The organism is Pandoraea soli (assembly GCF_902459595.1).
Classification (GTDB): domain Bacteria; phylum Pseudomonadota; class Gammaproteobacteria; order Burkholderiales; family Burkholderiaceae; genus Pandoraea; species Pandoraea cepalis.
Genome location: NZ_CABPSG010000009.1, coordinates 1 through 57,671, shown reverse-complemented (window position 1 = coordinate 57,671; position 57,671 = coordinate 1). Strand labels below are relative to the sequence as shown.

The following is a 57,671-nucleotide window of genomic DNA, read 5'->3' as shown; positions in this document are numbered from 1 at the left end:
GCCGTCCGGCGTGGGGAACAGCGGCAGCTTCGGCTTGCCGAGTTCGAGCGTCAGGTTGCAGCGCTTGGCGATCTCGACGGTATTCGCCACCGCGGAGGGCACGTCTTCGAACGCGGCGATCATGTCGTCCTGCGTGCGGAAACTCTGATCCTGCGTGAACCGCCGCACACGGCGCGCGTTGCCCAGCATCTCGCCTTCGGAAATACACACGCGCGCCTCGTGCGCGGTGAAGTCGTCCGACGTCATGAACTGAATCGGATGCGTGGCAACGACCGGCAGGCCCGCTTTCGCCGCCAGTTGCACCGCTTGCTGCACATACATTTCCATGCCCGCCTGGCCGGTGCGCTGCAACTCGATATAGAACGCACCGGGGAAAACGTTCGCCCAGTGCTGCGCGCATTGCAGCGCCTGCTCGGGGTTGCCGGCCGCCAGCGCCGCGCCGACATCGCCCATCTGGGCTCCGGAGAGTGCCAGCAGACCGCGTGCCAGACCGTCGGCCTGGAGCCATGACGATTCGATCTCCGCCCGCCCGCGCCACTGGTTGCCGAGCCACGCCTTGGAGAGCAACTGGCACAGGTTCAGGTAGCCTTCCCTGTCGCGTGCGAGCAGCAACAGCCGCGACGGCTTGTCGCGGTCGGCCGGATTCGTGATCCAGGCATCGCAGCCGATGATCGGCTTGACGCCCTTGCCGCGGGCTTCCTTGTAGAAACGGATGGCGCCGAACATGTTCGCGAGGTCGGTCAGCGCGAGCGCGCCCTGACCATCCTTGGCGGCGGCCTTGACGACGTCGTCGAGCCGCACGATGCCATCGGCGATCGAGTATTCGGAATGGAGACGGAGGTGGACGAAGCGAGGTTCTGACATGGGCCGTATTGTAACGCGCCGCCCCCGGATACAGCGCCCTGCGTCGCGAAACGTCCCGCGTTGCCGCGCTTTTCGGATGCGGCCGGGCGGGCACTAGGAATTTCTCCCCGCCACGACTGGGATGCCGTCCGATTCGGCGAAATCCGGGGTGAAATCAAAGTGCGTTCGCGCCGAATCGGCGATAATGGCGCTTTATTGCTTCACGCTTTTGCGAAATCCCGTTGCCATGTCTATCGTCAACATCGCTGCGTACAAGTTCGTCACGCTCGACGACATCGCGACCCTGCGTCCCGCCCTGCAGGCACACTGCCAGGCGCTCGACCTGAAGGGTACTATCCTGCTCGCGCCGGAAGGCATCAACCTGTTTCTGGCCGGCTCGCGCGACGCCGTCGACACCTTCCTCGCCGAGCTGCGCGCCGACACCCGGTTCGCCGATCTGGCCGTCAAGGAAAGCCTCTCCGAAACGCAACCGTTCCGTCGGATGCTGGTGCGCCTGAAGAAAGAGATCATCACGATGAAGATGCCGGTCATCAAGCCGGCGGACGGCCGGGCGCCCGGCATCGATCCGGTCACGCTCAAGCGCTGGCTCGACGCCGGCCATGACGACGAAGGTCGCCCGGTGGTGATGCTCGACACGCGTAACGACTTCGAAGTCGATGTCGGTACGTTCGACAACGCCGTCGACTACCGTCTGACCAAATTCTCGGAATTTCCCGACGTCGTGGCCGCTCACCGCGACGACTTCGAAGGCAAGACCATCGTGTCGTTCTGCACCGGTGGCATTCGTTGCGAAAAGGCCGCGATCTACATGCGCGACATCGGCCTCGAGCATACATATCAGCTCGACGGCGGCATTCTCAAGTACTTCGAGGACGTTGGCGGCGCGCACTATCAGGGCGACTGCTTCGTGTTCGATTACCGCACGGCGCTCACGCCAGAACTTACGCCGTCGACGACCCAACAGTGCTTCGCCTGTCGCGCCGTGGTCACCGCCGAGGATCAGCGCAGCCCGGCTTACGTCGAAGGCGAGTATTGTCCTGCGTGTGTGGGCAGCCGCACTGAGGGCAACACGCTTGAGAAGGCCATCACCGCGGCCCCGTCAGCGCCGCCTGCCCCGTCTGCCTGAGTGCGGCGGTGGCTCACGCTTACCCGCACGACGCCGCACCGCCCGCCAGCCCTGAGCTGCGTGCCCCGGGTCCGCGCTACCGGGGCCGCTTCGCGCCCTCCCCGACCGGGCCGCTGCACCGTGGCTCGCTCGTCACCGCCCTGGCCAGTTGGCTCGATGCCCGCGCGCACGACGGCGTCTGGATCGTCCGCATGGAAGATCTGGACGAACCGCGGTGTGAGCCGGGGGCGGCCGACGCCATTCTCGCGACGCTGACGCGTCTGGGCCTGCATTCGGACGAGCCCGTTGTCTGGCAAAGTCAGCGACATGCCCAGTACGAACAGGCGCTCGCCTCGCTCATCGCGCGCGGACTCGTGTACCCCTGCGGCTGCACGCGGCGCGAAATCGCCGATTCACTCACGCGCGTGCACGCGCGCCACAGCACGCTCGCGTATCCGGGCACGTGCCGCCACGGCCTGCACGGCAAAACGCCGCGCGCCTGGCGCTTGCGAGTTCCCGACGGCGAGGCGGCTCGCATCCGTTTCGAAGATCGCTGGATGGGCCCGCAGACACAGGATCTGGCGACTGAGGTCGGTGACTTCGTGCTCAAACGCGCCGACGGCCAATGGGCTTATCAGTTGGCCGTGGTCGTTGACGATCACGCACAAGGCATGACCGATATCGTGCGCGGGGCGGATCTGCTGGATTCAACGGCGCGCCAGATCTACCTGCAGGCGTGCCTCGATGCCCCCACGCCACGCTATCTGCACGTACCGTTGGTCATGGCCGACGACGGCGAGAAGCTGAGCAAACAGAATGGCGCGGCCCCGCTCGTCCTCGACACGGCAGACGCGACGCTCTCCGCGCTCAAGGACGCCGCGGCACACCTCGGATTACCGGCAACGCTTGCCCACGTCGCCCATCGTGAAGACTTCTACGCGGCAGCGACACACGCGTGGCGGGTTCAGCACGGGCAATGACGCCCACATCCGCCTTTGTTCGCATTCCCCAAAATGAAAAAGCCAGCGCAAACTACGCTGGCTTTTCAACTTCAACAGGCAACGTCAGCGCGCGACGCGCGCAACGCCGTCAAACGGTGCTCAGTGACTCGCCTTGCGCGGGAAGCCCGCGAGCAGGGCCGCCACCTGGCGCTTCGGCGCCTTGTCAGGCAACCCGCCAAACGACGTCGGCACGCCGGATTCCTGCGACGACCGGGCATCGTGTTGCGGCTCACTCGCCGACGGCGACGGCTCGTACGGCTTGTAGAAAAACTCGTCTTCCGGACGGACACGGCGCGGTGCGGCGCTGCCGCCGCTACGGCTGGCCCGCAGCCCGTCGTGGCGACCGTGGCGCTCGCTACGGTCACTGCGCTCACCGCGCTCGCTACGATCACCGCGGTCACCGCGGTCAACAACGCGCTCGCCACGGTCGTCGCGCGACCGGCTACGACGCTCCAGCACCAACTCACCCCGCTTGAGTTCGTGCTTGATCAGCTTCTCGATTTCCACGATTTGCTTGCGCTCGTCGGGGGCGCACAGCGAGATGGCCTCGCCCGACGCACCCGCACGCCCCGTGCGACCGATACGGTGCACATAGTCTTCCGGGTTGTACGGCAGATCGTAGTTGATCACACCCGGCAGATCGGAGATATCCAGGCCGCGCGCTGCAACGTCGGTCGCCACGAGTGCCTGAATGCCGCCTTGCTTGAACGCTTCGAGCGCTTGCATACGCTCGTTTTGCGACTTATCACCGTGAATCGCGGCCGTTACGATGCCCTCGCGCTCCAACTGGCGCGCCAGTCGGCTCGCACCGACCTTGCTGTTCACGAACACGATGACCTGCTTGAGATCCCGCTCCTTCAGAATCTGCACCACGGCGGCGCGCTTGTCGTCTTCATCCACTTGATAGACAACCTGCTCGACATTGTCGGCCGTGGCATTGCGGCGGGCGACTTCGATCGTGAGCGGATTCGTGAGGTAGCTCGACGCGAGCTTTTTGATCTCGTTCGAGAACGTTGCCGAGAACAGCAGCGTTTGGCGCTGCTTCGGCAGCAAATTCAGAATGCGCTGAAGGTCAGGCAGGAAGCCCATGTCCAGCATGCGGTCGGCCTCGTCGAGCACGAGCATCTTCACCTGGCTCAGATTCACCGTCTTCTGTTCAACGTGATCGAGCAAGCGCCCCGGCGTGGCAATCAGGATCTCAACGCCGCGTCGCAACGCATCCTTCTGCGGGTTCATGTCAACGCCGCCGAACACCACTGTGTTGCGCAACGGTGTGTGCCCTGCGTAGGCACGCACGTTGTCGGCAACCTGATCGGCAAGTTCGCGCGTCGGCGTGAGGATCAGCGCACGCACCGGGTGACGGGCGGGCGATGCACTCGTGTTGGCCTCGGGCAGCAAACGTTGGATGATCGGCAGCGAGAAACTGGCGGTCTTGCCCGTTCCCGTTTGCGCGGCGCCCATGACGTCACGTCCGGACAGCACCACCGGGATGGCCTGCGCCTGGATCGGCGTCGGCTGGGTGTAGCCCTGCTCGGCGATGGCCCGCAAGATGTCCGCATGCAGCCCAAAGCTATCGAAGCCGGGGGTCGGAACAGCATTTACATCAGCCATGATGGAGGGACATCTCTTTTAAAAAACGGGGGCCGCCACGCGGAAGGATTCCGCATCAAAGCTCACTCGCGAAGATTCAAGGGGCGCTGCGCGCCATGCTCTGGGCTGGCGCGAGAGGGGCCTGTCGAGGGACAGATGCGTCGGGCGCCGCCGGACCAGGGAGGTCATGAAGAAGCAAAACAAGCGCAATTCTAGCACTTGCGCACGACCAACGTGTGACAGTAGCCGTCAACGGGCTGTGTTTTGCCCGGATTTCGCGCTCGGCGGTCAGTGCTCAGCGACCCACGCCGGCGTTGGCGCTATTGTCGGACTTGCCGTCACGCACAGCCGGCTTGGCAGCGCCGGCCTTGACCGTCCTGCCCGTCTGCGCCGCACGCTGGCGATTGGCGTAGCGCTGCGCAAGCACGGCGCACACCATGAGCTGCATCTGATGAAACAACATCAGCGGCAACACAATGGCGCCGAGCGGCCCGGTCGCGAACAGCACCTTTGCCATCGGAATACCGCTCGCAAGACTCTTCTTCGATCCGCAGAAGACGATGGTGATCTCGTCCTCGCGGGAGAACCCGAGCCAGCGGGCGGAATAGGTGGTGAAGGCGAGCATGATCGCCAGAATCACCGCGCAGCAACCGAGCAGGCCAAGCAACGCCAGCGGCGAAATCTGGTGCCACAAGCCCGTGTTCACGGCTTCGCTGAACGCCGTGTAGACCACCAGCAAAATCGACCCCTGATCCACGATCTTGAGCAATCCTCGATTGCGCTCGACCCACTTGCCGATGGCCTTGCGCGACACTTGCCCCGCGATGAATGGCGCGAGCAGTTGCAACATGATGTTGCCGATGGAGTCGAACGGCGACGCGCCGTTCGCACCGTTGTGATGGATGACCACCAGGCCGACGAGCACTGGCGTGATAAATATGCCGAACAGGCTCGACGCCGACGCGCTGCACACCGCCGCCGGCACATTGCCCCGGGCGATCGAGGTGAAAGCGATGGCGGACTGCACCGTTGCCGGCAGCGTGCACAGAAACAGGATGCCCAGATACAAATCCGGCGTCACCATCCACGAGAGCATCGGCTTGAGCGCCAGGCCGACGATCGGGAAGACGGCAAACGTGCTGGCGAACACCAGCAGGTGCAGACGCCAGTGCGTCGCACCGGCGAGCACCGCCTCGCGCGAGAGCTTGGCGCCGTGCAGGAAGAACAGGGCGGCAATCGCCACGTTGGTGAGCAGGTTGAAGGCGACTCGACCCTCGCCGTGCGCCGGCAGGAAGCTGGCAAGCGCGACAGTCGCCACGAGCATCAACGTGAAATTGTCGGGAAGGTAACGCAGTCTGGCCATCGTCGATCTCGAATCCGTCGGAAAAGACAAAGCCCGTCCGCCAGAACACAGGACGCGACGGCGTGGCGGCCGCCAGCGATCGTAGGTCAGTCGATCGACAGACGATCGAGGGTGACCGGAAGTGTGCGCTCGCGATACGGGTTTTTACGTATTAGAGCGCAAGGGCAGTTAAAATACAAATTCATTTAAAAAAATTATTCATACCAAACACGCATGAATATTTCGCTGCGCCAGCTCAAAGTGTTCCTCGCAGTGGCCAATCACGGGAGTTTCAGCCGTGCCGGCGAGGACATCGGCCTGACCCAGCCGGCCGTCAGCCGATGTATCCGTGAATTGGAGCAAGAACTCGGACTCAAGTTGGTGGACCGGACCACGCGGGAGGTCACGCTGACCGAAGTGGGCGCTAGCCTCTCGGCAACGCTCGCCCGGGTACTCGACGAGCTGGAGAGCGCCCTGCGCGACACCCACGGTTTGGCCGAAGAGCGGCGAGGCCGGGTACGCGTCGCCAGCGCACCCACGATCTCCGCCAATCTGATGCCCGAATGCATCTCCGCCTGTGCGGCCCGCTACCCGGACATCACGCTCTTGCTGCGCGATCAGGTGCAGACGCTCGCGAGTGACAGCGTGCGACACGGTGAAGTCGACTTCGGCGTCGTCGTCGCTTCGGAAGGGACCGAGGATCTGGTCGGCGAGCCCATCATGGTGGAACCGTTTCTGGTCGTGTGCGACCGCTCACATCGTTTTGCGACGCAGGCGCAGGTGACGTGGGAGGAACTCAATGGCGAGAAGCTGGTGCTGCTCGACTACGCATCGGGCAGCCGGCCGCTGATCGACCGGGCGCTGGCCGAACATGGCGCCTATTGCCAGGTGGCTCAGGAAGTCGGGCATGCGATCACCGTTTTTCGGATGATCGAAGCGGGTATCGGCATCAGCATCATGCCGGCCCTGGCACTTCCCGCGATGCCGGGGCTGCCGGCGCATGGGGGCCGCCTTGTCGCCCTGCCGCTCGTGCCGCAACTCGACCGCACCATCATGCTCGTGCGCCGCAAGAACCGCACGCTCTCGCCCGCCGCACAGTCGGTCTGGGCGCTGATCCAGGACATCACGGCCGAGACGTCGCACGCGCTGACTGCCCCGTCGGGAAAACGCGGGGAGGCACACGACAGCCCCGCCTGCCCCTGACATGATGGGAGATGCGACATGATGCCGAAATTTCGAGGAGAATTGCACGAATTTCGGTGAAATTTTCTCTTTTCTCTCCGCACACCAGCGCTACAAAGTGAGTGAGTGCCTGCTACAATTATCGAGCGTCGACTCCCACAAAGCGCATGACTGTGCCATCGGGCGTCTGCCCCGCCATCGTGCCTCGACGACATGCCCGCGCCCTGCGGGCATTATGTTTCCGGTATGGCGTCATGGACTTGTTCATCAAATACTTCAGTCCGCTGTGGCTCTTCCACGCGGCGGCCGATCTGTCATTCTGGCAACGGCATCAACTCGACGCACGCATGCATGTCATCAGTCGCTTCATGTGGCGATATGTGATGCGTTGGTGTGTCGTGAGCGCCATGTTGCTCGTCCCGGCCGCGGTCATGGCGCATGGCACGGCGGCCACCGGGCTCGCACTGGTGGGCGGGGTGTCGGCGAGCGTGACCGTGCTCATCGCGGCGCTCGCGCTCGGCTGCCTCATCGGCTCGCGCCTGCGTTAAGCGCGCTTGGCCCCCAACGAATTCGGTGTTCCGTCCCGAGCGTCGACTATCATGGAACGGCTCGCCTCGCGCGGCGAATTGCCCGTGACGCCGGCCTCTCTCGACCCCTAAGGAGATTCACATGGCCAACGCCAAGATCCTGGTGGTGTTCTACAGCATGTTCGGACATATCCACACGATGGCCGAGGCGGTCGCCGAGGGCGCACGCAGCGTCGCCGGCACCGATGTCACCGTCATGCAAGTCCCTGAGCTGGTACCCGACGAAGTCCTCGAAAAGAGCGGCGCGAAAGCGGCGCGCGCTGCGTTTGCTAACGTGCCCGTCGCCCGCGTCGACCAACTGGCCGACTACGACGCGATCCTGTTCGGCACCCCGACCCGCTTCGGCAACATGACCGCACAGATGCGCAACTTCCTGGATCAGACCGGTGGCCTATGGGCCAAGGGCGCGCTCGTCGGCAAAGTCGGCAGCGTGTTCGCCAGCACGGGCACGCAGCATGGCGGACAGGAAACGACGATCACGAGCTTTCACACCACGCTGCTCCACCACGGCATGGTCATCGTCGGCGTGCCATACACCGAGCCTGGCCTCACCAACATGGGCGAAATCACCGGCGGCACGCCGTACGGGGCGACCACGCTCGCCGCAGCCGACGGCTCTCGCAAACCCAGCGAGAACGAGTTGAAGATCGCGAGGACGCAAGGCCGTCACGTGGCGGAAATCGCTGCCGCACTTAAGCACGGACGCGCGCTGTAGCCCGCTTTCGTCGCGCGGCGCGCCGCCGGGTTGGCGTACGCACCGCGCGAGGCTCACCACGGCGCCCGCCGTCCTCAGATCAGCTTCAGATCCCGCAACACGGCCCGCACGATGCGCGCGCGCTTCGGCGCATCCGCGGCCCCCGCCATATCGATGTGCAGCGCCACGCTCGTGATATTGCCGTCGCGCTCGATCCAGCCGATCCACCAGCCGATATTGGGCGTCTTCTCGTCGAACCAGCCCGTCTTGGCGTGCAGCACATAGTCCGGCGTGGCTTCGACAATCGAGATCTGACGCACGATGTCCTGCGTGTGCGCCGAGAATGGCAGTGTGCCGCGTGCGAGCCGTTGCAGGAAGTCGACCTGTTCGCGGGCCGAGATCCGCAGGCTGTCGTCGACCCAGTAGGCGTCGGCGGCGGCGCCGATGGTGCGATTGCCGTAGCCGGTTTCGTCCAGCTTTGCCTGCGCGTATTCACGCGCGATCTTGTGCGAGACGACCTGATAGCACGGCAGACACGACACCCGGAACGCACTGCGTAGATCCATCGCGGCATTCCAGGACTTCACCTGACGCGGCTTGCCATCCCAGGGAATGATCTCGCGCTCGTTCTCGAGCGCGCCCGACTCCAGCGCGAGCAGACTGTTGAAGACCTTGTACGTTGATGCGGGCGACACCCGCCGCTCGGCACGCGCAGTGTCGAACGCCTGATACGCTCGCGTGCGACCGTCGAGCACGATGATCGTGCCCTTCACGCCTTCCGCCGCGAAACGTTCGCCCCAGTCGACACGCTCGATAATGCGCACCGGTGCCGCCTGCGTCGATGCCTTGGTTTCCGCCGCCTGTGCCGGCGGGGTGAACAAAGTCGCCGAGACGAGCGCGGCACCCGCAGCCGCCTGTAGGGCAACAACACCGCGTCGCCAGCGAGAGATTTTCATTTTCATTTCGTTGTCCTGATTTCAATGCGTGCCATCTGGGTGGTAGGAAGAACGTCGGTGGCGCCGGCCAGGCGCCCGCTTCCGGGAGCGTTTGCAGCATAGTCTGCGTTTCGGCAGGCACAAAGCAACGCTACCGTAACCGTCGTAACCGCCGTATCATCGGTGCACCTCATTCGTAGATTCCGTCGCGTGTGCGGCCGTCGTCCGTGGCCCGACGCCACTCGACTCGCCTCGACGCCATGTCCGACACCCCTCCCTCGCGCAGCACAACGCCCGTCACGTCGGCCTCCGCCACGGGCGCACCAACGCTCGTCGTCCGCCTCGACGCCCCTCAGCATATCGACGGCCAACCGGTGCGATATCAGAGCCTCTGGTTGTTGATGCGGGTCTACTATGCGGCGCATTACGAGATGTCGTCGGTCTCGCTTGCCTCGTTGAAGATCCGGTTCAGTCAAGCCGGCGCGGCGGGCGATCTGCGTATGCTGATCAGCCGCGCGTTCTCCGATTTCGCACGTTGGGGCGTTGCCGTGGGCTGGGGCGACGATGTACTCGCCGATGCGCGTCTGCTGCCGACGCGTGGACGGGGCAAAGGGCCATTCTGGCTCGCTCGCGATGAGATGTCGCGCATCGCCGTGACGATCGGGGACTCGACGCCCGCCGACCCGCGTCGCGCGATCGCCTCGTTTCTCGGGCTTGCACAGGATGCGGCGTCGGATACCCCATCGCCCGCGCTCGATTACGTCATGCAGGACATCGCGTTCTGGCATCACCTGACGCTGGGCAAGCGCGATATGCAGGATGGCGTGTTCTTCGCGCCGCCCCAAGCGCCATCGCAGAGCGAGGTACGTCGCCAGCCGCGCACCGGCGCGATTCCATCGTTTCATGCCGCGCAGGTGTGTGCCGTTGACGACGTGCAACGCGGCATCGCCCTGCTTGCCGAGACGATCGCCTGGCGTCGCATGGGCGACGCGGCACGCACGAATCGAACGCTCGCAACGCTCGCCGCGACCTTTGGCGCGAACCCGCCGGGCTCGCCCACGTTACGCGCCATGCACTGGATCGTGCAGGCCTGGCAAGCCTACGCGTCACGCGACGAGGCCGGCGCTTTCGCCCATCTGCAACGCATCGCCGGCGACACCTCGCTCGCCCCCTGTCTCGTCTACAACCCGCGCATTCGCTTCGAGAGCCGCAACCTGCAGGCGTTGCTGCACAAGTCGCACGCCGCGCGCGGCGGCCCGATGCCCGCGCGGGAGCAGTCGGCGGCGAACGCGCTGGCCGCCTTTTCCGACGCCCTGCAAGCCGCGTTCGAAGCCGACTCCATTGAACTCGCGCAGCATGTCGCGGCCAACATCGGGCTGTCGTTGTGGCTGTTTTGGCAAGGCGCGCTCATCGATCCCTGCCGACGGCTCGCCGCCGCGGACGTCCAGCGGCAGGCGCTGCGCTGGATCGGACTTTCGGAATGGATCTGCGACCGGTTCGGTGTCGGTGGCAATTCCGTCTGGAACACGGTCTTCCTGCTGCGCATTGCGCGCGGCGCCGTGCCGGCGCGGCGCGACCCCGATCTGGCAACGCTGCGCGCGAGCACGCCGTTGACGGTCGACGCCTTTCTCGACGCCGTGCAGCCATTCGGCGCGCCCTTCTCGCGGGCGAAGGGTTTCCAGCGCTGGACCGATGTGCTGGCGACGACGCTTGCCGACCATGAAGAGGGGCGCGTCTGCTTCGAGCCGTTGCAGCTCGCCAACTTGTGGTTCGAGATGCTGTGGTTCGCGCTGCACCAGGACGGCGACTCGCCGCAGGCGGTGCATGCCGCCCAGTCGCTGGGCCGCGTGCTGCCACTGCTGCCCCCGCCCGACCGGCGGTTCTTCCGCGACGCGCTACGGCTGATGCCGCGCGAGTTTCAGCGCGAAGTGCGCCTGGCGCAGTAGCGATGGCGTCTGGCCGCGCTTCGCGTCGGGTCAGCGCTCAGCGCACGCCGTGCGGTGTCTTGGGCAGCGGCGCGCGAAAGGCGATCGCCATACGGTTCCACGCATTGATCGTGGCGACGGCGAACGTCAGATCGGCGATCTGCTTGTCGTCGTAATGAGCCCGCAGATCGGCGAACACCTCGTCAGGCACATGGCCGTCCTGCACGTTGGTGACGGCTTCCGTCCACGCCAGCGCGGCACGCTCGGCCGGCGAGTAAAGCTCGGTCTCGCGCCAGGCGTCGAGCAGATGCAAACGGCGCGGCTCGATGCCCGTTTTCAGGGCGTCGACCACGTGCATGTCGATGCAGAACGCGCAGCCATTGAGTTGCGAGGCTCGCAGCCAAACCAGCTCGACCAGGCCGCCCGGCAGGCCGCAGTCATGGAAATACTGGCTCAGCGCGCTCATTTGTTCGTAGGGGCGCGGGGCGGCCTTGATGTAGTTCAGTCGTAGCATGAATCGATTCTCCGTTCCGTTCAATTCCGTTCAGAATAGGCTTCACCCACCGGTGGCATGCCGTTGTCACGCTTGCGATGCCTCCACGCCTTCGACGATACGCACCCCTTGTCGCATCCGGAAGGGCCAAGACCGCAGCGAATTGTTAGGCCAAAGTGAGCCAAGCCGCACATCCAGGTGTGCGGTACCCGACGCGCCGGCCGGTGACATCGCACAATGACTGACGCGCACGCTCTACGACGACAACGCAAGCGCCGTCGCCTGACGCCACCGCTGGAACTGAGTTTGCGTCCCTTGGCACGTGTTATGTCGCATCGCAGCATCGGTCGTTCACGTTTTTCGGGACGTATCGTGCTTGTGTTTGCCGGGCATGTCAGTGTATTGTTGCCGCAAAGCTAGCGCAGGGGTCCTGCAACGTGAGTTGTGGGTGAGAAATACCCTTAGAACCTGATCTGGATAATGCCAGCGCAGGGAGCGTAGAAATTCCTCGCCCCCGTTCATGCTCCTGAGCCGCTTTTCGCCGAAATTGTCGGCGTCAACACGTGCCCCGCCAGGAGACATTGCATGAACGCCAATCCGAAGTTCCTCTCAGCCAATGCGCGCGTGGATGAAGCCGCGATCGCACCGCTGCCGAATTCCCGCAAGATTTACGTCGAAGGCTCGCGCCCCGACCTCCGTGTCCCGATGCGCGAAATCTCGCAAGCCGACACGCCGACAAGCTTTGGCGGTGAAAAGAACCCGCCGATCTTCGTATACGACACCTCCGGTCCGTACACCGACCCGGACGCCCAAATCGACATCCGCTCCGGCCTGCCTGCCCTGCGCGCGGCATGGATCGAGGAGCGCGGCGACACCGAAGCGCTGCCGGGCATGACGTCCGCCTACGGCCGGGAGCGTGCCGCCGACGACGCCACCGCCGAGCTGCGCTTCCCGGGCCTGCATCGCACGCCGCGCCGCGCCAAGGCCGGCAAGAACGTGACGCAGATGCACTACGCGCGTCAGGGCATCATCACGCCCGAGATGGAATACATCGCCATTCGCGAAAACCTGCGCCGTCAGGAATACATCGAGAGCGTGCGCAACGCCGGCCCGCAGGGCGAGCGTCTGGCCAAGCTGCTCTCGCGCCAGCATCCGGGTCAGCATTTCGGCGCGAGCCTGCCCGCCGAAATCACGCCGGAATTCGTGCGCAGCGAAATCGCACGCGGTCGCGCCATCATCCCCAACAACATCAACCACCCGGAATCGGAGCCGATGATCATCGGCCGCAACTTCCTCGTGAAGATCAACGCGAACATCGGCAATTCGGCCGTGACGTCGTCGATCGGCGAGGAAGTCGACAAGATGACGTGGGCGATCCGCTGGGGCGGCGACACGGTGATGGATCTGTCGACCGGCAAGCACATCCACGAGACGCGTGAGTGGATCCTGCGCAACAGCCCGGTGCCCATCGGCACGGTGCCGATCTATCAGGCGCTCGAGAAGGTGAACGGCAAGGCCGAAGACCTGACGTGGGAAATGTTCCGCGACACGCTCATCGAGCAGGCCGAGCAAGGCGTCGACTACTTCACGATTCACGCCGGTGTGCGCCTCGCGTACGTGCCGATGACCGCCAACCGCATGACCGGCATCGTGAGCCGCGGCGGCTCGATCATGGCCAAGTGGTGCCTCGCGCACCATAAGGAAAGCTTCCTGTACACGCACTTCGAAGAGATCTGCGAAATCATGAAGGCCTATGACGTCGCGTTCTCGCTGGGCGACGGCCTGCGTCCGGGCTCGATCTACGACGCCAACGACGAAGCACAGCTCTCCGAGTTGAAGACGCTGGGCGAGTTGACACAGATCGCCTGGAAGCACGATGTGCAGGTGATGATCGAAGGCCCGGGCCACGTGCCGATGCAGCTCATCAAGGAGAACATGGATCTCCAGCTCGAGTACTGCGACGAAGCCCCGTTCTACACGCTCGGACCGCTGACGACGGACATCGCCCCCGGCTACGACCACATTACGTCGGGCATCGGGGCGGCGACCATCGGCTGGTACGGCACCGCCATGCTGTGCTATGTCACGCCGAAGGAACACCTCGGTTTGCCGAACAAGGACGACGTGAAGGAAGGCATCATCACGTACAAGCTCGCCGCGCACGCCGCCGACCTCGCCAAGGGCCACCCCGGCGCGCAGATTCGCGACAATGCGTTGTCGAAGGCGCGTTTCGAGTTCCGTTGGGAAGACCAGTTCAATCTGGGTCTCGATCCGGACAAGGCGCGCGAATTCCACGACGAAACGCTGCCGAAGGACTCCGCCAAGGTTGCCCACTTCTGCTCGATGTGCGGACCGCACTTCTGCTCGATGAAGATCACGCAGGACGTGCGCGATTACGCCGCCAAGCAAGGCATTTCCGACGAGGCGGCCCTCAAGCAGGGCATGGAAGTCAAGGCCGTGGAGTTCGTCAAGAACGGCGCCGAAATCTATCGTCGCACCTGACGATAGGCACGCGGCGGCGAGGGTTTCGCCTCGCACCGCTGCACTGCTGCCCGTCGTCAACGATGGCAACTAACGCGCCCGGGTCGAACCGGGCGCGTTTTTTCATGGATGACGCCTGGCCATCAGACGGCGAGCGCGCTTAGCCGTGCGCCGACGGGTCGATCGTAGTGCTGGCCGGAACCGTCGGCACACCGCGCATCGCCAGTTGATTGCGCAGGCGCTGCGTCGCGATATGCGGCGGCCGCGACGACATCGACGTCGCCAGTGCCGTGAAGGCCTTCGTGTTCGTCGCGGGCAGCGCCGCCGCATCCATCACCTCCGTGTGGCGCAGCTCCCAATGACGCTCGCCCAGTTGCTCGACCCCGAGGGCGAGTTTGACCCACTCGTCCGTGCCGAGTCCGACGGACGGCGGCAGATCGGCGCGCACCATGGCCTGATGCATCGGCAAACCGTCGGCAAACCCCACGCGAAGCATCCATTCGGTGCTCTCACGCGACGGCAGAACGCGCGATCCCTGGTGCAGTCGATCGTTCACTTTCCCGATGAACGTCGCGGGCGACTCCAGTTCCTCGCACGCCTTCGACCACTCCTTTCTCCCTGCCAGTGCCGGCTTGCCCGTCCATCGGCGCGCGGTATCCGCGACGATCGTCGCCACGTCGTCGCGACGGGTATCGAACGCCACCGTTCCGTTGCGACCGCCCGTGCCGAGCAGCGAGCCGCTCACAATCTCACGGCAGATCTGCGCACGCTCGCTGCGCCCGTCGGGCATGAACACGGGATGATTGCGACCGTCCGGCGATACGCCGCGTGTGTGGGTGTCCTGCGCGCTGGCGCACGCATGAAGCGTTTGCACGGCGGAAGCGCTCAGGACCGGTTGCGCGCCACGCGTTGCGCCATTCGTGGGAACGTCGAGCCCAAGTGCGGCCAGTTCGCCGCTGTCAATGCCGGCCCCCTCGGATAGGAACCGGCCGGGAGCGACGTCGCCGGAAGCCTCGACTTCCGCCGACACGCCCAGGAAGTCATTGCCGAATGCCTTGTCCATGCCACGAGACACCGGCACGGCATGCACCGCGCGCGCCATCCACGGGTGCGCCAGGCTATCGGCGCCGCGTGCGTTGGCGATGCGCACCAGCGGAATGCCGGCGGCGTTGGCGAGCCCTGCCTCTGGCGCCAGCGCAATGGGGGCCGCTGCCGCAACGTTGCCCAGCCCCGGCGAATAGTGGAATGCCTGGATGCCATTCATCATCGTGAGATCCTCAGAAGGGAGATACGTGGCCGGTCGCCACGGCCTCGACAAGGTGTCGCGGCGAGGTTCACGATGCCCGAGGCGGCGTGCGCCCATTGTCGGTTCTGAACGCGGTGTCGCGCAGCTCGCGCAAGCCACCGTCCGAAAGTAGACAGCGGCGCCCCAGCGCTCGCCCAATCGTTGGGGCATGGGTGTCGGCAAGCCCCGAACTTATGGCATGCTATCGGACAGCGGCACAGCCTACGCGGCTGACGCGGCCCGCAAAAATGGCGTCGACGGCAACTTTGGCTCGCCGACGACACCGCGCCGGGTACGCGCCTTCCGCGCACCCGCCTGAAGGCATCTCAAAATGACGGCCCGCCGGGCTTGTTTTGAAATGTCTCCCTGCCCACCGGACCCTTTCCCTTGCTCATCGGTCCGGCCAGCGTTGCGGCTGTGTACCCGCCTTCGCATTTACAGGGATGACAACATGAGTGGTTACGGCTTTCTTTTCAGTATCTTCGTGCTGGTTCTCGCCAGCGCATTCTTCTCAGCCGCCGAAATCTCGTTGACCGCCGCCAAGCGCACCAAGCTGCACGTGCTCATCGAAAAGGGCAACCCGCAGGCAATCAAGGTGCTCGCCCTCAAGGGGCAGCCGGGCAATTTCTTCACCGTTGTGCAGATCGGGGTGAACGCGGTCGCCGTGCTCGGCGGCGTGCTTGGCGAGAGTTTCCTGACCGGCTATCTGTTCGCATGGCTCTCGCCGCTGACCGATCAGGCGCTGGCCTTGCGCCTGGCGGGCATTGGCTCGTTCCTGTTCATCACGATCGCTTTCATTCAGTTCGCCGACCTGATTCCCAAGCGTCTCGCAATGGTCAACCCCGAGCGTGTTGCCATGGGCATCATCGATCCGATGTTGCTGTGCCTGAAAGTGCTGCGGCCCCTCGTCTACCTCTTCAACGGCGTGGCAAACCTGTTTCTGCGTCTGTTCAAGCTGCCGACGCATGCCATCGAGAACATTACGTCCGAAGACGTCGCGGCGATGGTCGGTGCGGGCGCCCAAGCTGGCGTGGTGCGCAAGCAGGAACTCCATTTGATCGAGAACGTCTTTGAGCTGGAATCGCGCACCGTCGGCTCGGTCATGACATTTCGCGACGACGTGGTGTACTTCACCATCGCCGAGGACGAGCGCAGTATTCGCGAAAAGATCATCCAAAGCCCGCATTCGAAGTACCTCGTGTGCCGGGACGAAATCGACAACGTGCTCGGCTACGTCGACTCGAAGGATTTGCTCCAGCGTATTGCGAGCGAAGACCTGTCGAGCGTGATTCGCAATCTGGACCGCCTTTATGCGAAGAAGCTGCTGGTGATCCCCGACACCCTGAATCTTTCGGAAGCGCTGGCCCGCTTCAAGGAAACCCGCGAAGGCTTTGCCGTCATCATCAACGAATACGGTCTGGTCGTCGGTGTGGTGACGCTCAACGACATTGTGGGCGCGCTCATGGGCAACGTGATTCACCCGGCGGACGAAGATCAGATCGTGCAGCGCGACGAGCACTCATGGCTCGTGGACGGTGTCACGTCGGTCGAGGATGTGAAGAAAGCACTCGATATCGACGAGCTTCCTGGTGAAGGCGAATTCGAGACCATCGCGGGATTCATGATCTACCAGCTCAAGCGCATTCCGAAGAAATCGGAAGCCACCGAGGCCGCGGGTTTCAAGTTCGAAGTGGTCGACATCGACAACTACAAGATCGACCAGTTGCTCGTCACGCGGCTGGGCTCGGTGGCCGAGGCCGCTATCGCGGCTGCGACGGCGGCGGCGCAGACACCGAAGGAGGCATCGTAGCCAGCACCTCCATCAACCGGTCGGTCAACCCGCCATCGCGCTGCGTGGGCCGCGCGATGGCCGACGCGATGACCTGCCACGGCGCGTAAAGCCATACCTGACGGCGCGCCCGCGTCACCCCCGTATAGATCAGCTCCCTCGACAGCACCCGGCTCGCCTGTTCGGGCAGCACCATCGCCACGCGTTCGAATTCCGAGCCCTGCGACTTGTGGATCGTCATGGCGAATGCGGTTTCGTGCGCCGGCAGACTGGCTGGGGAATATAGGCGGTACCCCCCATCCGGCGTGGCAAACGCGACGCGCAACGTGCCGGACGGTCCGAGCGGCAATGCGATGCCAATGTCGCCGTTGAACAAGTTCAGCGCGTACTCGTTCTGCGTTACCAACACCGGGCGCCCGGCAAACCAAGCGCCGCCGCCGGCCCCGAGCGCCATGCCGGCTCGACGCGCGAGCACCGCCGTCAGTTGCGCGCCGAGCAACTCGACGCCGCGTCGCCCGCCACGTGTCGCGCACAGCACGCGAAACTGACCGAACGCCGCAAACACCGGCTGCGCGACCATGGCGACATCGGCGGCGGTGACCGCCGCCGGATCGCCGAGTTGCCCGATCGTCGTTACCGCGTCGGCCAAGGCGGCGAGATAGGCCGAATACCCGTCCGCCAGCGTGTGCAGACTGGCGGGGGACAACTGCACGCCGCCGTCCTCACTGAACATCACGCGGTCGGCGTCGCTTGCCGCTGACGCTGCCCCTGAATCGATGCCGGCGAGCGCCCCATCGTCCGCAAGGGTGCAGGCCTTGCGCGCCTCGATCACTTTGCCCGACTTGATGGCGGTTGCCAGGCGACCAATCGCAGAATTTTCCCCGAAGCGATAAGTACGCTCCAACCAGACGACGGTGTCTTCCAGCCCTCGCGACACTCGGGCGCTTCCTCCGGCCGCATCCGGGGCGCCGTTCCCAACGACGGCAGCCAACGGCCCCGACCGGGGCGGCGCATCGACGGGCCATTCGAGCGCGGACAACAATCGCCCACGCATGTCCGGTGAGAACATGCGTTGCGCGCTCAACTCCCCGAAGACGGCCCCCGCTTCAACCGCCGACAACTGATCCTTGTCGCCCAACAGGATCAGGCGTGCGCTTTCCGGCACTGCTTCGAGCAATTGCGTCGCCATCGACAGATCGATCATCGACGCCTCATCCACGACGATCAGATCGTAGGGCAGCGGGTTGCCCGCGTGATGGCGAAAACGCCGCCCAGCTTGCTCGGCCGACTCCGGCAAGACACCCAGCAGCCGATGCAACGTGACCGCCGCCTCGGGCAATGCCCTGCGCACCGTTTCCGGGAGATCCCGACGGGCCGTCAACGCCTCCTGCATGCGCTGCGCCGCTTTCCCCGTAGGCGCGGCGAGCGCCACGCGCAGGTTGGCGTCTCGCTCGAGCAGGCAGGCGAGCAACCCTACTACGGTGGTCGTCTTGCCGGTGCCGGGTCCGCCACTGAGCACGACCAACGGGCGTTGCAGTGCCAGCGCCGCCGCCGCCATCTGCCAGTTGGGTTCCTGCTGCCCGTCGGACGACACAAGCGCGCCTTCGCCAAAGTAACGGTGCAGACGAGCGCGATCCGCAGCGGTGACCGGTGTGCGTTCGGTCAGCGACAACTTACGTCCGAGCGCCGTCGCCAGCCGCGCCTCATAGCTGTAATAACGTGCGAGATAGAGGCGATCGTGGTCGTCGAGCAATAGCGGGAAGGCGTCGGCCTGCGCGTCGCCAGTGCGTGCCAGCGCCAAGCTGGCGGGGGCACACAAACCGCTGGCGAAGAGCGCCTCGCGCCAGACGGACAAGGCGGGCGCGTCCCCCGGAAACAGTTCGCCGCTGGCTTGCCCGTCGAGCAGGTTATCGAGCGGCACGCAGACGTGACCCTCGGCCGTGGCGAGGCTCACCGCGAGGGCGGCGCGCCACACATAGCGGCACGTCGGCTCATCCGCCCCGCGACCGCGCGCGAGCAGTGCCATTCGACGCGCGAACCCCTGCGCCAATCGCACCACGCCGCTGTCGGCCAACGGTGCGCCGGCCACGCCCCCGCGATCTCGTCGCTCGCTCATGCGCCCTCTCCGTCGGCAGCACCCACGTCGTCACCCTGAACGTCCAGCGACAATGCTTGTGTCAGTGCAGCGTTGTCGCCCGAGGCAAACAGCCGGTCGAGGGCGCCGACCATCTCGCGCGACGGCTTGTCGAAGAAGACCCCCGGGACATCGTCACCGGCCAGATGCGCACTCGCCCAGTCAGGCCGAACGCCCCGGACAAACAGGTAGAGGCTGCCCCCCATATCGCGGTCGTATTCGTAGTCGGGTAATCGGCGTTGCAAGTAGCGATGCAACGCCAATGTGTAGAGCAGGTATTGGAGGTGATAGCCGTGCTCGGCCATCGCTTCGCGCAGGCCGTCGGCGCCGTAGTTTTCCGGGGCAGTGCCGAGGTAGTTCGACTTCCAGTCCAGGATCCACCACTGGCTGCCGTGCCGGAACACCAGATCGATGAACCCCTTTAGGTAGCCTCGCAGCACCGTGGCGTCGAGCGGCAGGTCCGGGTAACCGAACTGGCGCAACACCCCGCGCAACGCCTCGAGCGACACGGCATCGGCCGGATACGTAAATTCCATTTCGGTGAGCCGTTCGGTCATCGCCACGTCGGCCAGTTGCATACCCGGTCGCAACGGTGTGGCGAGCGTATCGGTCAGCATGCTCATCATCATGGCGCGCCACGTATCGTTGTGCTCGGCTCCGCGCCCAGGCGGGCGCTCGCGCAAGGCTCGAGCAACGGCATGCGGCCATTGCGCGCGCGCCTGGAAATCAGCCAGTTCGAACACACGGTGCAAACTCTCGCCGGCCGCCGGTCCGCGCGGAAAACGAAGAATGTCGTCGGCAGGCGGCCAGGCATCGTCTCCCTCGGGCGGCAGAGCGAACGTCGGCCCGGCATTGGCCTGCGCATCGTAATCGGGACGTGTACGCTCCGGCGCACTGAGTTGACCGCCGCCCAGTTGCGGACCGGCATGCATCCCCGCCAACAGCCCCGAGAAGCTCCCGATTCGCCAGACTTCGCGCAACGCGCGAGCGCTCGCGCGCGGGGTGAGTTGCGGCGCCGCGTCGTGAACAATACGCGTATCGGCCTCCAACGCATCGCCCATTGGCAACGGCACCACGGCAAGTGGGCCGCCGACCAGCGCCTTCCATGCCGACCGGATCGCGGCCACCCGCTCGTTGGTATCGAACGTCGAGGAGACCCACGCATCGAACGTACTCCCTTGCCCTGCTGCGAGCCAATTGAGCATGCCGCCGCACGCCTCCTTCACGCTGCGTCGCGACGCATAAATGCCGGCCGCCAGGTAACAACGGTAGACCGCGCGCGTCAGCGCTACGTACAACAACCGCGCCTGCTCGGCCGATTGCTCCTGCCGTAGCGCGGCGGCGGCGGGCGACCCCTTACCCGCCGCATCGGTGAAGTCGATGACGGCCGAGGGACCATCGTGATACTCGAGTCCGTCGAGACTCCCACCGTCGCGCAGCGCGCCGTCCCAAAGAAACGGACAGAACACCACGCCGTACTCAAGCCCCTTCGACTTGTGAACGGTCACGATCTGTACCAGATTCTGATCCGACTCGAGACGCAACTGCGCTTCTTCACCGCCGCTCGCATTGCGCTGCGAGGCCAGCCAGCGCAGCAGCGCCGGCATGCCGGGCTGCTCGGCCCAGCGGGCCTGCGCAAGCTCTGCCAAATGCATGAAGTTCGTCAGACGCCGCTCGCCGCCGGACTGTGCGACCAGACGTGCCGCGAGGCCCAACTCGCGCATCAACGTGCGCCACATCGCCGAGAAGCCACGGTCGATCCACAACTGACGATAGCGTTGCAACCGCTCGATCCACGCGATCGCTTCGGTGTCGGAGGCTTCGCTGGTCTGCATGCGATACAACGCCGTGGCATCGAGCCCGAATAGTTCCGTCGCCAGCGCAGCGCGCAGCGCCCGCACGTCGCCGGGAGACTCCACCGCCCGCAACACCCGCAACAGCGTTTGCGCCTCGTCACTGGCAAATACCGAATCCTGCGTCAGCTCCACGCTGCCCACCGCGTGCTCGGCAAGCATCGATTTCATCAGCGCCCCCTGCCGGTGCGTCTGCACGATCACGGCAATATCGCCCGGTGCCAACGCGCGGTCGCCCACGCGAATGTCACCGCGCGACGCACCCGCGAGCAAGCGCGCCACCTCGGCCGCCGTCGCCCGCGCACACGCCTGCTGCGCATCGTCCTTCGACAGCGGTTCGTCATCGTCCGGCAACCACCAGACAGTGAAGTCGGCCACTTCACGCGCGTCCGTGAACGGCGCACGCTGCCGCGCCCCCGCGCGCACCGGCGGATACTCGAGCCCGTCGAGCACGAACGCCCGGTCGTTGGCCCCGAACAGGCGATTGCCCGCCTCGATGATGGCCGGTGTCGAGCGTTGATTCACCGCCAGTGTGTACGCCGCGTCGGCGTTCTCGCGCGCGGCCAGATACGTATGCAGATCCGCTGCCCGGAAGCTGTAGATCGCCTGCTTCGGGTCACCCACCATGAACATCGGCCCGCGCCCGACGTTCGATGAGGTTGCCTCCCGCTGCCCATATACGGCGCTGAAAATGTCGAACTGCAGCGGGTCGGTGTCCTGGAACTCGTCGATCAGTGCGCAAGGGTATCGCTCGCGCAGGGCCTCGGCCAGATCGGGGTGCTGGTTCAGTGCCCTTGCAATATTGCCAAGCAGGTCGTCGAACGACACCACACGCAACTCGCGCTTGCGAAGCGCCAACTGGTCGGGGGCTTGCATCAGCCACTCGCGCAACATCCGCAGCCACAGCATCGCATAACGCGCGTGCGCGTCGGCGCGCGCTTGCACCAGCGCATCGGCCATGCCGAAGAACCGGTGATCGGGCGGCGTCTCGCCCTTTTTGATGTCCTTGGCGAGACGCGTGGTGGTGAGCAATTCCGCCTTCGGACTCAACGGCGACCCGGCATCGCGCGCGCCCAGATAGCGTTCCCAGGCCGATATCGCTTGTGCGAGCGATGCCTCGTGATAAATGTTCTTCTTGTACGACGGCAACGCCGCGCGCATCAGATCGGTAATTGCAGCGGCCTCGGCATCCCAGCACTCGCAGGCCGCTGCATAGGTCGCTGCATAGGTCGCGAACCACCCCGAGTCCGACGACGCTTGTTCGCCCGCGTCGACCGCCGCCGGCCAGCGCAATTCCGACATCGGTTTCTTCAGCCGACGCGCCAACTGGTCGGTGAGCGTGCCAGGCGAGCGTTTCGCATCGACCAGCCACGCAGCGAAGCCGTCGTCCTGCGATGCCAGCGGTTCGACCACACGGCGCCAGAATTCGACCGCGAGGTCGTGACGCACACCGTTGTCGTCCGGCACCAGCTCATAGGCGAACGGCAATCCGGCCGCAAACGGCACCTCCGCCAGGGCACGTTGGCAAAACCCGTGAATGGTGTGAATCGACGCCTGATCGAAGCCGCGCAATGCCGTTTGCAGGCAATCGCGAATGGCCTTCGGCGTCATGTCACCCCGCTCGATCAACCCCGCGATCATGACGTTGAACAACGGATCGTCGCTGGCGTCCGGATCGAAGTCGGCGACATCGTCGTCCTCGCCCTCCTCGTCGTCGAAGACCGGTGCCATTGCGGCCACCAACGCAGCCAGCCGTGCGCGAATCCGCTCACGTAATTCCGCCGTGGCGGCGTTGGTGAAGGTGACGACAAGAATCTGCTCGACCGTCAATCGCTTCTCGAGCAGCAACCGCACGTACAGCGCGCATATATTCCAGGTCTTGCCGGTGCCGGCCGACGCTTCGATCAGGCAAACGCCGTCGAGATCGCAACTGAAGACGTCAAGGTCGATGAGCTGCGTCATGCGCCCTCCGCCACGTCAAGGTGTTGCACCAGAGGGCCGAGCAGGAGATTGGCGAGAGAATCGAATGGCGGCGCCAGCGGATCCTCCACCCCGCGCCAGATCAGTCGCGTGTACGGGTCGTCCGCGTCGCCCCGCGCGAATGCCGAACCGAGCCACGCGCTTTGCGCCTCGCCCAGCTTGCCGGTGCTCGCCAACTTCCAGGCACTTCGCGCGAAGAATGGCAACGGCCGCGTCTGACCGAGGCGGTATAGCGCTACCCATTGCCCCAACAGCGTCGCCGCGTCCTCCACCGGCCGCAACGCGAACGTCTCGTCTTCGCCGTACCAGAGCGTTCTGGCGGCCACGTCCAGCCCGGCCTGCTCGGGCTGCTGGAGATGCGCACAAAGCGCCAGATGGGCCAGCCATGCGGCAAGCAGATCGCTCGGACGCACGCTGCCGTATCGATACATCACCAGCCCATAGCGCGACACCGGGGCCAAGCGCCCCTGCAACAGGCATTCCGCGCGCAACGTAGCATCGCCGTGCCACGCGGCGTCCGTCGATTCGCGCCATGACGGCGGCAGCGCCGGCGTCAAAGGCAGCGTCACCAGCAGCTCCTGCGTGCCTTCCGCCTGCGCGTCTCGCACCTGCGACGCCAGCGCGCGCAGGCCGCCCAACGCTCTGCGGCGCCAGACGGCACCGGTCGCCCCGCCTGGCAACTCGTGACTGACCTTCGCAATACGCTCAATGGCGTCGGCATGCGCGCGTGCATCGTGCCCGTCGCGTTCGTCGGGGCGCATCAGGCGCGGCAGCAGACGCGCCGCCAGCGCGTCGCGTCCGGCCCAGTCGAGCACGAACGGCTCTTCGTCGTCGACCTCCGTGAGCAGTTCGCCGAGCGAGAGTCCCAGCCGGTCACGCGCCCACGCTCTGCCGGGATGACGCCAGAAACGCAGCAGGTCGTCCAACGTCAAATGGGTTTGTACGATCGCCGGTAACGGTTCGTGCACGAATGGCGCGGCGGGCGCGTCCGGTGCGGGGGACGCCAATTGATCCGCCAACTGCTGTGCCGCCTCACCGTTGGCCACGTCGTAGCTGTAGAGCGATGGGTCGTGCCCGTCGAAATACGCCGGCGAAAACGGCTGAAGCGGATGCGACACGGCAAGCCGCTCGCGGGCTTCGCGCTGATCGTCGAGGCTGTACCCCTGGGAGACCGGTGCCAGCAACTGCCCGGCGAAGTCGAGCAATTCGTCCACGGCCGTCGATGGCGGCAGCGGCGCATTGTCGCGCACGCTTCGGCCCGTGTAGGTCATCAGGAACCGGTCCTGCGCGCTCAACATCAGATCAAGGAAAAGATTGCGCTCGTCGTCGCGCCGCTGGCGATCGCCACGTTGCGGCAACGCGCGCATGAGGTCGAATTCGTCGGCGCGCACGCGCCCCGGCAGCACCCCGTCGTCCATGCCGATCATGCACACCACCCGGTACGGCAGCAGGCGCAAACTGGGGATCGCCGCAAATGTCACACGTCCCGATGGCACGCCGCCACGCGTCGGATCGTCGAGGGCATTGGCCAACACGCGCGCCACCACGTCGACCGGCACCTGCACTTCGGGCGCGCCATCGGCAATGGCCGAGCCGATCTGTTCGATGGCCACACGCACCTCGGCCACATCGTCGGCAAAACGGGGCTCGTCGGAAAAGAATTGCTCCAGCATCGCCAGCAACTGATCGCGCCACGCGAGTCCCGTGCGGGTCGTTTGCAGCGTGACGACGGTGGCGTCGAGATCGTCGACGAGCCGCGCCAACTGCCCGAGCCATTCGGCACGCCCGCCCTCGATTCCCCCGACAGGAAGCCAATCGTCGACCGGCAAGGCGTCATCGGGCAAGGCGTAGCCGAGAAACAGCCGCATCATTGCGTCGCCCAGGGTGTGCCGCTCCAACGCCGGCGAGACATCGGCCCCGGTCGGCGCGCACGCCTGCGGCGCGTCGAGGCGCAGCAGGGCGTCACCGCGCCAGCCGCGTCGTGCACCGGCGGCATGCAACCAGTTTTGAATGGTGTCGAGCCCGTTGCCGCCGAGATCGTAGCGTTGTGCGATGGCCTCCGTGCGCGCCAGTTCCACCAGACTCGACACCGCCACCCGCTGCTGCGCCAAGGCCAGGATGGAGGCGAACGCACGCGCGACGGGATTGGTCCGCGTCGGCGGCAACCCGGTCACCAGATAGGGAATGCGAGGTGTTGCCGTACCAAACACGGCGTCGATCAGCGGAGCCGCGCGCCCGAGATCCGGCACGGTCACGAGCACATCGTCGGGACGCAAATCGGGAATCTCGTCGAAGCATGCCAACAACCGGTCATGCAGCACTTCGATCTGACGCGCCAGGCTATGGCACACATGCACCTGCACCGACCCGTCGACGCTCACGCCATCGGGCGCGCCGTGACGGCCGTCGTCCAACGTGAGAATGCCGTTTTGCAGGGCAGCGAGCAGCGTCGGCGCGGGATTGGGCTGAAACAGCGCCCGATCCTCCACCGCCTGAGGTGCAAGGTCGGCATACAGCGCATCGATATGCGATTGCGTCTGGCGCCCCCATTCGGCGAGCAACGGATGCCCCACTTCCCGATGCGCCCCCCCATCGCGCCGCGCCAGATACGACAGTCGTGACGGCGGCACGATGTCAAACCAATAGCTCTCGCACGGATTCAGGACGTACAGGTGCACCTCGATCAGACGAGACATCGCCTTGAGCAGCGCCATCGAGAGCGGCGGCATCGACGACAGCGCGAACACCGACACACGCGACGGCCATCCGGCAGGCACGGTCTCCGGCGTCAATGCCTCGATCCGGTCGATGGCCCGCAACGTCGGGTGACGCTCGCGAATCTCCAGATGCGCCAACACCTGCCGCCACAAGGCGCTCTGCCACACTTCGTCGGCACGCTGCGTCTCACCCCAGCCCGTGGCGGCCCCCGGCGCGATCGTCTCCCCGGATTGCCAGCGCTCGAGCCAGTTCGGCCGATAGGTCAGATATTGGTCATAGAGATGCGCCAGTCGGTCGGCCAACTCGAAGCGCATGACATCGTCCGCCCCCGCCAGATAGCCCGCCAATCGCGGCGAGGCGTCCCCCCACGGCTGGGCAAGGCACTGATACAGCGGCCAGACGAGCCGGTCCGGCGCAAACGGCGAACTCTCGGGCACCGCGACCAGTTGCCCCGCCATGTCCCACAGCCACTGGGCGAGATAGGTCAGACGAACGTTGGCACACACGCCGAACACATCGGCATAGTCCAGCTCGAGCCGGCGCCGCACCGCCACACTTGGCACGACGATGGTTTCCGTCTCGAACGGATTGCCGGATTTCCCCGTGCTGCCGGGCGCCTGGGCGAGATCGCGCAACAGGGCGGCTTCAAGGGTGGTGAACCGGTTGGAAAAGAATAGGTGGAGCATGCGGGCGTGGCGGCTGAGCGAGTCTGTTCGCAAGCATAACAAAAGCCTCCTCGCGAAGCCCATCGGGCAGATCCGAAAACTTGCCCCGTCATGAGTGTCGGCGGCATCGCACGTCGCTGCCCGTCGGTCGGCACGGGGGGCGTCACCGGCAGTATCCCCTCTTCGCGCCACGCGGGGCTTCGGCTAGACTCTGTCTGCACCGCGCCCTACCCCCGCCGCGCGGCCAGCTTTGCTGCGGAACCCTCGCACCGGACGCATGGACTACCAGACCGATATCAAGAAGTTCCTCTTCAGCCATTACTTTTTCACCGGCACCCGCCAGGCCTTGGGGGTCGTGCTGCCGGCGCTCGTGCTGTTCTGGGGGATGGACCAGCACCTGCTCGGCATCGAGGTCGCCTCGGGGGCGCTGTGCGCGAGCGTGGTCGATATCAACGGACCGCTGCGTCACAAGCACGCGGAACTGCTCAGTTGCACACTGCTCGGCGCCCTTACGGTACTGATCACCGGCATGGCCACCGCCGCACAGCCGTGGCAGCTCTGGATCACGTCGCTGATCCTGACGTTCGGTCTGTCGATGCTCGTGATCTATGGCTATCGCGCGTCGCTCGTGAGCTTCGCCTGCCTGATGATGATGGTGCTCAACGTCGAGGGCGATCTCACCCGGCATCAGGCCGTGCTCGATGCCGGCGCCGTGCTCGCCGGCGGCCTCTGGTACACCTACTTCAGCCTCGTCGTCTGCCGCGTCTGGTGGTTTCGCATCGAACAGCAGACGCTGGCTGAGTGTTTCTTCGTCACGGCGCAGTATCTGGAAGCCAAGGCGGCCTTCTACGACACGTCGACCGATATCGACGAATGCTACCGGCGACTGATCGCCGCGCAGGTCAACGTCGTGGAAAAGCAGCAGGCGGCGCGCGAGATCATTCTGCGCAACCTGCCCCGCTTGCGCACCGGCACGCTGGAGCCGCGCCGCACGATGTTGTTCAACCTGTTCATCAACATCGTCGACCTGCATGAGGTCGTGGTGTCGGTGCACACCGACTACCCGATGCTGCGCCGGGCGTTCGCCGACCACGACGTGCTCCTGTTCTTTCGCGACATGATCCGAAAGATCGCCAATGAAGTCGATGCCATCGGCTATGCCATCGCCACCAACGAACCGTCGCGAGCGCAGCGCAGTTGGCGCGCGGAATTGCGGGCCATCGAGTACGAGATCGAACTGATGCGCAAGCAGTCGCTGCCGCAGCGCGCACCCGAAGCCTATCAAGCGCTGACGAGCACCTTTCGCCGTGTCTGGAGCAGCACGCGTGTCGTGGAACGCATGCACCGCAACACGAATCTCGCCACGGCGGGGACGGCCACCGAAGTCCAGATCGATCAGGCGCTCGTACGCTTTACCTCACGACAGAGCTACTCTCCGAAATTGCTCTGGAAGAATCTGACTTTTTCCTCACCGAGCTTTCGCCATGCCTTGCGGGTGACGATCGCCATCACGGCCGGAATGATCATTTGCGAGAACTGGTCGCTGCTCGCGGGGCAGGCACATAGTTACTGGGTGTTGCTCACGATCATCGTGATTCTGAAGCCCGGCTTCAGCCTGACCAAACAAAAGAACGCGCAGCGTCTGACCGGCACGCTGGTGGGATGCGTAAGCGTGTTGGTCATTCTGGCTTTCGTGCACAAGGCGTGGGTGCTGCTCGCCCTCATGTTCTTCTGCATGGTCATGGGTAACAGCCTGTCGCTGTTCAATTACGGCCTGTCGGTCGTGTTCATGTCGTCCTATGTGCTGTTGCTGTTCCACTTCCTGCTCCCCGGGTCGCTGTCGGTGATCGGCGAGCGCGCGATCGACACGCTGATCGGCTCCGCCGTGGCGCTGGTGTGCTCGTATCTTTTCCCGTACTGGGAATACCGCCTGATGGGGCCGCTTATCCGGCAGGCGGTGCAGTCGACGCGCACGTACCTGGAATCGTGCACCGGCCGCGACGGCAAGCGCGACGACCTCGCCTACCGCATGGCGCGCAAGGACATGCACATCGCGTTCGGAAATTTCGGCGCGGCCTTCAGGCGCATGATGCTCGAGCCCAAGTCCAAACAGGTCTCGGTCGGGGAGCTCAACGATCTGCTGGTGCAGAACCATGTAATGGCGTCGTACATCACGGGGATGTCGGACCTGCTACCGCGTCAGATTGCAGCGGACAAGAGCGGCGAGCTGGCGCAGGTCGTCTCCGCGATCAGCGATCTGCTTTCGCAGGCCGTGGCGGCCCCGGCCGCGTCGGTGCCGACGGATGCGCAGGCCGCGAGCGAAGCGATGCGCGACTACACGCGGCGCCTCGATGCACTGGTCGTGGCCCAGGAGCAGCAACCCGACGCGCCGGAGGCCCACGTGCAGGAAATCAAGCAAGTGGTGCATCAGCTCAAACAGATGCTCCGCGCGGGCGAGTTGATCCTGCGCGATATGCGGGCCATTCGCCTGCCGGCCTGATTGCGCGCGGGGCATCGCTGCCCCACCGCCCAGTCGCCCCCTCGCCCCCGCCACCCGCCCGGGGGGCAACGGTTCCCTCACGCGATGCCCGTGCGCGTGGCGTAGTGATACAGGTCGACGTCGCGGTCCAGCCCAAGTTTGCGCATGGCGTTGGTCTTCTGCGAGCTGACCGTCTTGACGCTGCGACTGAGCTGGAACGCGATTTCGCTGATGGTGAGCCCAGAGACGAACAACCGAACCACCTCCACTTCGCGGCCCGAGAGCTTCGACGCGTCGATCTCGGTATCGTCGACCACCGAGTCGTGCAGCCGCGTCGCCAGTCCTGCCGGAATATAGCGGCTGCCGTCCGCAACCACGCACACGATATCGGCAATCGAACTCTGCTCGTCGAGCTTGGAGAGAATCGAATGCACGCCGAGCTTGAGCATGCCGCGAAGAATCGCCAGGTTTTCCAGCATCGTCACGACGATGATCTTGATGTGCGGGAAATACCGGCGCACGTAGCCGATCAGAAACAGTCCGTCCTTGAAGTTTCCCCCTGGCATTGAAAAATCGGTCACGAGAATGTCGCATGGCGCCTTGGCCAGCAAATTCACGAGTTCTGACGAATTGGCCGCCTCGCCGACCAGATGAATCATTTCCCGCTCTTCGAGCAGACGTCGTATTCCATAGCGCACAATCGGATGGTCGTCCGCGACCACGACATTGATCGTCATCGTTGCCTCCTCCCCTTATTCGTCATCTGGCAGTACCGTCATCGCCGCACGACACGTACGGTGCTTCGCGCCTGCCATTGCCGCGAAGCGAGTCCATTCTGGCAAAAAGGGATCATCCCGACCGGCTGGGAAACGTCACATACACGATGCGCACGGGCCGCCTTGCCACGCGGTGTGGTCAATGCGCGCGCGCCCCGCATGCTGCCCGATAGAGCGGGTACTGCGACCTAACTACTTGACGGGGCTCGCCCGGAGGTGAAATTGCTCAGACGTCCGGCAACGCAGTCTGTGCTACTCGCGTTACCGGTATTCGGACGATTCGCGGCGAGCGCTTCCGACATTCCAATCTCGAAGTTCGGAATTACCTTAAACACCAACGCCCGATTTAGTGATCGGCTCGTTGTGCGCGTCGGAATATGCGTAGTTGGCGCAGGGAGACATGCCGAGGGGGTGCCGGTCGAGGATCGACTCGACCGGCACGTGGCGAGGGGGTTCGGACGGCGCGTTACTTCTGCCCGTCGCGGCCGTCGGCAGGGCTGGCGCCGGCGGAGGTTTTCACTGCCTGCGGTGCGCCAAGGCTGTCGCCTGCGGACGACAATCCATGCCAGCCGCCGCCGAGTGCGGTCACGAGCAGCACGTTGGCCGTGAACTGACGGCCGAGAATCGTCAGCGCCGTACGCTCCGTGGTGTACGCCGTCGTCTGCGCCGTCAACACGTTCTGGAACCCGACAGTGCCCGCCTTGTACTGATTGAGGATGAGTTGCAGCGCCTCGCGCGACGACTGCACCGCCTGATTCTGCACGGCAGCCTCGCGGCCCAGATAGTTCAGCGCGGCGAGGTTGTCTTCGACCGCCTGAAACGCCGTGAGCACCGTCTGACGGTAGGTCGCGACCTGTGCGTCGTACGCCGCGATGGCCGCGTCGGTCTGCGCGCGACGCAGGCCGCCGTCGAAGAGCGTGGCCGCCAGCGCCGGGCCAACCGACCAGAAGCGGCTCGGCAGCGTCAGCCAGTCGGCGAAGCTGCTGCTTTGGAATCCGCCCGTCGCCGAGAGCGAAAGCGTCGGGAAGAAGGCCGCCTTGGCCACGCCGATCTTCGCGTTCGCCGCCGCCACCGAGCGTTCGGCCGCCGCAATATCGGGCCGCCGTTCCAGCAAGGTCGACGGCAGGCTCACCGGCGCCATCGGCAAGGCAGCGCGCAGCGGCGTCGGCGCGAGCGAGAACACCGCCGGCGCCTTGCCGACGAGCAGCGCGATCGCATGCTCCAGTTGAGCGCGCGTCACCTCGATATCGAGCGCCGAGGCCTGCGCCGATTGCAATTGCGTCTGCGCCTGAATCACGTCGGAGCGCTGCGCCACACCGACGGCGTATTGATTCTGCGTGAGCTTGAGCGTTTGCTCGTAGGCGGCAACCGTACGGTCGAGCAGCGCCTTCTGCGCGTCCGTTACCCGCAGGTCGAAATAGTTCTGCGCGAGTAGCGCCTGCGCCGACAGACGTGCATTGGCCAGATCCGCCGCGCTCGCCTCGGCGCTCGCGTTGCCGGCCTCGACCGAGCGGCGCACGCTACCCCAGATGTCCGGTTCCCAGCTCGCCGTGCCCGACAGGCTGTAGCTGTTCGAGATCCCGCCCGCGCCCGATCCGCTCACCGCCGAGCTGCTCACGCGCGAGCTGGCGCGCGTGAGTCCGGCGTCGGCGCCGATTGTCGGAAAGAAGGCAGAGCGCGCCTGCGAGGCCACGGCCAGTGCTTGCCGATAGTTGGCCTCGGCAACCTTGATGTTCTGATTGTCGACGTTGACCTGCGCCATCAGGTCGGCGAGCACCGGGTCCTGATAGATCGCCCACCACTCGCCCTTGGACGCCGCGTCGCTGGGCTCCGCGAGCTTCCAGTCGCCGGTCTCCTTGAACGCTGCCGGCGTGTCGATGGTCGGACGCACATAGTCCGGCCCCACCGCGCAGCCCGCGAGCCACAGCACGGCGCTTGCCGCAATCCACGTGGCGGCGCGACGCAGGCGCGGCGACGTCGTCGCGCCTCGCCCTTGCCGCGCAACCACAGCGGCGCCGGCGGGCGAATGAGAACCAACGGAGGCGACTTGACGATTCAGGTTACGGGACATGGCACACAGCGGCCCTTCGGCCAGAACAGAAGTTTCAGAAGACGCCTCGTGACGCGACGCCCACGGACGCGCATAACGCAAGCGATGAGCGGCATCAACCATGCCCCACCTCCCCAACGTCGCCCCGGTCACCTCGACCACGCGCACGCCATCGTGCCCAGCGCAGCCGCAAGCGATCGAGATAGAGGTACACGACCGGCGTCGTATAAAGCGTGAGCACCTGGCTCACGAGCAGGCCGCCCACGATGGAGATCCCCAGCGGCTGACGCAGCTCCGCCCCGTCGCCCGCACCCAATGCGAGCGGAATCGCACCGAGCATGGCGGCCATCGTCGTCATCATGATCGGGCGAAAGCGCAGCACACACGCGTGGTAGATGGCCTCGCGCGGCGGCATGTTCTGGCGCCGTTCGGCATCGAGCGCGAAGTCGATCATCATGATCGCGTTCTTTTTCACGATACCGATCAACAGAATCACCCCGATCAGCGCGATGATGCTGAACTCGGTATTGAAGAGCAGCAACGCGAGCAACGCCCCGACCCCCGCCGACGGCAGCGTCGACAGAATGGTGAGCGGATGGATGTAGCTCTCGTAGAGCACGCCGAGCACGATATATACCGTGAGCAGCGCAGTCAGAATGAGTATCGGCTGCGACGACAAGGCCGACTGGAACGCCTGCGCCGTGCCCTGGAAGCTGCCGTGCACCGACGTGGGCATGCCCAGCCGGCCCACGGCATCCTGGACCGAGGCTTGCGCCTGCGACAGCGACACCCCCGGCGGGAGGTTGAACGAAATCGTGCTCGCCGCGAACTGCCCCTGATGCGAGACCCCCAGCGCCGTGTTCGTCGGCCGATACCGCGCGAATGCCGAGAGCGGCACCTGGGCCCCCGCCGAGGTCACCACGTAGATGTCCTTGAGCGACTCGGGGCTTTGCCACCATTGCGGCGCGACTTCCATCACGACCTTGTACTGATTGAGCGGGTTGTAGATGGTGGAGACCTGCCGCTGCCCGAACGCATCGTTGAGCACGTTGTCGATCTGGCTCATCGTCAGACCGAGGCGCGACGCCTGATCGCGATCGACGTCGAGTGTCGTCTGCAAGCCCTTGTCCTGCTGGTCCGTGTTGACGTCGACGAGATTCGGCAGGTGCGAGAGCGCATTGCGCACCTTTGGCTCCCACTCGCGCAATTGCTGCAGATCATCGGCCTGCAACGTGTACTGGTACTGCGCGTTACTCGCCCGCCCGCCTACGCGAATGTCCTGCACGGACTGCAGATAAAGCATTGCGCCAGGCTCCTTGGCCAGCTTGCCCCGCAATCGCGCAATCACCTGATCGGCCGAGATTTTGCGCTCGCCCAGCGGCTTGAGCGTGACGAACATCAAGCCGCCGTTGCGGTTCGATCCGCCGGTAAAGCCCGTGACGGTCGACACGTCCGGATCGGCCTGCACGATCTTGATGAAGTCGGCCAGCTTCTTTTCCATCGCCTGGAACGAGATCGCCTGATCGGCCTGAATGAAGCCGATCATCCGCCCCGTGTCCTGCTGCGGGAAAAAGCCCTTCGGCACGACGGTGTAAAGCCAGACGTTCAGGCAGATGGTGGCAAACAGAATCCCCAGCATGAGCGGCCCATGGCGCAACGCCCACGAGAGCGAGCGTTCATATTCGCGCAGCATGCCGTCGAACATGCGCTCGGTCCATCCGCCGATCCGTGCCCAGACGGACGCGCGCGGCGGCGGCTCGGAGGCACCCCGCGCAGGCTTACCCTTGAGCAGACGCGCGCACATCATCGGCGTTGCCGTGAGCGAGACGACCAGCGAGACCAGGATAGCGGCCGAGAGCGTGACGGCGAACTCGCGGAACAGGCGCCCCACGATGCCGCCCATGAGCAGCAGCGGGATGAAAACCGCCACCAGCGAAATGCTCATCGAGAGCACCGTGAAGCCGACTTCGCGCGTGCCCTTGAGCGCGGCGGCGAACGGACTCAGTCCGTCTTCGATATGGCGGGAAATGTTCTCGAGCACCACGATGGCGTCGTCGACCACGAAGCCCGTCGCAATGGTGAGCGCCATGAGCGACAGGTTGTCGAGACTGAAGCCGCACAGGTACATGACCCCGAATGTGCCAATCAGCGAGACGGGCACCGCGACGCTCGGAATAAGCGTGGCGCGCCAGTTCCGCAGGAAGAGGAACACCACCATGATGACGAGCGCAATCGAAATCAGCAGCGTGCGCTCGACTTCCTTGAGGGATGCCCGGATCGTCGGCGTGCGGTCCATCGCCACGTCGAGATTGATGGCCGCCGGGATCGAGGCGCGCAGCACCGGCAGAATCTTGTTGATACCGTCGACGGTGTTGATGATGTTCGCGCCGGGCTGCGTCGTGATGATGAGCACCACCGACGGCTTGCCATTGACCGAACCGGCGTTGCGCAAGTCCTGCACCGAATCGACCACGTCGGCGACATCGGACAGGCGCACCGGACGGCCGTCCCGATAGCTGACGACGACCGGCAGATAGTCCTTGGCCGTCTTCGCCTGATCGTTGGCGAGAATCTGCCAGCGCTGATCGCCCTCTTCGAGCGCGCCCTTCGGCCGGTTTGCGTTGGCGGCCTGAATCGTCGTGCGCACCGTCTCGAGCGGGATCTGGTACTTGTTGAGCGCCGTTGGGTTGAGTTCGACCCGCACCGCCGGCAGCGAACTGCCGCCCACGGTGACATCGCCCACGCCGTCGAGCTGGGAGATCTTCTGCGCGAGGATGGTCGACGCGGAGTCGTACATCTGCCCGCGCGTCATGCTGTCCGATGTCAGCGCAAGAATCATCACCGGCGCGCTCGCGGGATTCACCTTGCGATAGGTCGGGTTGCTCGGCAGACCCGACGGCAGCAGGCTGCGCGCCGCGTTGATCGCCGCCTGTACGTCGCGCGCCGCGCCGTTGATGTCGCGCGAGAGATCGAACTGCAGCGTGATGCGGGTCGAGCCCAGTGTGCTGTTCGACGTCATCTCCGTCACCCCGGCAATCCGACCGAGCGAGCGCTCCAGCGGCGTGGCCACGCTCGCGGCCATCGTCTCGGGACTCGCGCCGGGTAGCGACGCCGAGACGGAGATCGTCGGAAAATCGACCTGCGGCAGCGGAGAGACGGGCAGCAACCCGAACGCGACGATGCCCGCCAGCGTCACCCCGACGGTGAGCAGAACGGTCGCGACCGAGCGCTTGATGAAGACAGCCGACAGGTTCATCGCGCTGGGCCGCCTGTGGTGGCCGGGCCGTCACTGCCGCCGCCCGGCGTGCCATGATCGCCGTGCCCCGGATCGTCCGGCGGCCCCGAGGTGCCGAAACGCCGATCGCGCCAGGCGCGCGCCCGAGCGGCCAAGCGGTCGAACCACAGGTAGATCACGGGCGTGGTAAAGAGTGTGAGCACCTGACTGACCATCAGCCCGCCCACCATGGTGATCCCGAGCGGCTGGCGCAACTCGGACCCCACGCCCGAGCCAAGCATGAGCGGCAGCGCCCCCAGCACAGCGGCCATCGTCGTCATGAGGATCGGACGAAAACGCAGCAGACACGCCTGATAGATCGCCTCACGCGGCGCCATGCCCCGTTCGCGCTCCGCCTCGAGCGCGAAGTCGATCATCATGATGGCGTTCTTCTTCACGATGCCGATCAGCAGGATGATGCCGATGATCGCGATGATGCTGATGTCGTTGCCCGAGACCATCAGGGCGAGCAGCGCGCCGACACCGGCCGACGGCAGCGTCGACAGGATCGTGATCGGGTGGATGTAGCTCTCGTAGAGCACCCCCAGCACGATGTACATCGTCACGACCGCCGCGAGAATCAGCCACAGCGTGTTCGAGAGCGACGCCTGGAACGCCTGCGCCGCGCCCTGGAACGTCGTCTGCGTGCTCACCGGCAAGCCGATGGACGCCTCGGCCGCGGTAATCGCCTTCACGGCGTCGCCGAGCGACGCGCCCTTGGCGAGGTTGAACGAGATGGTGGCGGCCGGGAACTGGGCCTGGTGATTGATCGCCAGCGGTGTCGGCTTCTCCACGATCTTCGCGAACGATGTGAGCGGCACCTGTACCCCCGAGGTCGACGCAACGTAGATGCCCTTCAGTGCGTCGGGGCCGCGCTGGAAATCGTTACCCACTTCGAGCACCACGCGGTACTGCGACGCCTGCGTGTAGATCGTCGAAATCAGTCGCTGGCCGAACGCGCTGTAGAGCGTCTGGTCGACGGCGGCCGGCGTCACGCCCAGGCGGCTCGCCGTATCGCGATCGATGTCCACGTACGCCTGCAAGCCATTGACTTGCAGGTCGCTCGTCACGTCGGCCAGTTGCGGTACGTGTTGCAGCTTGTCGACGAGCTTCGGCACCCAGATGCCGAGCGTATCGAGACTCGGATCCTGCAGCGTGAACTGATATTGCGTTCGGCTGATGCGGTCTTCGATGGTCAGATCCTGCACCGGCTGCATGTAGAGCGCGATGCCGGGCACGTTCGCCACCTCGGGCTGGATGCGGCGGATCACGGCCGAAGCGTCGAGTCCGCGCACGGCCTTGTCTTTCAGATTGATGAGCAAACGCCCGCTGTTGAGCGTGGTGTTCACCCCATCCACCCCAATGAACGACGACACCGATTCGACGGCCGGGTCCTTGAGCACGGCGGCGACCAAGGCCTGCTGGCGCTCGCCCATCGCCGCGAATGAGATCGACTGCGGCGCTTCGGAAATCCCCTGGATCACACCCGTGTCCTGCACCGGGAAGAAGCCCTTCGGCACCCACAGATACAGCAATACCGTGAGCACAAGCGTGCCTAGCGCGACGAGCAGCGTGGCCGTTTGACGATCGAGCACCCATGAGAGCCACTCGCCGTACTTCGCGATGATCCGATCGAACATCTCGCCGGTCTTGCGGTAGAACTTGCCCTGCTTCTCCTCGGGCACGTGACGCAGCAGCTTCGCGCACATCATCGGCGTAAGGGTGAGCGACACCACGGCCGAGATCAGGATCGACACCGCCAGCGTGATCGCGAACTCGCGAAACAGGCGCCCGACGACGTCGCCCATGAACAGCAGCGGAATCAGCACGGCGATCAGCGAGAACGTGAGCGAAATGATGGTGAAGCCGATCTGTTCCGCGCCCTTGAGCGCCGCCTGCAGCGGCTTTTCCCCCTGCTCCATGTAACGCGCGATGTTCTCGATCATCACGATGGCGTCGTCGACCACGAAGCCCGTCGCAATGGTGAGCGCCATGAGCGTGAGGTTGTTGATCGAGAAGCCGGCGAGGTACATCACACCGAACGTGCCGACGAGCGAGAGCGGCACGGCCACGCTCGGGATGATCGTCGCCGAGACGTTACGCAGGAACAGGAAAATCACCATGACCACCAGGGCCACCGCGAGCAGGAGTTCGAACTGCACGTCGGAGACCGAGGCGCGGATCGTCGTGGTGCGGTCGGTCAGCAGCTTCACGTCGATGCTGCCGGGCAGCGAGGCCTGCAACTGCGGCAGCAACGCCTTGACCCGGTTGACCGTCTCGATCACATTCGCGCCCGGCTGACGCTGCACGTTGAGCACGATGGCCGGCGTAGTGTCGGCCCACGCGGCAAGCTTGGTGTTCTCCGCGCCGTCGATGACGTCGGCAATGTCGGAAAGACGGATCGGGCCGCCGTTCTTGTATGCGATGACCAGATTGCGATACTCGTCGGCCGACGCGAGCTGGTCGTTGGCGTCGATGGTCGAGGCACGCAGCGGGCCGTCGAAACTGCCTTTCGCCTGGTTGACGTTGGCCGCCGCGATGGACGTGCGAACGTCCTCGATACTCAGCCCGTACGACGTAATCGCACGGGGATTGACCTGAATGCGCACCGCCGGGCGTTGGCCACCCGAGAGGCTCACCAGACCGATGCCGGGCAGTTGCGAGATCTTCTGCGCCACACGTGTGTCGACCAGGTCTTCGAGCTTGGGCAGCGGCAGGGTCTTCGACATGATCGCCAGCGTCAGGATCGGCGTGTCGGCCGGATTGACCTTGCTGTAGATCGGCGGCATCGGCAGATCGGTGGGCAGCAAGTTGCTGGCGCTGTTGATCGCGGCCTGCACTTCCTGCTCGGCAACGTCGAGCCCGAGATTGAGCGAGAACTGCAACGTGATCACCGACGCGCCGCCCGAACTGGTCGACGACATCTGGTTCAGGCCCGGCATCTGGCCGAACTGACGCTCCAGCGGGGCCGTCACCGACGAGGTCATCACATCCGGGCTGGCGCCCGGATAGAGCGTGACCACCTGAATGGTGGGGTAGTCGACTTCCGGCAATGCCGAGAGCGGCAGCAGACGGTAGGCGACGAAACCGGCAAGCAGGATCGCCACCATCAGTAACGAGGTGGCGACCGGTCGGAGAATAAACGGGCGGGACGGATTCATTGGCTACGTCGAAGGGTGTTTCTGGCGGCCGTGGGCCGAGCATGGGTGGGGCGTGGGCACGCGATATCGTGCGACGTCACGCAAGGCCGCCCTATTGCGCCGGACGGCGATGACCGCCGTTGCGCTTGTCCCCCGGCGCGGGCGGGGCAACGGCCGCCGCGCGGCTCGCGGCCGTGATCACCTCCACCTTGGCACCGTCGCGCAGCTTGTCCATGCCGTCGATCACCAATTTCTCGCCCGGCGCGATGCCCGACTCCACCGCCACTTGGGTGCCGTCGGTCGGTCCGAGCTTCACGGTCTTGAGCTTGACCGTCTGATCCGGCTGCACCGTGTACACAAAACTGCCCTGCGTACCGCGCTGCACCGCCGCGCTCGGAATCAGCGTTGCGCCCTTGAGCGTGTCGACGAGCATCTTCACGTTGACGAACTGGTTCGGGAACAGCATGCCGTCGCGATTGGCAAATTCCGCCTTGAGCTTGACGGTGCCGGTTGTCGTGTCGATCTGGTTGTCGATGGAGGCCAGCTTGCCAGTGGCCAGCTTCACCTTGTCGGCACGGTCGAACGCTTCGACGGGCAGCGTCTCCCCGTCTCGCGAGCGTTTGAGGACCTTCGACAGGTTGTCCTCGGGAATCGTGTAGACGACGGTAATTGGCGTCACCTCGTTGATGATGACGATGCCGTTGGTGTCCGACGCGTGAATGATGTTGCCCGGATCGACCTGGCGCAGCCCCGCGAGCCCCGACACCGGCGCGATCACGCTGGCATAGTTCAGTTGCAGGCGGGCGTTGCCGAGCTGCCCCTCGTCGGATTTGACGGTTCCTTCGTACTGCTTGACGAGCGCACGCTGAGTGTCCACCGTCTGCGCGGCGATCGAATCCTGCTTGAGCAGTGTCTCGTAACGGGCGAGGTCGAGTTGCGCATTCTTGAGCAACGCCTGGTCGCGGGCGAGTTGGCCCTCCATCTGGGTGACCTGTACCTGGAAGGCACGCGGATCGATTTCGGCGAGCAACTGGCCTTCCTTGACGATGTCGCCTTCCTTGAAGTGCACCTTCATGAGCTGTCCGTCGACACGCGAATGCACGGTCACACTGCGCGTGGGCGTGACGGTGCCCAGCCCGTTGAGGAAGACCGGCAGGTCGCCCGTCTTCGCCTCGACCGCCGTCACCGGCGTGGCGGGCGCACCCGCGCCGGCCATGCCGCCCGGCGCACCGCCGCGACGCCCGCCCGCTTGAGCCGGGCCTTGCGCACTTTGGGAATGCAGGCGGTAGTAAACGCCCCCGGCGATGACCACGACGATCAGCCCGATCACGGCGGGCACGAGCCAGCGGCGCGTACGCGAAGCCGCAGGGGCTGGCCCGGTGTCGCGTTGCGTGCCAGCGGTGGCGGGTGCGGGCCGATCAGAACCGTTCGGTGGTTCGGAACCGTGGGGACCGTGCTCGGTCATGACTTCCTCATTACAGCGCAGTAGTAGGTGGATTCGTCCCGTATGGACGACGGTCTTGCGATCGGGTGCCGCGGCGCAGCAAAACGTCCGTAAGCCCCGGGGGCCTTGCCTCACGCCAGATCCGGCCAATCAGCATAGCAGACCGTTGTCAAAGCCCGATAGGACGGCTGATTACACCCGCTTTCCTCAAGGGGAATCGCGTTTGGCGCAGCAGAGGAAAGACCGTCCGCGCGCGCGATGGTTCGCATGGCAGCGTTGGCAATGTGCTGCATTGCCTTGTCGCAGCGCTCTCGCAGCGCGAGACGTACGGCTGAGTGTGCGGAACTGGCCACTGACAGGGTGGCTCGCCGGTTCGATCGAACCTTATGCGATGGGGGCGAATTTCGTGTATCGCCGGCGCTGGCTCTATTATTACGCAACGTTACGGGTGACCAATGCTGTAATGTCTGGAAACAATACCCGCGTCAAGCCGCGCGGGGAGGCCACTATCATGACAACACTCCCTGTCCGAACGAATATGAAGATTCTTGTTGTCGACGACGATCCCGATCTGCGTGATCTGCTGCGCGAATATCTGAGCCGCCACGGCTTCTCGGTGGCCGTGATGCATGACGGCGACGGATTGGCCGCACGCCTGGAGCGTGAGCGTCCGTCGCTGATCGTGCTTGACCTGATGATGCCCAAGGTCGATGGCCTCACCGCCCTGCGGGACCTGCGCGCGCGCAACGACGATGTGCCGGTGATCCTGCTCACCGCACGCAGCGACGAGATCGACCGCATCGTCGGGCTGGAAATCGGTGCCGACGACTATCTCGGCAAGCCGTTCAGCCCGCGCGAGCTGCTCGCCCGGATCAATGCCGTGTTGCGCCGTCGCAAGCAGCCCGATGCCGCGGTGCCCGAGCAACGCGAGAACTACACGTTCGGCCCGTTCGTGCTCGACTTCCGCAGTCGCACGCTCACCCGCGATGCGCAGTTGCTCACGCTCTCGGATGGCGAATACGGCTTGTTGCGCCTGCTGGTGAACCACGCCATGCAGGTGCTCTCGCGCGAGCGCATCATCGAATTGCTCTACGGCGCGGACAGCGATGTCAACGATCGCGGCATCGACGTGCAGATCTGGCGCCTGCGCCGTCTGCTCGACGAAGACGCGCAAAGCCCGCGCTTCATCCAGACCGTGCGCGGGCGCGGTTACATCTTCGTTCCTGACGGTCAACGCGCCGACATGGCCACCGGTTGATGGCCCGGCGCCGGACGCCACGCTGCGACGTCGCCCTGTGCGACGACGTCACCTCCCGGTCTGACAAGGACTCCGGCATGCCGCCGATACTGTTTACCCCAGCCCACGGGCAGAGCCCTGCATGAAAGGCCGTTTCGACACCCTGTTTGGCCGGCTCGCGCTACTCATCATCGCAGCGCTGGTCATCAGCCATTTCTCGTATCTCACGATCCTGCGCAGCGATCACGATGAGACGCGCGTGCAAAATGCCGCCGAGCAAATGGCCTTCATCATCAAGGCGGCGGCCGAAGTGCACGACGGCAGCTCCACGCTCACGTTGCCCGATCTCGTGCAGGTCGTGCCGGTCTCGTTCGCGCATGGCGACGTCTTCGAGCCCGCCAGCAAGACCGCCCGCCTGACGACCGAACTCGCCCGGCGCCTGCCTGCCGGCACACAGTTGCGCGTGGAGCGCACGCCACCGCCTCGCATCTGGGCACGCCTGCCGGGCCGCGACTACTGGATCGCCACGCCGGTGCTGTCCGTGCGTAACCCGCCGGGCACGGCCATGATTTTGCCGGGCCTGGCCGCGGTTCTCGGCATTACCGTCATCTTTGCGCTATTCGCGGCGTGGCAGTTGCAGCGGCCGGTGCGGGACATGGCCGCCGCCGCCGAGCAACTCGCCACCCATCGTGTTCGCACCCAGGTCAAGGAGCGTGGTCCGTTGGAGTTGCGTCAACTGACCGAGCGCTTCAATCGCATGAGCCACGACATCGTGCAAACCGACCGGGAGCGCAACACCATGCTTGCCGGCATTGCCCACGATCTGAAAACGCCACTTGCACGGTTGCGCCTGCGTGCCGAAATGCTCGACGACGCGCAGATGAGCGAGGGCATTACACGCGACGCCGAATCGATGACGCGCATCGTCGATCAGTTCCTGCTGTTTGCCCGGGGCATCGAAATGGAAAGTGCGACGTCGCCGGTGGAAGCCCGCATTCCCGCACTGGTCGCTCCGTTCCTCGATCAAGGTTATGCCATCGAACTGGATCTTCAGGCCGGTCCGGGCTTCAAGCTCAGGCAGACCTATCTCGAGCGCATCGTGAACAACCTGCTCGATAACGCGGTGACGTACGGACAGGCGCCGCTCGCGATTCGCACGTCACACGACGCCAGCGGATGGCGTCTCGTGATCGAGGACAGCGGCCCTGGCATTGCCAATGAAGACATCAATCGCATCGTGCGGCCGTTCGTCCGGCTTGATCCGGCTCGCGGCGGCAATGCGCATTGCGGGCTCGGTCTCGCCATTGTCGATAAGCTCACTCAGCAACTGGGCGGACGCGTATCGTTCAGCAATCGGCCCACCGGCGGCTTGCAGGTCACGCTGATGTTTCCGCCGGAAGATCCTGGCGCGGAATAGGCGGACTCTGCCTACGACGTGCTCAACACACGCTTTGCACCATGACAAGACCCGCCGTCGGTATACGAACGGCGGGTTTTGGCTTTTAAGGCACTGCATCACATCAAGCCACCGCCAGACGATCCGGGTTGGGGGCAGTGCGACGACTCGACGGTTGCTCCACCGTGCACAGGGGCACGGCGGCCAAGGCTCGCCTCCGCAGACGTTAGGGCGGCGCAGCGATGGTGGTTCCTCGAAAATCCTGACACGTGACCGGCAGTACCGGTCCAGGTTGGGCCGACGAATTACTTGATCAGGAATTTCTCTTTGTTCTTGCCGACCCACTTCGGGGCGCGGCCACGGCCCGACCACGTTTCGCCCGTGGCCGGATTCATGTACTTCGGCGCAATCTGGGTGCGCACGGCACGGCGACGGCCGTCGGTTGCGGCAAGCCCCAGATCCTTGGCGGACAGTTCATATTCCTGAATCTTCTGTTTGACTTCAGCGATGACCTGAGCCACTTCACGGGCCCTAGCCTCTTCGATTTGCTTTTCAATCTTTTCGCGCTGAGCGACGAGTTCTTTATAGCTTGCCATCTGGCCTGTCCTTGGGTTGTTAAAATGGATCGCCACTTAAAATAGCACGAGTTTTAATAATTTGAAAACCGCATTTCCAGGGAATGAGTCTTGGAATGCCAAAATCGCTTTGAATCGCCCGATCAATCCTTCCGAAAATGCACAGAATCGGGGCGTGAATCCGGGGGGCTCATCAAAATTACCTCGCTGATATCGACGCATTAGCGTGCCCCATTGCCGCGCAATCCCAAAAGCACTCCCGCCATAGTGGGCGATGGACGCGATGCGGCACGATAAGTTCACCCTTTCTCCTGCAAGTTTTGGTAAGTATTTTTGGCTTCGCAACGTTCGGAGTCGGCGACGCGGACGGCATCTATCGCTCGATGCCTCAAGCGATAGATGCTCCCCAAACATTCAATCGCTATCCGATCGTTCCGTGATCCGAAAGACTTCACTCATTCGGAATATTCGCATCCCACCGCCGTCATTTACGGATAAACCGAGTGACAACCGGATCCTCGCGATTCGCCGGGCGTCGTCCGACGCGCCATCCATGCCGCCCTCGATTTGTCGCCCTCGATTTGTGAATCGTAGCCCTCAACCGCATGCGTCGAAGCCATTTCCCGAGTCGGTTGCGCTTTCGTAAAATAGAACCGTCGGGGCCGAACGCTACCGCTCGTCACGGTTCGTATGGCAGTATTGATGGGCACGAACACAATGTCCGCACGGATCGAATTAAGTCGATCCAGAATTGTCACAATCGGCGATTTGCCATTCGGATTCGGGCGAATTCAACGGGATTTTGAGCGCATGAGCACGTCGACAATGGCTGAGGATTCGCATTCGCCGTTCGGTACCCCCGCGCGCGCGCTCACGACCGAGCGCACGATCCTGCGTCAGTGGCGGCCAGAGGATTTGCCACTTTTCGCCGCGCTCAATGCCGATCGAGACGTCATGCGTCACTTTCCGACGACACTCGACCGGACCCAGAGCGACGCCATCGCGCACCGGCTGGCCCAGCATATCGAGACGCATGGCTATGGCCCTTGGGTGCTGGAAATTCCTGGCGTGACGCCGTTTGCGGGATTCGTCGGCCTGATGCGCGTGGGTTTCGACGCCCCTTTCGCGCCGGCCGTGGAGATCGGCTGGCGGCTGGCGCGTGCCTGGTGGTCGAAAGGGTACGCGACGGAGGCGGCCTTCGCTGCCGCGCAATTCGCGTTTGAGACGCTCGGCCTCGACGGACTGGTCTCGTTCACCGTCCCCGCGAACGTTCGCTCGCGCGCGGTCATGGAGCGCATTGGCATGCACCATTGCCCCGACGAAGACTTTCTGCATCCGCTCATTCCGCCCGGCCACCGGATGCGCCGTCACGTGCTGTACCGGCTCGACGCCGACGAATTGGCGGCCAACCAGCGCTAGGCGTCGCCTCGGCGATTGAAGCAACCGCTTAAATCGTGGGACAATCCGGGTCTTTGCGCCAACCGTTCCCCCATTGTGTCGCGCGCTGTCATCATTCCGCTCATCATCGCTTGCGCCCTGTTCATGGAGAACATCGACGCCACGGTGATCACCACCTCGCTGCCCGCCATGGCGCGAGATCTCCATCAAGACCCGATTTCGCTGAAGCTGGCGCTCACCGCCTACGTGGTCGGGCTCGGCATCTTCATTCCGATCTGCGGCTGGGTCTCCGATCGCTTTGGCGCGCGCAACGTCTTCCGCACGGCGATTGGCATCTTCATGGCCGGCTCGATCCTCTGTGCGCTGTCGTTTTCGCTGCCGACGTTCGTGTTCGCCCGCTTCCTGCAAGGCGTGGGCGGGGCGATGATGGTGCCGGTCGGCCGTCTCGTGATCTTTCGCGCGGTGCCCAAGCACGATCTGGTCAAGGCCATCGGCTACCTGACAATGCCCGCACTGCTGGGCCCGGTCATCGGCCCGCCATTGGGCGGCGCGATCACCGCCTATTTACACTGGCGTTGGATCTTCTTCGTCAACATTCCGGTGAGCCTGCTCGGCATCTACCTCGCGGGCAAATACATCGACAACGAGCGCGGCGGCGACGCCGGACGCCTCGACACGCTCGGCTTCGTCCTCTCCGCGCTCGGCAGCGGCCTGCTCATGCTGGGGCTGGCCATGATCGGCGAACCCCACATCGACGGCAGCGTTGTCGTCACCCTGTGCACCGTGGGAGCGATCTTTGTCTATGCCTACTGGCGTCACGCCAATCGCATGGAAGCGCCGCTGCTCGACCTCAGGTTGTTGCGCATCCCGACATTCCACGCCAGCGTCGTCGGCGGATCGCTCTTTCGTATCGGATTGGGGGCCGTGCCGTTTCTGCTGCCGTTGGCGCTGCAGGAGGGGCTGCATATGGATCCGTTCGAATCCGGCATGATTACCTGCGCGTCGGCGTTCGGGGCGATTTTCATGAAGGCGATTGCGCAGCGCGTGCTGGCGCAATTCGGCTTTCGCCGCGTGCTGATCGTCAATGCGGCGTTGGCCGGTCTGGCGCTGTCGTCTTATGGATTCTTCACGCATGACACGCCGGTGATCGTGATGCTTGCCGTGGTGGCGTTCGGCGGCTTCTTCCCGTCGCTGCAGTTCACTTGCCTCAACTCGATCGTGTACGCCGATATTGCCAGTGCCGACGCCAGTCGAGCCACGAGCCTTGCGAGCGTGATACAGCAATTGTCGCTGGGGCTGGGCGTGACGATTTCGGGGATGGTGCTGCAGGCGAGCAGCCGGCTGGCCGGCCACGAACACCTGACCACCCGCGATTTCCTGCCGGCGTTCCTCGTGATCGGCCTGTTCTCCTGGCTATCGATTCCGGTCACCCGCCAACTGTCCGCCGACGCGGGCACGGAGTTGGCGAGAAAGCACTGAGCCGCGCGCGTTACTTCGCGTCGGCCCGTGTCATGACCGCGTGCAGCGCCATGCCGGCGATCATGGCGACGACGAACAGCAGCCCCTTGCCCGATCCGGCGCCGAGCAGTACCAGCGCAGGCCCCGGGCATATCCCCGCGATTCCCCAACCGACGCCGAACGTCAGCGCCCCGAGCACCAACTGTTTGTCCAAACCTTTCGCCCCCGGCCAGGCGCGCGGCTCGCCCGTCCAGGCCAGTGCCTGCGAGCGCGCCAGCCGGAACCCGACCAGCCCCACCGCGATGGCCCCGCCCATCACGAACGCCAGCGACGGGTCCCACCGGCCGGCCAGATCGAGAAAACCCAGCACTTTCGCCGGATTCGCCATCCCGGCAAGAATCAGCCCCAGCCCAAAGATGAGGCCCCCAATGAACGCAAAAAGCAGCTTCTTCATGCCGCACCTCCCAGATTGAGCACGTGGCGCACGACGAACACAGTCAGGAAACCCATCGCCATGAAACACAGCGTGGCGACGAGCGAGCGCCACGACAACCGCGACAAACCGCAAACGCCGTGGCCGCTCGTACAGCCCGACCCCAGTCGCGTGCCGAAGCCGACCAGCACACCCGCCGCCACGAGCATGGCGGCACTGGCGTCGATCTGCGCGGTGGGCACGACGGCCACGGCGCGGTACGCCCAAGGGGCAGCCATCAATCCGACGACGAAGGCGACGCGCCAGCCCACATCGCCGGCGCGAGGACGCAACAGGCCACCGGCAATGCCGGAAATGCCCGCAATGCGCCCGGTCGCCAGCATCAGCCAGACGGCGGCAACGCCAATGAGCAAACCGCCGGCCAACGCGGTCCATGGAGTGAAGTTAAGGGTATCGAGGGTCATGTGCGGAGCGTCCCGTCAATTAATCAGGATTTCGGACAAAACTGGTCGTAGAGGCATGCCAGTACGGCAAGCACTGCGCCATCGGCGACCGAATAGTAAATACGTTTGCCGTCGCGCCGGGTCGTCACCAGCGACTCGGTACGCAGCACGGCGAGCTGCTGTGAGAGTGTCGGTTGCCGAATGTCGAGCTGCGCCTCCAGCTCCCCCACGGACAGTTCGCCCTGTGTGAGCTGGCACAGAATCAGCAGGCGGTCTTCGTTGGCCAGCGCACGCAGCAGCGCGGTGGCATCGCACGCGGCGGCGCGCAAGCGTGCGACATCCAGCGGTGCGGCGTCCGCGGTGGCGGTGGCCCGGTCGACAGGGGATAGCGCAGTCACTCTTGGCATGGCAGGATCGAACAATTCAGAACATTGCGACGTGGCGAGATGTCGCGTCGACACAAACACTATACCAAACTATAATATATCAATGAATAAATTAATGCAGGAGCCGATCATGTCAGCTACGCGCGCCAACATCGAAGCGTTCTTCGACACCACCACCTCCACGGTGACCTATGTCGTGTTCGATGCGCCGGGTTCACGCGCGGCCATCATCGATCCGGTGCTCGACTACGATCCCAAGGCGGGCCGAACACATACGGAATCGGCCGAGCGCGTGCTCGACTTCGTGGCCGCACACCAGCTCACGGTCGACTGGATTCTCGAGACGCATGCGCACGCCGATCACCTGTCGGCGGCGCGCTGGCTCAAGGAACGCGTGGGCGGACGCATCGCCATCGGCGCGCACATCCGGGAGGTGCAGCACGTCTTCAAGACACTGTTCCATCTGGGCGCCGACGTGCCGCCAGACGGCTCGCAATTCGACCATTTGTTCGAAGACGGCGAGACGTTCGCCATTGGCGCCCTGCAGGCCGAAGCGATGTTCGTTCCCGGCCATACGCCGGCAGACATGGCCTATCACGTGGGCGACGCCGTGTTCGTTGGCGACACCCTCTTCATGCCCGATGTCGGCACAGCGCGCTGCGACTTCCCCGGCGGCAATGCCCACACGCTCTTCCGCTCGATCCGCCGCCTGCTGGCGCTGCCGGCGCCGACGCGCCTGTTCATGTGTCACGACTATCCGCCCGCCGGACGCGCGGCGAACTGGCAAACGACCGTGGACGAGCAACGGCGCGCCAACATCCACGTGCACGACGGCATCGATGAGGACACCTTCGTCGCCATGCGTGAGGCCCGCGACAAGACGCTCGAGATGCCGACGCTGATTCTGCCTGCCGTGCAGGTCAACATCCGTGCGGGCGACATGCCCGCGCCGGAAGCCAACGGCACGCGCTATCTGAAGATCCCCCTCAACGCGCTGTAAGCTGCTCGGCCAACGCGTCGCGCGCCTGCGTAACCCACTCGGGCTCGCCACGGCGCGCGGGAAGCAGATGAAATTCGGCGTCCGGCAGCGCGGGCAGGCGCCGCCCGGGCATCAATGTCTCGATCCGCACAAGCGACGGCCCCGACGCCGACGCATTCAGGCACGCCACCCCGAGCCCCGCACTCAACGCCAACTGCAGCCCCGCCACGCCCGAGGCCACGTGCGCAATCGTGTAGGGCACGCGGTGGTCGTCAAGCCATTGCGTGGTGAAGCGATGCAGCGCGCAGCTATCGGGCAGCACCAGCAGCGGTAGCGGCGCACCGGCCACCAGAACGAGATCCGGCGACGCGACCCACTCGAGCGACTCTCGGCCCAATGTGCGTGTGCCAGCCACCGCATCGCGACCGAGCGCCTTGCCGAGCACGCGCATCGACAGACCGATGTCGAAGTCGCCCGTGTCGTAGCCCGCCTCGATCTCCCCGCTTTTCAATATCGTGACGTGAATGCGCAGCGACGGATAAGCCACGCCGAGGTGCCGCAGCATGCGAGCCACGTCGGCCGGACGGAAGTAGTCCGTGATCGCCAGCCGCAACTCGCCGGCGAGGGAGAATCCGCGCACGTCATGCCACGCCCGTTCGGACTGCGCGAGCAACTGCCGCGCGTGGTCGAGCAGACGCTCGCCCGCCGGCGTCGTACTCACGCCGTACTTGCCGCGGGTGAACAACGTCACGCCGATGCGCGCTTCGAGCTTGCGCATCTGCTCGCTCACCGACGACTGCGACAGGAACACGCGCGGCGCGGCGGCCGACAGACTGCCCGCCTCGGCCACCGCAACGAAGGTACGCAACTGATCGAAATCGAAACCGGGCACCATGACTTCATCCATTCACAAAAACGATGGATAAGATCGTAAATTCCAGCTTTTCCGATGTCAATCCTCTCCCTAGACTGAGGGCGTTGTCTTCACATCACTCAACGTTTGGGAGCCGCACCATGCCGCACATCGTTTTGCAACTTTCGGGCACGCCCGACGACACCCTCTCGCGCAACGCCGTTCGCGCGGTCTCGCAACTGACCGTCAATACGCTGCACAAGGCGCCGGAGGTCATTGCCGTGACCGTCGACTATATTCCGCACGCGCGCTGGTTCATCGGCGGAGCGCCGCTCTCGGCGCAAGGGAAGAACGCCTTCCATCTGGACATCAGCGTGACCGACGAGACGAACACGAAAGCGGAGAAGGCGCAGTTCATTGCTCAGGTGTTCGAAACATTGTCGGGCCTGCTAGGCAACGTTCACGAATGCTCATATATCCACGTGATCGATGCGCGTGGCTCGGCTTACGGTTACGGCGGACGCACGCAGGAATATCGCCATCAGCACGCGCCGAAGCCGTGATGCCTCGGCGTTCGCCCCGACCCGCAGGCGCTCCCGAGCGTCTGTTAGGCCATGCGAACATTGCGCTCAAGTTTTGTTTCGACGAACAAAACGAAACAATTCCAACACTTTCTTACGACTATTCGCTTCGCGGCGGACGCGGCTCCTCTTACGATAAAGACGTACCCAAAAATCGAACTCAAAGGGAGTCATCATGAAAAAACTGACGCTGACCGTTGCCCTCGTTGCCGCTACGCTCGGGGGAATCGCCACCGCACCGGCCCATGCACAGGTGGGCGTGTCCATCAACATCGGCGCGCCGCCGGCGCCGCGCTATGAGCCGATGCCGCCGCCGCGCGTCGGATACGTTTGGGCGCCGGGTTTCTGGGACTGGGACGGCCATCGCCACGAGTGGCGTGGCGGTCACTGGGAACGTGACCGTCCGGGCTACGCGTATCGCGCGCCGGCCTGGCATCAGGGCCCGCACGGCTGGGCACTGAGTCGCGGCGGCTGGGATCGTGGCGATCGCGGCCGGGGACCGGATCGTCGTGACGACCACGATCGTGGCCGCGGCCATGGTCACGACGGCCGAGATCACGGCCGCGACCACCGCAACTGATTCGCGCCGCGCAGTGTGAAAACGAAAAAAGCCCCGGCGCGGCCGGCAGCGCATCGGATCGATACGTCTGCCGGACCGGCCGGGGCCGTGACGGGGGGTGTCACACCCAGGAAATGCTCCCCAAGCGTGAACCCCGTATCGCCATCAGTCGCGATTGGCTTGAATAACGGTCAGCGCCGTCATGTTGATGATGCGTCGCACGGTCGAACTGGACGTCAGCACGTTGACCGGCGCTCCGACACCCAGCAGGAACGGTCCCACCGCCACATTGCTGCCCGCGCCCGTCTTGAGCAGGTTGTAGGCGATGTTGCCTGAATCGACGTTCGGGCAGACCAGCAGGTTGGCCGCGCCCTTCAGACGCGACTGCGGCAGAATGCGGCTGCGCAGACCTTCGTCGAGCGCGCAGTCGCCGTGCATTTCGCCGTCGATCTCCAGTTCCGGCGCCTGCGCCTTGACCATGTCCAGTACACGACGCATCTTCGTCCCCGACGCGGCACTGCCCGAGCCGAAATTCGAACGCGAGAGCAGCGCGACCTTCGGGTTCAGGTTCAGCCACGACATCTGCTTGGCGGCGGCCATCGTGAACTCGGCGATCTGCTCGGCCGTCGGGTCATCGTTGACGTGCGTGTCCACGAGCGCCACGGTGCGCTTGTCGAGCAGCAGGATGTTCATCGCCGCGTACGTATTCGCGCCCGGCTGCTTGCCGATGACTTCGTCGACGAAGCGCAGGTGGTCGTGATACGCGCCCACGGTGCCGCAGATCATGCCGTCCGCATCGCCCAGGCGCACCATCATCGCGCCGATCAGCGTGAGACGGCGGCGCATCTCGACACGCGCCATTTCCTTAGTGATGCCGTCACGGCAACGCAGCTCCCAGTAGTTGGTCCAGTACTGGTGAAAGCGCTCGTCGTAGTACGGATTGGTGACTTCGACGTCCTCGCCCAGACGCAGGCGCAGGCCGAACTTCTCGATGCGCGCGAGCAGCACTTCCGGGCGACCCACCAGGATCGGACGCGCCAGCTTTTCGTCGACGATCACCTGCACGGCACGCAGCACGCGTTCTTCCTCGCCTTCCGCGAACACGATGCGCGACTTGCCGCCGTCACGCACGAGTTGCTTGGCCGCCGAGAAGATCGGCTTCATGAACGCACCCGAGTGGTACACGAACTGTTGCAACTGATCGGCATACGCGTCGAAGTCGGCCATCGGACGCGTAGCCACACCGTCTTCCATGGCGGCGCGCGCCACGGCCGGCGCAATGCGTACGATCAAACGCGAATCGAACGGCTTCGGGATCAAGTATTCCGGCCCGAACGACAGGTCATACGCGCCGTAGGCGGTAGCCACGGAGTCGTTCGGCTCTTCCTGGGCCAGCGCGGCAATCGCGTGCACGGCGGCGATTTCCATGTTGCGCGTGATCGTGGTCGCCCCCACGTCGAGCGCGCCGCGGAAGATGTAGGGGAAGCACAGCACGTTGTTGACCTGGTTCGGGAAGTCCGAACGGCCGGTGGCGAGCACCACGTCGTCGCGCGCGGCGCGGGCTTCTTCCGGGAAAATTTCCGGCGTCGGATTGGCGAGCGCCAGAATCAGCGGACGCGCCGCCATTGTCTTAAGCATTGCCGGCTTTAGCACGCCGCCGGCGGACAGGCCGATGAACACGTCGGCGCCCTCGATCACTTCCGCGAGCGTGCGCTTGTCGGTCGGCTGCGCGAAGCGCGCTTTGTCCGGGTCCATGCCCACCGTGCGGCCTTCGTAGACCACGCCGTCGATATCGGTTGCCCAGACATTCTCGACCGGCAGGCCCAGGTCGACCATCAGGTCCAGGCAGGCAAGCGCGGCGGCGCCGGCGCCCGAGGTCACGACCTTGACTTCGCGGATGTCCTTGCCCACGACCTTCAGGCCGTTGATGAACGCGGCGCAAACGGTGATGGCGGTGCCGTGCTGATCGTCGTGGAATACGGGGATCTTCATCCGTTCACGCAGCTTTCGCTCAACGGTGAAGCACTCCGGGGCCTTGATGTCTTCGAGGTTGATACCCCCGAACGTGGCTTCGAGACTCGCGATGATCTCGACCAGCTTGTCGGGGTCGCTCTCGGTGATTTCGATGTCGAACACATCGATTCCGGCGAATTTCTTGAAGAGGACGGCCTTGCCTTCCATCACCGGCTTGGACGCAAGCGCGCCGATGTTGCCCAGACCCAGCACGGCCGTGCCGTTCGTGATCACGCCGACCAGATTGCCGCGACCGGTGTACTTGAACGACTGCGCGGGATCGGCGGCAATTTCCTGGCACGGGATGGCGACGCCCGGGGTGTAGGCGAGCGCCAGATCGCGCTGCGTGACGAGCGGCTTGCTGGCCGTCACGGAAATCTTGCCCGGGGTCGGGAACTGGTGATATTCCAGGGCGGCCTGGTGATCGTTACTTTGGCTCATGGGGGTGTCGTCCTCGGTCGATGTCTCGGCTCTGCCTTGCGCCGCGGACCATTCTGGAGACGGTTACCGCCCTGGCGCATCAGAGGTGAAGCCATTCTAGGGAGCCGCCAGCGGGGGACGATTCTGAATTACTATGGGGGCATCACGTTTTCGTTATAAGCCCGGAGCATCGGGGGGTTTCAGGGGATTGGGGACAGATGGGGGCGGTGCCTTTCGATACGGGGGAAGTGGTCCGGCGGTTGACCACTCGGCTCAAGATGCGTCATCTCGTGCTGTTGCTGCAAATTCAGCAGCACGGCTCGCTCACGCGAGTGGCCGAGCATATGGCGACGAGTCAGCCGGCGGTCACAAGTGCCCTCGCGGAGCTGGAAAGCATGCTCGGTGGCCCGCTGTTCGACCGTACGCCGCGCGGCATGACACCCACGCCGCTCGGCGACGTCGTCCTCGCGCGTGCGCAGGCGATGGTGCACGACCTGGATCACCTGACCCGCGACATCGAGGCCGTGATGTCCGGACACGCGGCGCGACTGCAGGTGGGCGTGATTCCCTACATCTCCGGCAAGACGCTGGCTGCCGCGATTCAGCAAACGCTCGCCGAGATTCCCCAGCGACTGACCGTCACCCTCCAGGAAGGCACCAGCGAATCGCTGATGGCGCAACTGCGCGACCACTCGCTCGACGTCGTGATCGGACGCGCGGGGGCCGACCTCGACCTGACGCAGGTGCAATTCGAAGTGCTGCATCACCAGATGCCGCGCGTTGTCGCCAACCGCCGTCTGGCCGCCCGGCTCGGACGAACGGCCCCGGTGTGGGCGCAGCTCGCCGAACTCGACTGGGTGATGGGCGCGCCCCACACACCGATGCGCGACCAGTTATCCGATCTGTTCCTGCACGCGGGTGTGGTGCCGCCGGTGCCGGTGGTCGAGAGCTTTTCGTCGCGTCTGACCGGGGAGTTGCTCGCCAGCAGCGAGCGCGCGGTGTCGCTGCTGCCGGCCGACATTGCCGAGGAGCTGGTGCGTATCGCCGGCGTGGCGATCGTGCCCTGGTCGCTCACATGGACGCTGCCGCCCGTGGCGATGTTCACGCGTCGAGAGAATCCGCGCGAGACGCATCGCCTGTTCACGCAGGCGCTGCGCGCGCAGTACCAGGTGGTGGCTGGCGCGGCTTGAGCGTTTGCCTCTACGGCTGTGGCGGCGGTTTCGTTCGCGCAGGGCCGTAGACACGGCTTGGCGTCGTCGAACGCGCCTGCGCGCCTGCTAACGGACGGATTGCCGAAAGGGTCTGAAAGGCCTTTAGACGCCAAAACCGTCCAATTTCCCGAAATAGACCCTTTTCGCCTCGTTCGCCGCGCGATCGCTCGCGCCATGTCCGGCGTATGGTGTCGGGCATGACCCACGCCGTGCCTGCCCCGCCTCACTCCGATACCGCACCCGCCGACCATTCGCCGGCAGTCACGCCGTTTGCGCCCTCACCGCACCAGATTTTCCTGTCGCCGGCCCTGCTGCCCACCCAAGTCGGCCCGGCCGGCCTGCGCTTCGACTTCAACGACGGCGCACGCGTGGTCATTCCCGATTTCGGTCAGCCGCTGCCGTGGCGCGTGCGGATCAGCGACCTGCGAGACGACAGCACACTGACCGACGTCTCGCTCTCGTCCGGGGTGGTGCGCAGCCCGGCCAAGTATTTTGTGCGCTATGGCATCACGATCTGGCTGAACGACGTGGAGGTCTTTGCGCATCGCTACGATGCCCGCGATCAAGCGGTATTGGTCCAGTTTCCGTTGGCCGCCCTGGGCGATGTGCTCGGCTGGCTGCCTTACGCGCTGCGTTTTGCACAAGTGCATGGGTGCCGTCTCGCCTGCGTCGTCACCCCGGCGGTGGCGGCCTTGTTCCGCGACGCGTATCCGGACGTCGATTTCGTCGCGCAGGACAAGGTGGAGCGACGCAAGTATTACGCGACGTACAACATCGGCCTGTTTTTCGACGACGTGGCACTCGTGAAACAACCGCGCGACTTCCGCGCGACGGGGCTACATCGCACGGCGGCGCACATTCTTGGCGTGGAGGATGCCGAGGCGCGCGCGAAAACGGTGTTGCCGGACACATCGCGGCCGATGGCGGCACCTTACGTCTGCATCGCCGTGCAAAGCACCGCGCAATGCAAATACTGGAATCGGCCGGCGGGATGGGATGCGGTTGTGGCCGGACTGCGAGAACGCGGTATGCAGGTCGTGTGCATCGATCAGAAGGCGCGGCACGGCAAGGGGGATTTCTGGCAGTCGATCCCGGCGGGCGCGATCGATGCCACGGGCGACTTGCCGTTGACCGAACGCGCGCGCTGGCTGATGCACGCGAGTGCCTTTATCGGCTTGTCGAGCGGACTGTCGTGGCTCGCGTGGACGATGGGCACGCCCACGGTGCTGATCTCAGGCTTCACCCTGCCGCACAACGAGTTCGCCACGCCCTACCGCGTGATTGCGCGCGACGTCTGCACCGGCTGCTGGCACGACCCGGCGCTGCGCTTCAACCACGACGACTTTCACTGGTGCCCACGGCATCGCGACACGCCGCGCGCGTTCGAGTGCACCCGGGAGATTCGCCCGGAAGACGTGTTGGCCGCGCTGGATCGCGTGCCGGGGTAAAGGAAGCGCTTGCGCCAAGTCGCCCACACCGGTAGCGCCTCGCTATGAATGTTTCCGGAAATTAAACTGCAGCCGGTTGTCGATGAACGGCAGACTGCTTAGGGCGTCCTCGCCGACTTCCGCGTCGATAAGGGCATTCAGTTTGCCGTTCATCGCAAGCAGCTCGGTCCCATATCGCCCCGGCTGCGACGCCAGATTATTCATTTCGTCCGGGTCCGATTGAAGATCGTAAAGCTCCAGATCGTTGTGTTGCATCAACGCATCCAATGTCGTCGGACGATTGAAATCCGACAACGCAAAATACCGGCTGAAACGATAACGACCGTCAAATACACTCCGTATCGCCCCCCTGAGCGTTAGATTGGGTTGCAGGGCGCGTGCGCGTCGATGCATCTCCTGCGGCGGCACACCGCGTTGCCGCATGGTGTTGAACTCCGCGAGCATCCATTCGCTGTCGTAATACAGCAGCATCGCATAGTTGAACAGCGCTGCAGGACGAACGGCGTCCATGGGCGCCGTGTCCGGCGCCTTCAACAAATGCGCGAAACTGCGGCCGACCGATGCTTTTCCCGCGATGGCGCGCACCTTTTCCTCCCGCAGCCCGGCCAACGCCAGCAACGTGGGCGCTATGTCGACGTGTGATGTGATGGCCGAGCATTGTTTCCCACCTTCGTATGCCGGGTGCGCAACGATGAATGGCACATGGTTTTGTTGGCGGTAGGCGTTCGCCCCCTTGTCAATCATTTGATGGTATCCGCCAAGCTCCCCATGATCTGACGTCAGGATCACGACGGTCTGATCGGCAATGCCGAGGTTGTCCAATTCTTCCAGAATCCGTGCGACGTGCCGATCGCAATCGCGAATGCAATTCAAGTAATTGTCTTGATAGAGGCCGACGCTCCTGTCGCTGAAGTCGAACCTGCCGATCAGCGCTGCGTGCGCCGCGCCATACATGGCGTGTGCTGCCGGTCGCCCCTGACCGTTCAGTGGTTGCTTGCGCGACGGCGGCAGCGACACATTTCGCCATTGCGTTTCATACAGCCTGTCGTTTGGCGCGCCGCGGGTAGGCAGCAACCCCGCATGCCCTTTGTCCCTCGGTGCAGGGTCGAACCACATCGCGTCGTGCGGATTCACCAGATTGACCGCGAGAAACCAAGGCTTGGCTGACGTTTCGGAGGTGCTCGCGTTCGGTCGGCGATTCCGAAGCCATGTCACCGCCGCCTCGGTCGTCGTGCCATCGTACATATAGCCTCCATGAGCGGCCCCGACAAGATCGCCCACGCCAAAGTAATCGTCAAAGCCATACGCCCGCATCGTCTTCGCATAATCCGCGACGGGGGCATCGTAAGGGCTGCGCGACTCATGCATGGTCGCGCTGAGATGCCATTTGCCGAAGTACGCTGAGTGATAGCCGGCATCTTTCATCATATGCCCGACCGTGCGGACGTCCTGCCCCAGATCGGGTTGCCATGGCAGTCCCGCATTGTCGAAGATGCCGGTGTGCTGCATATGGCGGCCCGTGTAGATGTTCGATCTTGACGGCGAACACACACACGACGCGATCTGGTGATTGACGAACGAAATCCCGCGCCGCTTCAACTTTTCTCGTCCAGGCACCGGCATCGGCCACTCGTCGAAGTAACGTTCCTGGTCGACGAGGATGAACAGAACGTTGTAACCCGTCGGTGGCGAGGCAGGAGGGGATTTTGCAATGTGCTGCGTCGGAGCGGCGGTCGCAGGCACGAGATTGCTGATCGATGTGGACAGAAGTGCGGCGCCCGTCGTCTTCAGGAACGCGCGGCGGCGCTCACCCTCCGGCCGTAAATCGGCATCGGTCTCTGTCGTGCTCCGAGTATCCATTTTCTTCCTTTGTTTTACATGCGAAACACTGATTCACAAGTGAGAAATTGTAGCCATCACGACCTCCCCTTTCGCTACTGGTGAAATCACTAGCATCTCGGAAATTTTGAGTATGCAACCATCCGCTTCGAAATCTCAAATTTTGTTCTACATGTTCATATTTGAACATTTAACGACACCATCTCGACTAACTGACGAAGTCTCGATTTGTCCGGACTTCCGTTTCGAATCGACGGGGAAATATGAAGGTCTCGATCGCAACTGGATTACTGATGTGCTCACTCGCAGGCAATGTCTCGGCGCAAACGGGTGTCACGATGTACGGGAGCTTGGATGCAGGGGGCGCTTATGTCAGTAACAGCGCGGGCAGTGCCCTGTTCAAATTCAACCAGAGCAATATGCAGCCGGATCGATGGGGGTTCAAAGGCGTTGAAGATCTCGGGGGGGGGCCTACATTCCGTTTTTCGACTGGAGAACGGTTTTTTCACAGGCACCGGAACTTCCGTCTCAAGCGGAACCATGTGGAATCGCCAGGCATACGTGGGACTCGCCTCGCCGGGGGCTGTCATTAATTTCGTGTTTGAGGCATAACATGTCGCCAAGGAGTGACGATGCCTCGCAAACCGAAAACCCCA

40 protein-coding genes and 1 riboswitch (1 of these 41 running past the window's edge) are annotated in these 57,671 nt (G+C 64.4%); of the genes, 19 read left to right on the top strand and 21 right to left on the bottom strand.

What is annotated here, in order from left to right; genetic code table 11:
- Positions 1-873 carry the 5' end (the start) of a DNA polymerase III subunit alpha gene (dnaE, locus tag PSO31014_RS16085; RefSeq protein WP_150552533.1) on the bottom strand. 2,721 nt of this gene lie to the left of the window's left edge, so only the first 873 of its 3,594 coding nucleotides appear in the window; it begins with the start codon at positions 871-873; the stop codon falls past the left edge of the window.
- 217 nt (positions 874-1,090) lie between these two features.
- On the opposite strand from dnaE, the gene PSO31014_RS16080 reads away from it, so the two are divergent.
- Both PSO31014_RS16080 and gluQRS read left to right on the top strand, forming a co-directional pair.
- Positions 1,091-1,990, top strand: a complete 900-nt coding sequence (locus PSO31014_RS16080) for a sulfurtransferase (RefSeq protein WP_246176712.1) — start codon at positions 1,091-1,093, stop codon at positions 1,988-1,990.
- Between the two features lie 56 nt (positions 1,991-2,046).
- Positions 2,047-2,949, top strand: coding sequence for a tRNA glutamyl-Q(34) synthetase GluQRS (gluQRS, locus tag PSO31014_RS16075; protein ID WP_150552642.1), 903 nt, complete (start codon positions 2,047-2,049; stop codon positions 2,947-2,949).
- 120 nt (positions 2,950-3,069) lie between these two features.
- Here gluQRS and PSO31014_RS16070 read toward each other — a convergent pair whose 3' ends face one another.
- Positions 3,070-4,581, bottom strand: a complete 1,512-nt coding sequence (locus PSO31014_RS16070) for a DEAD/DEAH box helicase (RefSeq protein WP_150552531.1) — start codon at positions 4,579-4,581, stop codon at positions 3,070-3,072.
- A gap of 274 nt (positions 4,582-4,855) precedes the next feature.
- Positions 4,856-5,923, bottom strand: coding sequence for a bile acid:sodium symporter family protein (locus tag PSO31014_RS16065; protein ID WP_150552530.1), 1,068 nt, complete (start codon positions 5,921-5,923; stop codon positions 4,856-4,858).
- Between the two features lie 213 nt (positions 5,924-6,136).
- Here PSO31014_RS16065 and PSO31014_RS16060 point away from each other — a divergent pair, with 213 nt between their 5' ends.
- The 3 genes from PSO31014_RS16060 (at position 6,137) to wrbA (ending at position 8,386) form a co-directional block, all read left to right on the top strand.
- On the top strand, positions 6,137-7,105 hold the full coding sequence (locus tag PSO31014_RS16060; protein ID WP_150552529.1) for a LysR family transcriptional regulator: 969 nt from the start codon (positions 6,137-6,139) through the stop codon (positions 7,103-7,105).
- Between the two features lie 233 nt (positions 7,106-7,338).
- The gene (locus tag PSO31014_RS16055) at positions 7,339-7,632 is read left to right on the top strand and encodes a hypothetical protein (protein WP_150552528.1); all 294 of its coding nucleotides are present in this window, start codon (positions 7,339-7,341) and stop codon (positions 7,630-7,632) included.
- A gap of 121 nt (positions 7,633-7,753) precedes the next feature.
- Positions 7,754-8,386: an NAD(P)H:quinone oxidoreductase gene (wrbA, locus tag PSO31014_RS16050; RefSeq protein ID WP_150552527.1), complete on the top strand. Its 633-nt coding sequence runs from the start codon at positions 7,754-7,756 to the stop codon at positions 8,384-8,386.
- Between the two features lie 74 nt (positions 8,387-8,460).
- Here the strand turns inward: wrbA and blaOXA are convergent, their stop codons facing one another.
- Positions 8,461-9,327, bottom strand: a complete 867-nt coding sequence (gene blaOXA, locus PSO31014_RS16045; RefSeq protein ID WP_150552526.1) for a class D beta-lactamase — start codon at positions 9,325-9,327, stop codon at positions 8,461-8,463.
- Positions 9,328-9,560: 233 nt separating this feature from the next.
- On the opposite strand from blaOXA, the gene PSO31014_RS16040 reads away from it, so the two are divergent.
- The gene (locus PSO31014_RS16040) at positions 9,561-11,246 is read left to right on the top strand and encodes a hypothetical protein (RefSeq protein ID WP_150552525.1); all 1,686 of its coding nucleotides are present in this window, start codon (positions 9,561-9,563) and stop codon (positions 11,244-11,246) included.
- 37 nt (positions 11,247-11,283) lie between these two features.
- Here PSO31014_RS16040 and PSO31014_RS16035 read toward each other — a convergent pair whose 3' ends face one another.
- Positions 11,284-11,739 carry a carboxymuconolactone decarboxylase family protein gene (locus tag PSO31014_RS16035; protein ID WP_150552524.1) on the bottom strand — a complete coding sequence of 152 codons (456 nt, stop codon included), beginning with the start codon at positions 11,737-11,739 and terminating at the stop codon, positions 11,284-11,286.
- A 392-nt stretch (positions 11,740-12,131) separates the two neighbouring features.
- Positions 12,132-12,230: riboswitch (TPP riboswitch) on the top strand.
- A 73-nt stretch (positions 12,231-12,303) separates the two neighbouring features.
- Here PSO31014_RS16035 and thiC point away from each other — a divergent pair.
- Positions 12,304-14,220, top strand: coding sequence for a phosphomethylpyrimidine synthase ThiC (gene thiC / locus PSO31014_RS16030; RefSeq protein WP_017232837.1), 1,917 nt, complete (start codon positions 12,304-12,306; stop codon positions 14,218-14,220).
- A gap of 139 nt (positions 14,221-14,359) precedes the next feature.
- Here thiC and PSO31014_RS16025 read toward each other — a convergent pair whose 3' ends face one another.
- Complete coding sequence (locus PSO31014_RS16025) at positions 14,360-15,466, bottom strand: hypothetical protein (protein ID WP_150552523.1); 1,107 nt, start codon at positions 15,464-15,466, stop codon at positions 14,360-14,362.
- A gap of 469 nt (positions 15,467-15,935) precedes the next feature.
- On the opposite strand from PSO31014_RS16025, the gene paeA reads away from it, so the two are divergent.
- Entirely contained in the window at positions 15,936-17,294 is a 1,359-nt protein-coding gene (paeA, locus tag PSO31014_RS16020; protein WP_150552522.1) for a polyamine export protein PaeA, read from the top strand.
- On the opposite strand, the gene recD is transcribed toward paeA, so the two are convergent.
- Genes recD through recC form a run of 3 tightly spaced genes read right to left on the bottom strand, consistent with a single transcriptional unit; the run spans position 17,245 to position 26,644 of the window.
- Positions 17,245-19,389: an exodeoxyribonuclease V subunit alpha gene (gene recD / locus PSO31014_RS16015; protein WP_150552521.1), complete on the bottom strand. Its 2,145-nt coding sequence runs from the start codon at positions 19,387-19,389 to the stop codon at positions 17,245-17,247. The genes paeA and recD overlap by 50 nt on opposite strands.
- The gene (gene recB / locus PSO31014_RS16010; protein ID WP_150552520.1) at positions 19,386-23,222 is read right to left on the bottom strand and encodes an exodeoxyribonuclease V subunit beta; all 3,837 of its coding nucleotides are present in this window, start codon (positions 23,220-23,222) and stop codon (positions 19,386-19,388) included. Before recB ends, recD begins: the two co-directional genes overlap by 4 nt.
- Positions 23,219-26,644, bottom strand: a complete 3,426-nt coding sequence (gene recC / locus PSO31014_RS16005) for an exodeoxyribonuclease V subunit gamma (protein WP_150552519.1) — start codon at positions 26,642-26,644, stop codon at positions 23,219-23,221. The genes recB and recC overlap by 4 nt, the downstream gene beginning before the upstream one ends.
- Before the next feature lie 256 nt (positions 26,645-26,900).
- On the opposite strand from recC, the gene PSO31014_RS16000 reads away from it, so the two are divergent.
- A complete protein-coding gene (locus tag PSO31014_RS16000) occupies positions 26,901-29,123 on the top strand; it encodes an FUSC family protein (protein ID WP_150552518.1) in 2,223 nt (740 codons plus the stop codon).
- Positions 29,124-29,200: 77 nt separating this feature from the next.
- On the opposite strand, the gene PSO31014_RS15995 is transcribed toward PSO31014_RS16000, so the two are convergent.
- The 5 genes from PSO31014_RS15995 to PSO31014_RS15975 form a co-directional block, all read right to left on the bottom strand.
- Positions 29,201-29,839, bottom strand: coding sequence for a response regulator (locus PSO31014_RS15995; protein WP_150552517.1), 639 nt, complete (start codon positions 29,837-29,839; stop codon positions 29,201-29,203).
- A gap of 505 nt (positions 29,840-30,344) precedes the next feature.
- Positions 30,345-32,051: an efflux transporter outer membrane subunit gene (locus PSO31014_RS15990; RefSeq protein WP_246176710.1), complete on the bottom strand. Its 1,707-nt coding sequence runs from the start codon at positions 32,049-32,051 to the stop codon at positions 30,345-30,347.
- Positions 32,044-35,184: a multidrug efflux RND transporter permease subunit gene (locus PSO31014_RS15985; RefSeq protein WP_150552516.1), complete on the bottom strand. Its 3,141-nt coding sequence runs from the start codon at positions 35,182-35,184 to the stop codon at positions 32,044-32,046. The genes PSO31014_RS15990 and PSO31014_RS15985 overlap by 8 nt, the downstream gene beginning before the upstream one ends.
- Positions 35,181-38,363, bottom strand: a complete 3,183-nt coding sequence (locus PSO31014_RS15980) for an MdtB/MuxB family multidrug efflux RND transporter permease subunit (RefSeq protein ID WP_150552515.1) — start codon at positions 38,361-38,363, stop codon at positions 35,181-35,183. Before PSO31014_RS15980 ends, PSO31014_RS15985 begins: the two co-directional genes overlap by 4 nt.
- 91 nt (positions 38,364-38,454) lie before the next feature.
- Positions 38,455-39,807 carry an MdtA/MuxA family multidrug efflux RND transporter periplasmic adaptor subunit gene (locus PSO31014_RS15975; protein ID WP_246176708.1) on the bottom strand — a complete coding sequence of 451 codons (1,353 nt, stop codon included), beginning with the start codon at positions 39,805-39,807 and terminating at the stop codon, positions 38,455-38,457.
- Positions 39,808-40,324: 517 nt separating this feature from the next.
- Between PSO31014_RS15975 and PSO31014_RS15970 the strand changes: the two genes are divergently transcribed.
- Both PSO31014_RS15970 and PSO31014_RS15965 read left to right on the top strand, forming a co-directional pair.
- Complete coding sequence (locus PSO31014_RS15970) at positions 40,325-41,044, top strand: response regulator (RefSeq protein WP_017232825.1); 720 nt, start codon at positions 40,325-40,327, stop codon at positions 41,042-41,044.
- Between the two features lie 121 nt (positions 41,045-41,165).
- On the top strand, positions 41,166-42,440 hold the full coding sequence (locus tag PSO31014_RS15965) for an ATP-binding protein (RefSeq protein ID WP_150552514.1): 1,275 nt from the start codon (positions 41,166-41,168) through the stop codon (positions 42,438-42,440).
- A gap of 284 nt (positions 42,441-42,724) precedes the next feature.
- Here PSO31014_RS15965 and PSO31014_RS15960 read toward each other — a convergent pair whose 3' ends face one another.
- The gene (locus PSO31014_RS15960) at positions 42,725-43,015 is read right to left on the bottom strand and encodes an H-NS histone family protein (RefSeq protein WP_150552513.1); all 291 of its coding nucleotides are present in this window, start codon (positions 43,013-43,015) and stop codon (positions 42,725-42,727) included.
- A 789-nt stretch (positions 43,016-43,804) separates the two neighbouring features.
- Between PSO31014_RS15960 and PSO31014_RS15955 the strand changes: the two genes are divergently transcribed.
- Positions 43,805-44,413, top strand: a complete 609-nt coding sequence (locus PSO31014_RS15955; protein WP_246176706.1) for a GNAT family N-acetyltransferase — start codon at positions 43,805-43,807, stop codon at positions 44,411-44,413.
- 15 nt (positions 44,414-44,428) lie between these two features.
- On the top strand, positions 44,429-45,871 hold the full coding sequence (locus PSO31014_RS15950; protein WP_425494883.1) for an MFS transporter: 1,443 nt from the start codon (positions 44,429-44,431) through the stop codon (positions 45,869-45,871).
- A gap of 10 nt (positions 45,872-45,881) precedes the next feature.
- On the opposite strand, the gene PSO31014_RS15945 is transcribed toward PSO31014_RS15950, so the two are convergent.
- From PSO31014_RS15945 to PSO31014_RS15935, 3 genes are read right to left on the bottom strand one after another with little or no spacing between them, the layout of a single operon-like run.
- On the bottom strand, positions 45,882-46,304 hold the full coding sequence (locus PSO31014_RS15945; protein WP_150552511.1) for a DUF6691 family protein: 423 nt from the start codon (positions 46,302-46,304) through the stop codon (positions 45,882-45,884).
- Positions 46,301-46,747 (bottom strand): YeeE/YedE family protein, encoded by a 447-nt coding sequence (locus tag PSO31014_RS15940; protein ID WP_150552510.1) that lies wholly within the window; start codon positions 46,745-46,747, stop codon positions 46,301-46,303. Before PSO31014_RS15940 ends, PSO31014_RS15945 begins: the two co-directional genes overlap by 4 nt.
- A gap of 23 nt (positions 46,748-46,770) precedes the next feature.
- A complete protein-coding gene (locus tag PSO31014_RS15935; protein ID WP_150552509.1) occupies positions 46,771-47,133 on the bottom strand; it encodes an ArsR/SmtB family transcription factor in 363 nt (120 codons plus the stop codon).
- A 109-nt stretch (positions 47,134-47,242) separates the two neighbouring features.
- Here PSO31014_RS15935 and PSO31014_RS15930 point away from each other — a divergent pair, with 109 nt between their 5' ends.
- Positions 47,243-48,112, top strand: coding sequence for an MBL fold metallo-hydrolase (locus PSO31014_RS15930; protein WP_150552508.1), 870 nt, complete (start codon positions 47,243-47,245; stop codon positions 48,110-48,112).
- Here the strand turns inward: PSO31014_RS15930 and PSO31014_RS15925 are convergent.
- Positions 48,099-48,983 (bottom strand): LysR family transcriptional regulator, encoded by an 885-nt coding sequence (locus PSO31014_RS15925; RefSeq protein WP_150552638.1) that lies wholly within the window; start codon positions 48,981-48,983, stop codon positions 48,099-48,101. The two genes, PSO31014_RS15930 and PSO31014_RS15925, sit on opposite strands and share 14 nt — an antisense overlap.
- 122 nt (positions 48,984-49,105) lie before the next feature.
- Here PSO31014_RS15925 and PSO31014_RS15920 point away from each other — a divergent pair, with 122 nt between their 5' ends.
- Together PSO31014_RS15920 and PSO31014_RS15915 are read left to right on the top strand one after the other, a co-directional pair.
- Complete coding sequence (locus PSO31014_RS15920) at positions 49,106-49,507, top strand: tautomerase family protein (protein ID WP_150552507.1); 402 nt, start codon at positions 49,106-49,108, stop codon at positions 49,505-49,507.
- A 193-nt stretch (positions 49,508-49,700) separates the two neighbouring features.
- Complete coding sequence (locus PSO31014_RS15915) at positions 49,701-50,105, top strand: YXWGXW repeat-containing protein (protein WP_150552506.1); 405 nt, start codon at positions 49,701-49,703, stop codon at positions 50,103-50,105.
- A gap of 144 nt (positions 50,106-50,249) precedes the next feature.
- Here the strand turns inward: PSO31014_RS15915 and PSO31014_RS15910 are convergent, their stop codons facing one another.
- A complete protein-coding gene (locus PSO31014_RS15910) occupies positions 50,250-52,538 on the bottom strand; it encodes an NADP-dependent malic enzyme (protein WP_150552505.1) in 2,289 nt (762 codons plus the stop codon).
- A 206-nt stretch (positions 52,539-52,744) separates the two neighbouring features.
- On the opposite strand from PSO31014_RS15910, the gene PSO31014_RS15905 reads away from it, so the two are divergent.
- Entirely contained in the window at positions 52,745-53,707 is a 963-nt protein-coding gene (locus PSO31014_RS15905) for a LysR family transcriptional regulator (protein ID WP_150552637.1), read from the top strand.
- A gap of 218 nt (positions 53,708-53,925) precedes the next feature.
- On the top strand, positions 53,926-55,176 hold the full coding sequence (locus PSO31014_RS15900; RefSeq protein WP_246176701.1) for an autotransporter strand-loop-strand O-heptosyltransferase: 1,251 nt from the start codon (positions 53,926-53,928) through the stop codon (positions 55,174-55,176).
- Positions 55,177-55,218: 42 nt separating this feature from the next.
- Here the strand turns inward: PSO31014_RS15900 and PSO31014_RS15895 are convergent, their stop codons facing one another.
- Positions 55,219-57,036 carry a sulfatase family protein gene (locus PSO31014_RS15895; RefSeq protein ID WP_150552503.1) on the bottom strand — a complete coding sequence of 606 codons (1,818 nt, stop codon included), beginning with the start codon at positions 57,034-57,036 and terminating at the stop codon, positions 55,219-55,221.
- A gap of 242 nt (positions 57,037-57,278) precedes the next feature.
- Between PSO31014_RS15895 and PSO31014_RS15890 the strand changes: the two genes are divergently transcribed.
- Positions 57,279-57,608 (top strand): porin, encoded by a 330-nt coding sequence (locus PSO31014_RS15890; RefSeq protein ID WP_425494882.1) that lies wholly within the window; start codon positions 57,279-57,281, stop codon positions 57,606-57,608.
- Positions 57,609-57,671: the final 63 nt, after the last annotated feature.

What these genes read in the sequence shown, in the direction of transcription:
- PSO31014_RS16080 (WP_246176712.1), top strand. Translation starts at nt 1,091, where the DNA reads ATGTCTATCGTCAACATCGCTGCGTACAAGTTCGTCACGCTCGACGAC.
- PSO31014_RS16070 (WP_150552531.1), bottom strand. Translation starts at nt 4,581, where the DNA reads ATGGCTGATGTAAATGCTGTTCCGACCCCCGGCTTCGATAGCTTTGGG.
- PSO31014_RS16065 (WP_150552530.1), bottom strand. Translation starts at nt 5,923, where the DNA reads ATGGCCAGACTGCGTTACCTTCCCGACAATTTCACGTTGATGCTCGTG.
- PSO31014_RS16060 (WP_150552529.1), top strand. Translation starts at nt 6,137, where the DNA reads ATGAATATTTCGCTGCGCCAGCTCAAAGTGTTCCTCGCAGTGGCCAAT.
- PSO31014_RS16055 (WP_150552528.1), top strand. Translation starts at nt 7,339, where the DNA reads ATGGACTTGTTCATCAAATACTTCAGTCCGCTGTGGCTCTTCCACGCG.
- wrbA (WP_150552527.1), top strand. Translation starts at nt 7,754, where the DNA reads ATGGCCAACGCCAAGATCCTGGTGGTGTTCTACAGCATGTTCGGACAT.
- blaOXA (WP_150552526.1), bottom strand. Translation starts at nt 9,327, where the DNA reads ATGAAAATGAAAATCTCTCGCTGGCGACGCGGTGTTGTTGCCCTACAG.
- PSO31014_RS16040 (WP_150552525.1), top strand. Translation starts at nt 9,561, where the DNA reads ATGTCCGACACCCCTCCCTCGCGCAGCACAACGCCCGTCACGTCGGCC.
- PSO31014_RS16035 (WP_150552524.1), bottom strand. Translation starts at nt 11,739, where the DNA reads ATGCTACGACTGAACTACATCAAGGCCGCCCCGCGCCCCTACGAACAA.
- thiC (WP_017232837.1), top strand. Translation starts at nt 12,304, where the DNA reads ATGAACGCCAATCCGAAGTTCCTCTCAGCCAATGCGCGCGTGGATGAA.
- PSO31014_RS16025 (WP_150552523.1), bottom strand. Translation starts at nt 15,466, where the DNA reads ATGATGAATGGCATCCAGGCATTCCACTATTCGCCGGGGCTGGGCAAC.
- paeA (WP_150552522.1), top strand. Translation starts at nt 15,936, where the DNA reads ATGAGTGGTTACGGCTTTCTTTTCAGTATCTTCGTGCTGGTTCTCGCC.
- recD (WP_150552521.1), bottom strand. Translation starts at nt 19,389, where the DNA reads ATGAGCGAGCGACGAGATCGCGGGGGCGTGGCCGGCGCACCGTTGGCC.
- recB (WP_150552520.1), bottom strand. Translation starts at nt 23,222, where the DNA reads ATGACGCAGCTCATCGACCTTGACGTCTTCAGTTGCGATCTCGACGGC.
- recC (WP_150552519.1), bottom strand. Translation starts at nt 26,644, where the DNA reads ATGCTCCACCTATTCTTTTCCAACCGGTTCACCACCCTTGAAGCCGCC.
- PSO31014_RS16000 (WP_150552518.1), top strand. Translation starts at nt 26,901, where the DNA reads ATGGACTACCAGACCGATATCAAGAAGTTCCTCTTCAGCCATTACTTT.
- PSO31014_RS15995 (WP_150552517.1), bottom strand. Translation starts at nt 29,839, where the DNA reads ATGACGATCAATGTCGTGGTCGCGGACGACCATCCGATTGTGCGCTAT.
- PSO31014_RS15990 (WP_246176710.1), bottom strand. Translation starts at nt 32,051, where the DNA reads ATGGTTGATGCCGCTCATCGCTTGCGTTATGCGCGTCCGTGGGCGTCG.
- PSO31014_RS15985 (WP_150552516.1), bottom strand. Translation starts at nt 35,184, where the DNA reads ATGAACCTGTCGGCTGTCTTCATCAAGCGCTCGGTCGCGACCGTTCTG.
- PSO31014_RS15980 (WP_150552515.1), bottom strand. Translation starts at nt 38,363, where the DNA reads ATGAATCCGTCCCGCCCGTTTATTCTCCGACCGGTCGCCACCTCGTTA.
- PSO31014_RS15975 (WP_246176708.1), bottom strand. Translation starts at nt 39,807, where the DNA reads ATGACCGAGCACGGTCCCCACGGTTCCGAACCACCGAACGGTTCTGAT.
- PSO31014_RS15970 (WP_017232825.1), top strand. Translation starts at nt 40,325, where the DNA reads ATGAAGATTCTTGTTGTCGACGACGATCCCGATCTGCGTGATCTGCTG.
- PSO31014_RS15965 (WP_150552514.1), top strand. Translation starts at nt 41,166, where the DNA reads ATGAAAGGCCGTTTCGACACCCTGTTTGGCCGGCTCGCGCTACTCATC.
- PSO31014_RS15960 (WP_150552513.1), bottom strand. Translation starts at nt 43,015, where the DNA reads ATGGCAAGCTATAAAGAACTCGTCGCTCAGCGCGAAAAGATTGAAAAG.
- PSO31014_RS15955 (WP_246176706.1), top strand. Translation starts at nt 43,805, where the DNA reads ATGAGCACGTCGACAATGGCTGAGGATTCGCATTCGCCGTTCGGTACC.
- PSO31014_RS15945 (WP_150552511.1), bottom strand. Translation starts at nt 46,304, where the DNA reads ATGAAGAAGCTGCTTTTTGCGTTCATTGGGGGCCTCATCTTTGGGCTG.
- PSO31014_RS15940 (WP_150552510.1), bottom strand. Translation starts at nt 46,747, where the DNA reads ATGACCCTCGATACCCTTAACTTCACTCCATGGACCGCGTTGGCCGGC.
- PSO31014_RS15935 (WP_150552509.1), bottom strand. Translation starts at nt 47,133, where the DNA reads ATGCCAAGAGTGACTGCGCTATCCCCTGTCGACCGGGCCACCGCCACC.
- PSO31014_RS15930 (WP_150552508.1), top strand. Translation starts at nt 47,243, where the DNA reads ATGTCAGCTACGCGCGCCAACATCGAAGCGTTCTTCGACACCACCACC.
- PSO31014_RS15920 (WP_150552507.1), top strand. Translation starts at nt 49,106, where the DNA reads ATGCCGCACATCGTTTTGCAACTTTCGGGCACGCCCGACGACACCCTC.
- PSO31014_RS15915 (WP_150552506.1), top strand. Translation starts at nt 49,701, where the DNA reads ATGAAAAAACTGACGCTGACCGTTGCCCTCGTTGCCGCTACGCTCGGG.
- PSO31014_RS15910 (WP_150552505.1), bottom strand. Translation starts at nt 52,538, where the DNA reads ATGAGCCAAAGTAACGATCACCAGGCCGCCCTGGAATATCACCAGTTC.
- PSO31014_RS15900 (WP_246176701.1), top strand. Translation starts at nt 53,926, where the DNA reads ATGACCCACGCCGTGCCTGCCCCGCCTCACTCCGATACCGCACCCGCC.
- PSO31014_RS15895 (WP_150552503.1), bottom strand. Translation starts at nt 57,036, where the DNA reads ATGGATACTCGGAGCACGACAGAGACCGATGCCGATTTACGGCCGGAG.
- PSO31014_RS15890 (WP_425494882.1), top strand. Translation starts at nt 57,279, where the DNA reads ATGAAGGTCTCGATCGCAACTGGATTACTGATGTGCTCACTCGCAGGC.